The following is a 57,359-nucleotide window of genomic DNA, read 5'->3' as shown; positions in this document are numbered from 1 at the left end:
CGATCACCTGCGACGGCGCGATGCCGATGAACAAGGGCGCCAAGTACAGCAAGTCTTCGGGCGATGAAGCTGGCAGCAGCGGCGGCGTCGCAAGCGGGACCAGCCGTGACGCCGCGGAGTTCATGCTCTACTCCTTCGATGTTAAATTCGAGGGTAAGGGGGCGTGTCGGCTGGGGGATCCGTTGTTTCACAACAACAAGAACACGCTTGGTTGAGCGCGCCCGTTCGCTTGGCTCATCTGTAGTCACTGTTCGCGCGCAGGCCCGTACGTGCTCGCCAAGCTCTGGATCCGCGCCTCGAGTTCGGCGGTCTCGACCTCGCGCTGGCGCATCTGCTGAAACTTCGCCGCGAAGCTGGTCGGGTTCCCGTAGCGGGGCGTTGTGTAGTTGTCCCCCGCGCCAGGATCTTCACGCATGTCGGCGAACCAACTCTCGAGCTGCAGCTTCACGGCCCCGGGATCCGCGACGATGCTGGTGTGCACGTGCGCGGCCGGCAGCCGCAGGTAGTCGCCGATCGATCCAAACGCGAGGCTGTCGCGACCGAGCCGCAGCGCGTTGACGTGGCACTCGATCGCCACCGACCCAGGCTCGAGCCCGGCGATGCCTAGCCGCGAGCCCAGCAGCACGGCCCCCTGCGCGCGGCCGCGCCCGATCACCGAGTCGATCACCACGCACCCGCGCACGCTGCCGTCGTCCGGCACCCGCGAGTCACCCACGAGGTAGTTGCCGTGCCGATCCGGGACGACCCCAACAAAGCCGGCGAGCTCGCGGGCGAACTCGCCTTGCTCGCCGTCGACCGCGAGCGCAGACCAGACGTCGCGGGCCCGGCTGAGCTGGCCAATGTCGCCCCAGTAGGACTCCGCGCCAATGTCGACCACGACGATCCGCAAGGGGTGACCGCGCTCGGCCTGGATCCCCCGGCGCAGCTCGGCCACGCGCGCGTAAAAATCGGGACAGCGCTCGATCAGGGCCCGCAGCTGCGGGTCACGCTCGAGCTCGGCCGCCCACGCGGCCTCGTCGTGGGTCAGCGCCTCGAACAGATAGCCGTCGACATCCAACCACCCTTCGAGGTCACCAAACACCCGCTCGGCGTGCTGCAGGAACAGGTGCGAGAACGCGGGGCTGCCCACGTGCACGAAGCTGTTGACCCGCCGCTCACCCTGATGCTTGGCGAGCTGGTCACGCAGCTGGGCGAGCGGACGCCGACGCAGCTGGACGATCAGATCGCGCGAGCCAGCGTCGGCGAGCAACCACTCCTTCGAGCTTGCGAGCGCCTCTTGTCGCGCGTTGGCGACCAGACCATCCACACCGCCATCGAGCTGAATCGCCGCGCCAAACCGCACAGCGTCGACGTCCGCGAGATCATAGTCGAAGGCCGCAGCCAAGCGCGCGGCGACCTGCGGCTCGTCCCCCCACTTCCACGCGACCCCGCGAAAGCCGTGGTGCTCGAGCGCCCACGCCACGAGCGTCCACGTCCACACCGACGCGGTCCCCCCGTCGAGCCACACCGGACCGAGCGGCCCATTCACCCGGACCGGGACCGGAAACAGCGGCTTGATGCCGTGCAGCCGCTGCGTCAGCGGGCTCAGCCGCGTGCCCTTGCCCGGCAGCATCACCCCAAGCGTGACGCGATCGGGATCGAGGCCGCCATCTCGCTCACGCTGGCTGCGCAGCGCGTCGAGCAAGCCCAGCAGCTGTCCGCGTCGGGTCGCCTCTTCGTGCACGTAGATCTTCGTGGCCCCGTCGGCCCGGAAGATCGCGGGCGTCAGCGCCCGCAGCCGGGCCCGCAGCTCGCTGCTGTCACCCGCGTTGACGATCGCCATGACCTGCGACGGGCCAGCGGACTCGGCGACGAGCTGGCGGGTCTGCGCCAGGTTGTCGAGCTTGGCCTCGTCCACACTGAACGTCCGCAGCTCGCGGGTTGGCTGATCCTCGATCGGCATCGGGTAGTAGGCTGGCGGCAACGGGATCGTGACCTGCACGACCTCGCTGTCGGACGTCTGCGCGTCGAGTCGCAGACGCTGGATCCCAGCGGGCAACAACATCGACTCCCCCGCTCGCAGCACGCCCCAGTTCACGTCGTCGGGGCCCTGCAAGCGAACGGATCCACGGATCCCATGCAGCGTGCTGGGCATGCCGTCGGTCAGCGCGTCGACCGACAAGCCGGGGCGCGGGCACAGGTGATCGATCACGAACGCGCCACAGCTGACCGTTCGAAACACCCCCGGCCGCCCCACGACCGGCGTCCGCTCGCACACGAATTGCTCCGCCCGCGTGGCCTGGCTGGTCATCGTTGCGAACGCCTCGTCGATCGCCAGCTCCCGAGCCGGGAAGCGCACGTGATCCCACGCGCGATGGGTCGTGCCCGGCCGCCGGACCTCGAGCATGAGCACGGCCCGCCCCTCTGGATTGCCCAGGCAGTGAACCTGCGCCGAAGGTGTGACCTCTGTGCTCGCCCCCGGCGGATCGGCGTTGAAGATGACCATGCCGGGAGCCAGCTCGATGACGTTGAGCGAGTCGAGCATCGCGCGGTAGCAGCTGTCGAGCACCTCGAGCGACTCGAGCAGCCGCGGACGATCGCCCGGCTTGTGCAACAGCGGGGTCAAGCGCTCGCCCAGCCGCGCGACCGCGTTCGGCTTGCCAAGCAGCTCGGCCAGGATCGGGGCGTAGCGATCCTCGGACACCCAAAACAGCGCGCCCAGCTGCTCTTGCGTCGCCCGGGCAGCTCGCAGCATCTGCCGCATTTGCTCACTGTTCACGTTGTGGTTGAAGCCGACCCGCAGCGTCGCCCCGGGATCGCAGTTGATCACCACATACGCCTCGGGGTTGCCGGGCGGGTGACTCTGGACCGAGAGCAGGCCCTCGACGTCGAGCAGCTTGGGCAGCAGCGGAATGTTGGGCCCATACGCGGCGAAGAAGCTGCGCCCGAGCACGGTCTCGCCCGCGCGCCCAAGCAGCTCGCCCAGACCCATCGACGATCCATCGGCGAACTCGACGATGCTGGGATAGCGCGCGGCCTCGGGGTCGTCGGGGTAGGCCGAGACCTCGAACGACTCGCCGTAGCGACCGGGCCGCGTCGCGCCTTCGAGGCCCTTGAAGGTCAGCAAGCTGCGACCGCCCCACGGGCGCGGCACCAGGTTGTCACGCCGCAGCCGCAGCGGCTCACCCGCGAGGCGCTCGAGCACTTGCTTGACCTCGCCGCGGGCGAGCCTGCGCAGCTCCCCCGTGTCGTAGGGCACCGTCATGTCCTCGTTGATCGGCGCGGTCGACTCGTCGGACTCGAGCTCATCGATCCTGTCCTTCGGCATCCCGCCAAGATTACTCTACCTCGGCCTCGAGACGTCACCCTCGCCACGCCGGCCTTGGAGTTCACGCGGCCGCTTGCGAGCGCCAGCTTTCCTGCGTCACGGCGCGGACAGGCCCGCGCGACGCCGTTCCACCACGATGCGCTCCCGTAGCCCTCGGGCCGGCTCCGTGAGCTGCTCGACGGGCGCAGCGAACAAACGCTCGAGCGCATCGGCGAGCAGCGGGTCAAACCGCCGGACCGTACGGATCTGGAACTCACCGTTTCGATAGCACCCAAGCCACGTTTCCCGGAGGCGCACAATCTTCGGGTGCTTCTCCAAGTTGAGCCGGTCCAGGGTCTTGATCGCTCGCTCACGCTCGAGGTCTGGGATGACGTCGGTCAACTCCACCCGCAGGCTTGGCAACACCAAGCGAAACCACCCCGCCTGCACATCATAGGGATCGAGCATCCCATCCACCGCCTGCTTGGAGCTGTTGAGCTCCGGCATCACGTAGCGATAATTTTCCCAATCATAGATCAGCGCCAGATCGCCGCCCGCAGCGAGGCACCGCCGCGCGCTGACGAAATGCTCGACCTGGCCACTCGTGATGAACACGCCAGCCCACCCACAGCGCTCGAGGAAGGTCCTGCGCAGGTGCGGCTCGCACCACCGCCAGTAGGGTGGCGGCGTCCGATGATAGGTCCGCGCCGTAGTCTTTTCGATCCAGGCCATGCCGACCTGACGAACGTGCTCATTGAAGCCATCTGGCTCTCGCTCTGGTCGTCTGACCGGAATCACGAAGCCACGTCCTCGCTGCTCACGAACCACCGCGCCCAAAACGTGTCGCTGGCCGCGAGCACACGCCGGAGCTCTTCATCGAGCGTGCGCTTGTCCCGAAAGCGCTCTGGGATCTCGTCAACCCGACCTTCCATGAACGCATCCGCCCAACGGATCGCCTGTTCGCTCTCTAGCGATCCGCCGCGATCAAACCCGAACAGCTCGGAGGTCAGCCAGCCAACGGCATCGCCCTGCTTTACCCACGCGTGCTCGTCAACGACCACATCGCCACCGCGCGCGTCAAAATGAAACAGCCGATCGCGCTGCGGATCGACCAAGAGCTCCCCCGAAGCCAAGACCAACGGCGAGTGTGTGGTCACGAACAGCTGAACCCGCAAGCTGGGATCGAGCTCGTTGGCGACCGCCACGATCGCGGGGAGCACCGTCCGCTGCCACCGTGGGTGAAGGTGCAGCTCGGGCTCGTCCACGAGAATGAACAGCTCCTGTTGAGGGACCAAGCGCTTGAGCTGCGAGACCTGCAGATGCTCGTGCCAGGTCCACACGAGCAAGTACGCGAGCTCGAGCACCCGCCGCATGCCCGCGGCCGCCAAGGTCACCGGAACCGGCTCGCGCTCCCAGGGCGTGTGCAGCGTGGGGATCTCGCGCGAGTCCCCAACGAACACCCGACGCGGTGCAGCCATCGTCAGCGGTTTCCCGCCCGGCGGCGACAACACCTCGAGCACGCGCTCGAACGCCGCGAAGGGATCGGGAGCCGGCGGGGCGGATGGCGACCCAAAGCCGGCGACCGGACGGCTTCGCATCCAGTTGACGACATCGCGGATCAGCCCGTTGCACACGGGTCGCCCCGAGCCATCCACCTTGCCCTCCCACAGCTCCGAACCCTGAAACCGAAACGCGTCGGGCTCTGTCGCTCGATGCTCTACATCTGGAAATGACGGGGGAAACACGCTGCGCCCATGGACGAAGCTCGCCTGCCGCTGCGCCCCAACGTAGATCACCGAGCCTCGTGGCGCGCGCTTGTGGACCCCGTCCCACCGCCAGGCTTGATCCGCGAACTCGAAGTGTGCCCTCCCACGCTCGTCCGCCGGATCGCCCGCCTGGTACCAAACCTTCGGTGCCTGCCCGCTCGGCACCGCGAGCGGCCCCGCCCAACTCCCCGTGAGCAGCCACCACACGAGCTCGAGCACGAAGCTCTTGCCCAGCCCATTGTCCCCCGTCAGCACGTTCAGCCGCTCGCCAAACTCGAGCGTCATGTCCTTCGCCGGGCCGACGTCGTGGGTTTGCAGGCGCCGCAGCATGGTCCGCCATTGTATCGGCAGACCACGCCAAGGTCGAACGCGGCCAGCGTCCACGCCGCTCGAGCTGCGGACGCCTGCTCGGCCGGTGTTTGCCGTCAGTTCACCCGGGTCACGTCGAGCGCGAGCCGGTTCGCGCTGGGCTTGGCCGCGACGTCGATCCGATACACCCGTCCCACGTCGTCTTCGACGAACAGCACGTCCCCCGCCGCGATCCGAACCTTCTCGTGGGTGTCGTCGCCGTCGACGTTGGCCGTGCTCGACAGCTTGTTGGTCAGGGCCGCGTCCGCGAAGAAACCCGGGTTTGCGTACGCATAGGGCCGCGCAGGACCGCTGTCGTCAACGGGGATGTCGTCGGCCGTCACGAAGAACAACCAATCGCCCTCCCACTGCGCTGAGCCGCCCGGCTTGGGCTTCCAGTAGTAAAAATCGGCGAACCCAAACGTGTTGGCGGTCAGGTTCTCCGCGAGGTCCTGCAGCGCGACCGGATCCGCGGCCATGTTGGTGCGGATCTCCTCGACGATGTCCGCGGCCGCGACCCCAAGCGGGACGTCGGACAGGGTGAACGCAATGTCTGCGTCCCCTTCTTGCAAGCCGCCGTCGTGCAGGCGCACCTGCGCGAGCTCGAGCACGACATCCCACGCGTAGCTTGGCGGCGGCGGGTTGCCGACGTTGTTGAAGGTCTCGAACTCGACCCAATGGTTGTCGTCGATGCAGGCCGAGAACGCCTGCACGCCGGTGCCAAGCTCGTAGTTGGTGCAGTGGTTCGAGATGTCCGCTGCCGAGAGCATGGTCATCTCTGCGACGACCCGCTCGAACTCCCACGGCGGCAGGCTCCACGCCGGTGAGTTGCCAGTTGGCAGCGGATCTTGGCTGGTGCCGCTGGCGATGAACTGATCATTCTCGACCATCACCACCGTCATCGACGAGATCGACGGACTCGCGACCAAGCCCTCGACCTGCATCCAATCGGGGTCGTCAACCGGGAACACCGACTCGATCTGGCTGGCGATGCTGTTGACGCTGGCCCCGCTGACGTCGGTTAGATCCGCGCCTTTGTAGGGCAGCGGGTTGAGGTTGACCTTCACGGTCATCGCAAATTCTTCTTCGATCACCGACAACCCGGTCGCCTGCTCGATGAACCCGGGGTGCTCGCCGAACTCGGTCATGGTTGGGCCAAAGCGCATGGCCAGATCATCGAAGTTGCTGACCACGTCGCCCAAAGTGATCGGCAGCGAGTTGGGCGCGACCGCCCACAGCCCGTCGGGGTGCGCGGCGTCGACCGGCCCATCGCGCAGCTGCGTGGCCGGGTGGCTGGCGATCAGCCCCTGCACCACCGCCTGGGTGTTGGCCTCGATCGAGATGAAATTCTCCGTCACGCCGATCTCGAAGATGTCGCTCAAGGCCTTGGCTGGCGGCAGCCCAACCGACGACGACAGGCCGATCAGCTCTTCGAGCGAGGTGCCCGACAAGTCCACGTTGTCAGGTGTGATGTTGAGCAGCGTCCGCATGTTCTGCGCCGCCTGGGGCAGCTGCGAGACCTGATCCGGCGGCAGCTGCTTGAGCTGCGTGAGCGCGTTTTGGACCAGCGGGGTCAACTCGAGATCGAGCAGCCAGACCCCGTCCAGGGTCGCCTGCGGCATCGCGCGTAGATCGTCGAGGGTCAGCACCTGCTCGAAGCCCTCGACGTCGAAGCGCAAGTAGCGAAGCTCGATCCGCCGGGTCTCGGACACGGCGATCTCGGCTTGCGGTGGGTCGTCCTCGATCGTCAGCGGCTCGATGCAGCCGCCAAGCAGCAGCATGGAACCAACGACGATGGCGCTGAGCGTGTTCGTGATCTGCAACATCCCCACTTGCTCCCGACCTGCTCTAGTTGTCCCGCTTGGAGACGTAGGCGGTGACCTCGGTGAGGTCGCCAGCGGGGGCGACCACGCGGATCTTGTAGCTGCCGCCCTCGTCGTCGGCCGCGTACACGACGGTCTCGCCCGGATCGATGCGCAGCTTCTCGTGCATCGTGTCGCCGACCCCGTCGATCGTCGTGGACGACAGCTTCTTGGTCAGGCCCGCGTCCGCGTAGAAGCCCGGCGTGGCCCAGTTGTAGGGCAGGCCATCGAGCAGGTCCGGGGGCGCGACCCAAAACAGATAGGGCACGCCATCGTCGGCGCGGCGATAGTAGAAATCGACGGGCCCGCTGTTTTCTTTGTAGTTGCCCAGCAAGTAGCCCGCGATGTCCGACGCCTGGGCCTGCAAGAACGGCCGCACGGCGGCCTCGGCCTCGGCGCCCGTGATGCCGCACGGGATGTCTTCGAGGGTGAATTCCACGTTGGCCGCGCCCTCGGCGAAGCTGGCCGGGCCCTTGGGATCGAGGTGGTGCAGGTTGTGCTGCGCGACCTCGTTGATCAGCTCCCACACGTACTGGGCCGGCGGCTCGTCGAACAGAAAGCCCAACGGCACATTGAACACCGCCCAGCCCCCCGGGTTGCCGTCTTGGCCGACCTCGACCAGATCGACGAACAACTTGGTGACCACGGTCTCGAGCGAGGCGTAGCGCAGCAGACCTGCGTACGCGACCATGTACTCGAGATCCCACTTGTCCAAGGTCCAGACCAGTCCGTTGCCAACGGGCACGTCCGGCGCGTTGTTGATGCACGCCGGGCTGACCTCTTCGGTGCACGACTCGATGAAGCCGTTGTGCTCGAAGATCGCAAACCGCAGATCCAGGCTCGGGCTTGGGTTGAGCCCGGTCATCGAGAATTTTGCGGGATCGGTGAAGTCGAACTCTGCCTCGTCATCGAAGCTGGGCCCGGTCACGTCAACGACCACCGAGATGAAGTCCTTGCCGCCCGACAGATCCACGCCGTCGAGCACCCGCAGGTTCGACTCGGCGATGACCTTCATCTCGAAGTCGGGCCCAAACACCTCGCCGTGGGTGGGGTAGTCCGCGACCAGCACGCCCGGGTGATCGCCGACGGGCCCGAGCCGGGTCGACATCGTTGCCATGTCCGTGAGCGCGTCGGCGAGGGTCACGACCATCTTGCCGTCCGCCGACACCTCGGGGTGGGTCGCCAGCAGGTTGGTCTTCATTGACGCGACGACCGACTGGGTGTCCAGGAACTCGCCAGTCTTCGGGATCCCCAGGCTCTCCGCGAGCATGCCCGGAAACCCACCGGTGAACAGCGACAGGAAATTCGTCACCCCCTCCACGCCCGCGAGGCTGGTTCCGTTGACCACCGAGTTGGCCGGCGTCATCGTCAGGATCCGCACCATCGAGAACTCCGCGGAGCTCTGCCAGTTGCCGCCGCCAAACGACTGGCCCAGCGTCGTCTGCGAGCAGTCGTGGTTGGGGTCTTCGCTGTCGAGCTGCCAGTCGTCACCGCACGCGAATTTGATCGCGTTGAGCGTGTTGGTGAGCAGCGGTGTCGAGTCGAGCTCGAGCAGCTCGATGTCTTCGGCGACGTCACCGAACAGCTCGCTGACCTCATCGCGGCCCATCTGCAGGCTCAACGGCGGCGGCGCGTCGTCGTTGAGGCGCAAGGTGATCTCGGCCTCGGCGCCAAACTGCGCGTCGCCGTCCGAGTCGCCCGACTCGTCTTCGGCGGTGTCACCCGTGTCCCCGATCGTCCCCGCCTCGCCGCTGCCGCCGATGTCGTCGCCGCCGCACGCGGGCGCGAGCAGGCACAGCAACAACATGGGGGAACCAAATAAAAACGAGCTAGGGGCGTGCGACATACAACTCCTCGACCCAGGCAATCTACCATCCTCGCGGTCGGGTCGGGGGGCCTGCCGAACGACGTGCTTGCAGCTTGCGCTATGGGCGCCACGCAGTTCTGACGCCCTGACAGCCCAAGGAGCAAACCAATCTCGGGCGACGGTGGCCCGCGAACGTCAGCCCTTCCCCTTCAGCACCTTCCCACCATTTCCAAACTTCACGATCAGGTGCAAGTGCCCGCCACCAAGCACCAAGTCATAGGTTCCATTGCCAAGATCGAAGTCCGAGGTCGTCACCGTCCGCGGCAAGATCCCCTGCACCTCGCCATCGGCCATCAACCCGATCCGCTCGTTGATCGCAACCGCGACCCCCAGCGCCCCGATCAACCGATGCCCATCCGGCGAGGCCACGTCAATCGTCGCGTCGGGGCTGGCCGGCGAGTGATAGCCCAAGGTGCCGGACACCCGCACGCGCTCGCGCTTGTCAACGGTCGCGCGCACGCTCAGCTCGGCGTGGACGGTGCCCTTCCAATCGCGGCGCAGGGCCACCTCGGTTCGGCGGGGCAGGCCGATCTCGGGCTGGGCCAGATCCGGCGAGTCCAGGGTGATCACGAACGCGTCTAGATCCGACCAGAACACATACGCAAAATTGCCGTCGACGCGCAGCCGCTTCGAGATGTCGTACGCGATCCCAAGCATGATCCGCTTGGGCAGGCGAAAGCTCAGCTTGGCGTCACCGGCGACCAGCGGCGGGAACGCCAAGCCCTGCCCGGCGAGATCTTGCGTGAAGAACTCGTCGTTCATGTCGAGCTGAAATTGCCCGTTGACGTTGAGCCGCGAGCCGTGATCGTAGGTCAGCCCCAGCCACAGCGGATCGATCGGGTTGGCCGCGAGCGCCACGTTGAAGGTGGCGTTGTGCGAGTAGCCGTCGGTGAGCGCGAACGGCCGGGCGAGCACCGACAGCTCGCGCACGGTCGAGGGCGCGGTCTCGCCAAAGTCGTTGGGTTGGTTGATCGGCGGGTTGGCGAGCGCTTCAGAGAAGATCTCGACCGCCGCGAAGTCCTGGACCCGGGTCAGCGACACGATCCCCAGCACGTAGGTTGCGCTCGCGCCAAGCGACACCCGCTCGTGCAGCTTGACCCCGAGCCCAGCCGAGATCCGCGCGACGGCGATGAACGCGTCTTGCAGGGCGAAGCGCTGGTCGCCATCCGCCGGGAAGCTCAGCGGCGCGGCGTAGGGCACGTAGGCGCCAAACCCCAGCGTCAGCCGATCTTTGATGACCGGCGCCGACACGAACAGGCCCGCGTTGGGCGAGAAAATTGGCGAGGTCACCCGCGGGTAGGCGCCCGGCTTGTTGGGGTCGATCGCGGCCGGGTCGATCGGCTCGGCGAATTCGAGCGAGTCTTCGAACTGATAGGCCCCGAGCCGATCGCGCTGGTAGCCCACGTGGCCGCCCACGACCCCGAGCGTGATCATGACTTCGCCCTTGTTGGCGAAGCCCAGCATCGCCGGGTTCCAGTACAGCGCGGCCGCGTCGTTGGTCGTGGGGCTCGAGAAGGTCGTCCCGATCTGCGGCACATCCAACCCCGAAGCCCAGGCCGACCCAGGGGCCGCCAGCAACAGGGCTCCGCTCACGGCCCCCGCGACAGCCAGTCCGAGCCCCCGACCGAGCCCCCGCCCGAACCCCAGTCCGAGCCCCCGACCCAGGCCCAGTCCGAGACCCAGTGCGAGCGGGCCGGCGCGAAATCGCATGGTGGGGATGCTCGCACGAGTGGGCGCGTGCACGCCAGCAGGTCCACACTCTGCTTCATGGATCTGGCGTGATCGACTAAATTGCTGGGGATGGACGAGGACGATCGGATCAAAGCGCCAGAGCTTCAGGGTCGGGCGGCGGTGGTGGCGATCTCGCTGGTGATCCTCGCGCTCGCCAGCGGCAGCGCGTGGGGCTGGTACTACGCGGGTCCGCTCGGCGGCCTGCTTGGCGTCCTGCTTGGCACCGCGGTCGGTGCCCTGTTGTTCACGATCGTGCGTGCCATGGCCTCGGGACAGCAGTTCGAAGAGCCGCCCGCGCCCGACGTCCGTGAACTTCCGCCTGATCAAGCCATGCAAGTGTTGACGGCGCTGATGGCCGCCAGCGCCAGCGGCTCGTACGCGCGACTCGAGCTCGAGGGCGGCCTGCTCGCCGAGATCGCCAAGGCACGCACACGCGCCAAGGGTGGCGACCTCGAGGGGGCGATGGCCCAGCTGCGGGCGCTGCAAGAAGAGCACCCGCGATCGCCCGCGGTCCCGCTCGAGATCACCCGGGTCCTCGCAGATCACGAGGCCCATGACGAAGAGCGCCAGCGGGCCGTCGTCACCACGATCAGCTTGGCGATTCGTGGCGGCATGAACCGACTGGCCGCCGAGCTCTACGAGAAGCTCGACCAGGACAAGCGCGACAAGCTCGAGCTCGACGACGCGGTCTGGGAGCGACTGGCCAAGGTGTTCGCGGCCCGCGACGACAGCGAGAAGGCGGCCGAGTGTCGGGCCCGGGTGCAGTCGCCAAGCCACCTCGTGGATCACCTCGCAGAAGACTCGATGGTCGGGGAGATTTAGTCATGACCCCCACAGCCGGTTTCGCACTTCGCAGGTCACTCGCTTCGCTCGCTCCCGACGGGTAGGCTGTTCGCGGGGGCATGTGTGGCCCCCTCGAAGGGGGCTCTCGCCTGGGCACCAACGGCGGGGCGGGTGCCTCGCCATCTACGTGTCGGGCTTCTCATGACCCCCTCGCTCCCAACGGGTTGTTTGTTCGCAGGGGTATGATTGGCCCCCTCGAAGGGGGCTCTTGTCTGGGCACCGATGGCGGGTGCCTCGCCATCTACGTGTCGGGCATCTCATGACCGCCTCGCTCCCAACGGATCGTTTGTTGGCAGGGGGCTCTCGTCTGGGCACCAACGGCGGGGCGGGTGCCTCGCCATCTACGTGTCGGGCATCTCATGACCCCTCGCTCCCAACGGGTTGTTTGTTCGCAGGGGTTTGATTGGCCCCCTCGAAGAGGGCTCCTGCGCACGGTTGGGCCTGGGGTACTTGCTGACCAACAGGGACACCGCGGCTTCGCCCAGATGCGGCCATCGGGATTGCGTGCACAGAGCAACAGCCCGGCGTGCTCGAGTTGCGCGACGGTGACGGGATCGACCAACGAGTCCATCGCGCCCACGAGAACGTAGGGGACCGTCTCATCGGCGAGTAGCTCTCGCGCGGAGCCGAGCGCGTGCATGACTCCGGCCCGACCCGCGACGATCCCCCCGCGCTCAATCACATCCAGCCGGGCCCGACCGACCTCCGCGCTCAACCGAGACAGCCGCTCCCCAACCTGTGCCTGGATGTGCCTGCCATGTTCGTCCGGGCTCGGCAACGCCAACACCAATGGGATCGACGACACGCCCAACTCGAGCAGCGTCGGCAGCACCTCGACGAAGGCCGCCTCCGTGAGCGCCAAGGTCCGCTCGGTTCGACCCGCCCCGGGCTCGAGGTGGGAGCTCTTGCTGACGCTGAAGTCGGTCTCGTCGTCGAGCTCGAACTCGTTCAGCCCCGCGCGCATGGCCGCCAGCGCGGCGGCTGAGTAAAGCCCCACCGGGCACGCCATGCCGACGGCGGTGATCGTCGGAGGGATCCTGGATCAGCTGCTGCGGCTCCTCGATGTTTGGCAGGGCCTGATCGACAGCCGAGCTGAAGCTGGGCACGAGGCCCAGGCCGACCGGGTTGCGCTCCGAGGCCTCGCGGATGGCTCCGCGCGCGCCTTCTACAAAGCCGCCGAAGCTGCGCTCGTAGACCAATGGCATGCGCTGGAAAGGCACGGGCGAACTCGGGCGCAGGCCGGTGATCGTGCGGTGCCATTGCCGATCACCGAAGGCCACAGCCGTGCGTCGGCAAGCGCCAACGCGGACCTCGACCACGGCCTGCGTCGCTGGCCTACCGCCAGGCGTCCAGGCTTCACCGCCGACATGGATGTCCGTACCAGCACGCGGGCTCGAGGCCAGTCCCTCCCACTTTAGACTCGAGCTGCTGGCCACCCCATGATATTCGTCCTCGAGCGGCGGGAGGGCTTGTCGTTCACTGATAGATACCTCCGCGTGTGCGCCCGGAGAGGGCAGGTCAAAGCGCCCCGCCACGATGACCAGCACGGATTCGAGGTTCTTCGACGTCATGAATGGCATGCGCGCCGCCGCGAAGGGGGTCAGGTTGTTCAGCAAGAGGCTCCGTCGACAAACCAGCTTCCGCGGCTTGTTTGCGTGGGGAACTCATCTTTGATCTCTTCGACGAGGTGCGGGGTCTTCACACTTTGTCCCCGCCGATGAACCACTTGCCGCCGTTGTTCTGTGTGGGGAACTCATCCTTGATTTCCTCGATCAATGCCAAGACACGCCTGCGGTCGTTGGATCCCGCGAGAATGCACACACACGTATCGTTGTAGATTTCGGCTTCGAGCGAGACAGGATCTGTGTGTTGCCCAAACCACGTCCCCTCGCTACCCGGCAAGCACGCCTGCCACCCCATCCAGCGGAACAGACGAAGAAGCTGCTGCCACCCAGCGGCGATCTTAGGGGTGGAAAAGTGCAGGTTGAGGGCGTACTGGTGCGCGTTATTTAGTTGCTCGTAGTCTGCGTAAGCACGCAACTGAACGCGGTCCGTAAACCGCTCGACCACGACGCTGCCGACCTCAGGCGCGTCCACGTAGGGGTCGAAGAACTCATGGTCGATCATCACCGGGTCGTCTCGCTCTCCTCGCTGTAGATCGAGATAGTAGTCCCCCCAGCCGCTCGCGTCGTCTTCATGTTCCTCTTTCAGTCCTGCGATCCGTATAAAGCGTGATTGGGGATACGATGTCGGGCCGCCCGGAGGCATCACTTTGTGGAGCAGCAGCTCCTGTACGGTCGAGTAGTGCGCCCAGCTGAGTTCGAAGCCTCCGTGGTCCTCCCCCATCAACTCGAGAAAATCGACGTACGCACGTGGCAGCTTGGCTGCGTGTATGGCCTGGAGCTCCTGGATTCGCTCGGGCGTCGCGCCGCGGATCCGCCCGCGAAAACCCGGATCGCGCTCGTCGATGAACGCGATGATCTGCTGCCAGTCGTTGGCGCTCAGCATTTCCAGTCTCCAAGATCACAGAGCAGGGCTGGAAGAATGAGTTGGCGTTGCGCTGGCGAATCCGACATCAAGGACTGGGAATCACGCGGGAGGGTTCATCGGGAGCCAAGTCCCCCACTGCCGCACTCTTCGAGGTAGCGCTCCAATGCGCCATCATCGCCGCGGCTCAGTCGTTGGAGTCGCTCGCAGTGGCTTTCTTCGACACCGACTCCGTTAGCACTACTCATGAGCTCAGAGATATCCACCTCGTCGCGTACCGGCATCGGAACGGGTGTCGTTGTGATGGTTCCCCCACCCATCATTCGCTCGCCGAGTAAGGCGCGTTGGATAGCTTGGGCACCGTCGTCTTCGTGAGCCTCTTCGACCTGGTCGACCTCGTTGACCTCGGGAACTCCAGTACCTCCCGACGGACTGTTGGGAAGCTCGGCGGTTGGCTCGAGTGAGGGAGGACCTTCTTCACGCCCGCTTTCATTTTCTGGAAGCTCGTCCGGCGTGGGGAAGTCCTCGTCGGTCGCTGTCTCCCGAGGCGCTTCCGCCACCGACGGCTCAGCGACCGAAGGCGGTTGCTCTGCGACGCTCTCGGATTCCGTCGAGTCACAAGCGACGACAAACATGAAGCACACAAGAGGGCTCACCCAACGAAGTCTCATGTGGGAATGATACGTCAGCATGGCCCAGAGTTTCCTCCACCTTCAGTCATTTTCCGTGAGCCTGCGGCGCCGGCGCCGTCGAGTTGCCCGCTCGAATGGAACATCACCGCATCGGTGCTTGCGCCGACGGAGAGCGCGACAAGCGCGACTGCGAACATGAGCGACACGCCCATGTTTGTTGATGGTCGCCAGAGAACGCGGAATTCCGAGCAACAACCCGAAGACCTATCCATCTGCGCACCCACCGCAAAACGCCAGAAGTTCGCGCTCCGACCCCGAACCAAAAAAGAATGGGTCTGGGCCGAAGCAGAAAGAAGACCGGCACAAACCCAAACCTCGTGGCTGAGGTGACCTGGGTATCTCTGCTTCGGTCCGACCTGTCCAGTTTTTGGCGCTGGCGGGTGGCACCGAGGGATGGACGGCGTCGAGATCTCGATCCGCCACAATCTAGCGATCTTCCGGGCGATCCACTGGGGCGCCCGTCAGGTCTCGGCGTCGACCGTCGAGTTCGACCCGCGCGCCGATTGGTGGCGTCGGCCGAGGACGCACCGCTCGGTGTGTGGCCGCGGCGTTGCGTGGAGGTAGTCCAGATCTCGGCCAGCTTGCTGAGGGGAAAGCTCGGGGGCAATCTCGATCTTACGGTCGCTATCTGCAACCGGGAGAGTGACAATCCGATCGGGATCAGGGCCGATTGGCGGGGGAGCGAGGATACTCTACAGGAAGCCGGCGACAACCCGCGCGCGAACGATCCCGAACTCCGGCGCGCGGACATCGACCTCGAGTTCATCGATACGGTCATCAGCCACTCGGGGACGTCTGAGGCGGGGGACTCCTGGGAGGCGCCGTCCGAGTGCGACCTGTGGGGGAATCGAGACTGGTCAATCAACTACGTGGGTGCTGCCGGAGGTAGCGAGGGCGGCGCGATCCAGGGAATGACGGGTGCTCTGGAAAATCGCAACACCGGAGCCCGCAGGACCTGGATGCTAGGAGCAGTCGGTGCCTCCGTGGGGGCGCCCGTCAACTTGACGGCGAGTTTTCCGGGGTGGACCGATTTCGAGACACACGAACCCATGACGTTTCATGATTTTGATGGCGTGGGAGCCAAGGTGATTACCGACGCGCTCAGTATCGTATTCGGCCGTGGGTGGGTCCGCCTCTCCTACGATGACATCTTCACCAGGCCGGACCCAATCGAATCGGAGGGTTGGCTGTTCGGTCTCGACGTTGGGATTACCGCGCTGCAAGGCTATTTCTCGATCCAGGGTCCAACACGGCCGTGTGATGACACCCACGAGACCGAGGTGAGTGGGATGACGACCCCCGTGACTTCGGGGAACGTGGAAGGCTCCTCGTTCTTCCATCGCGCGCTGTTCGAGACCGGTCACGCAAAGTTGACCAAAAATGAAGACCTCCGTCTGAACGCGGCGTTGTCCGCGATGGTCCAAGAACACCAGTTGCTCGCCGAACACGACGACCTCTAATCGCCCGTGACGCCGAGTCGATCAGGCTGCGTGTCGAGTTCGAGGATCTGGTACATACCCACCGTTCGGTCGCCGGCCTTGCCGAAGTGCTGAAGTTCGAGCTCGAACTCGAGCCTGCCGCGCGTCGGTAGCGGGTCCGAGAGCAGAAGCTTCGGCGGCTCCGTGGAAGCCATCGATCGCAGCTCGAAGCGACCCCGGATGTTCGGCGGGCGCAAGCTCGAGTCCTCGGGCGAGGTTCGCTCGAAGACGATCGTCACGCTCGTCTCGTCTAGCTTGGTGAGCACGTATTCGCGTCGCTCTTTGGTCTTTGAATCGGTCGTGACCCAACGAGCACCGACGCCAACCGGGAGCCCCGGCAGCGGCAGCAAGAACACGTCGAGGACGGCTGGGATGTCCGGCGTCAGGCGCACGCCGTCGCGGTTGGCGAGGATCTGCAGCGGATGACCATCCTCGACGCGTACGCTCCCTCGGACGCGCAAGAACGCGGCGTCGCGTGCCTCGAACACTTCCTTCATCTGTGGGGGGCTCGGCTTCTTCGGGCCATTGCCTTCGCCGGTCCCTTGCACCGACTTGACCGCAAATTCATGGATCGCCGGACCTTCAGCGGGTGCCTCCCCCCGCCAGTCCAACTCCACGACAAAGTACGTAGGCAGGACCTTCCCTCCCTCCGCAGTGGGCTCGCGCTGCGAAACGCTGATCCGCACGCGTCGCTCGTGGGTGCCAGCGTAGCTCAGTTGTCGGCGCGGAGTCTGCCCCGGATCTTCGACCACGAGTTGTCGGCCGCCGAACTCGAGCACCCGCTGCGTATCTTTCGGTGCATGATCCGCGGGAGCGGGGCTCGGGCTACCGCAGGCGATCGCCCAACTCGCGGTCAGGATGCAGGCGAGGCTCGTGATACGAGGGGGCGACACACCGCAAATCCTAGCAGCTCCTCATCCAGTCCATTACCCTGAGCCAAAGCGGAGCCGTGTCTCGCGCCGTCTAGACTATTTGTCCTGGCCCTGCGAGTCCCCGTCTTCACCCGCTCTACCGGGTCACGTAGATGGCGAGCAGAGCAGCTGGTCGTCGTCCTCGGCCAACGGGCCGACGCGCTCGCAGGCTGTCACGAGGCTCGGCCTCGACGCCACGCGCCGAGAGGTGCTCGAGGAAGATCCGCGCTTGGCCACGGGGCTCGCAGCTGCAGGGTCTCGCCTCGGGAGCCGCGCAGACTGACCTCTAGCGTTTTGCCGGCGGCTTCGAGTAGCTGGCCGTCCTCGCGCTCTTTGCGAACCCAGTTGGGCCAGCCCTCGGGGCGGCGCGTCGAGTCGAAGGTCGTGCCCGCGACCGGGCGCGCGCCGATCAGCACTCGCGCCGGAGGCTTGGTCGCTTTGGTCTGCGCCGAGGCTTTGGCTGATACGTCACCATCACCCGCAGCCGGGGCGGGCTTCGCCCTCGCTATCTCCGCCGCTTCGCTCGCTGTTCCTTGGCTTCGCTCCTCGGGGATGTTTGTCCGCGGGCGCATGTGTGGCCCCCTGGGAGGGGGCTCGGGGTCGTTTTGACCCCCCACAGAGACGTTGGCCCTTCGCCGACCGCGGCCGCTGGGAGCGGTCGCACGACATACGGATAATCAGCTGGCGACCCGAGGGATCACGGCTCGCGCTTTTTCGCCAGCGCGGGTCCGGAGTCCGAAACGGCCACGCCACGCCACGAGCCCGAATCAGGTCGCTCTCGGGGGCATGCGTGGGATCACCGGCGCCCGCCCAAACCCAAGCCCGAACCCGAGGTCACCGGCGCACTATCGAATGAGGATGTCCGTGAGGCCCTGCGGCGACACGTCGGCAAGATACGGGAGTGTCGTGATAGTGAAGGTCGGTATCCGCGGGTGATGCCTCACCACCGGATGGCTGTCCGGATCTTGATAGGGTCAGACGGTCGAGTCACCGAGTCGCAAGTCGTCGACATCACGGTGAAAGACGAATGGGTGCGAGATTGTGTGCTCTCGGTCGTCGAGGAAATCGAGTTTTCGAGCCCGAAGGACGGCCAACCCGCCACAGTTGTCTGGAACGTCCCATTCTATTGATAAAGGCCGAAGCCTTCGCCCAAGCTACTCGCCCCAGTAGTAGCCCCACCACAGCCCGAGCAAGATCGTGTTGCTCATCGGCCGGTCGGCGGTCGCGGGCGACTCGCTCATCCCGTCAGAGATTGCCGATCTCCGCCTGGCTTTTGGGACGCGGCCAGCCAAGAACGTTGTTGTAGTCATGTTGGATCTTCATAACCTTCGCCTGTCCCCAGTTCTGATCGAGGCTATCGAAGGATTTCGCGTCGCCCGAGAGAAAAACAGCGATATGGCCAAGGCCGTTCGCCACGGTGCTCCAAATCACTACGTCACCATATTGAGGTACTCCAAGTGGGGTGTTGGCGATCTGGTTGAAACTGCCATTCAGACTCGGATCGGTCTCGTAATTGTGCCAGAATTGGACTGCGCCCCCGGCCCCGAGCGGCCCCGGTTGCGGAGTTTTCAATACATCGTGACAATAGAACCTGAAAGATCGGCCGACGACGTGCTGTCGTCGAGATCGACGAGCCGCGGCACGCAATGATGAAGTCGACCTTGCGACTGGTGTGCTTGGCTCACGCGCTGGTGCAGACGCCAACCTGCTCATAGCCAAGCGGCGCCATGCCCTGCTCCCAAAACTCCATGCACGCAGTCCCCGGCTGCGCGTCGCACTGCCCGGGGCCGAACTCGAGGTTGCAGAAGCTCGTGCAACAAGCCGTGCCCATGCAGTCCGGCAGCACCGTGGCGTCGACACACAAGTTGCCCGGCACACAATCGTTGATGAACCCGCACGGCGCCCCCGTTGGCAGGTTCCCAGTGGGCGCGCACATGAACGCGTAGCCGGCCCAATAGCAGCCGGACGGCGCAGCGCAGTCTTGCGAGAGCGGGTTGCAGGTCGGGATGCACAGCGCGATTGGGCCGTCGCTCGAAATTTGACATAAGGATTTGTCCGGGCAGATCGGGTCGTCCGGCCAGCCCATGCAGAACGCATGACAAACACCAACCTTCTCGCCGTCGACGTCCATCAAATTCCAGCACATGCCGGTCGCGTCGCAGTCGTCGGTGGCCTCGACGTAGCCATCTGACCGACACGGCTCACCGGTCGCCTGCGCGCCCATGACCGGCACGCACTTGCTCGCGTCCCAGGTGTCACCACTCACGTAGGGCACGCACTTCTCGCCTTCGGGGCAGTTCGGCGCGAAGGGGCCGCAGTCGTCCGGGACGAACTGGTCGAGCATGGGCACGAACCCGGGGTCCGTTTCGTCACTCGTCGACGAGCTATCGTCGCTCGTCGACCCATCGATCGTGCTCGATGCGTCGCCGGTGGTCTCGGCCGACAACGTGCTGCCGTCGTCATCATCATCATCGGTAACGCCCACGAGCCCCGGCCCACAGGCCGCGAGCAGCATCGCGGGAGCCACGAGCACGTTTCGCCACAACGACATCCGCGACAGCTCCTGCTTCATGATAGCGGGCATACACCACTATCTGGGCATCACAAACTGAAAGTTTATGGAAGTTGGTGCTGCTCTGTGCTCCGACGTCCGGCGTAGAGGATATCCAAACGGTGGTCGGGCGACGAGAAGCGGTGTCGGGGCAACGCGAAACACACATCTGTGCCGGGCGGGCCAAGCGTCGGTCTCCGGGCCCGGACGAGCGACCCGCGAGAGCGATGGCCATGAGCAACTTCGCGCCTCACCTGGTCGAGCTCACGGTTCGAGACACGGCCAAGCCAACGCAACCTGTTGGCATCGCGGCGCTCAGGCTGCGAACTTCAGCTCGAGCTGGCCAGGGAGCGGCGGCCTCGGCCGTGGTGGTGGCCTCGGCCCGAGCCCAACGGTGGCGAGGACTCGGGCAATCGCGTCTCGCTCGTTGGCGATCTCGACCAGCCTCATCGAGCCGCGACAACGCGAGCAGACCATGATGTCGACCGCGAACACTCGCTGCAGCAGCCAGTTCAGCCCGGGCGACGTGCCCGACGAGGTGTGCGAGCGGTGGTCGCTGGACTTCGTGACCAACCTCGACAGCCTCGCCGTCGCCGAGTTCTCGGAGCTGCGTGACACGCGGGGTTCGGGCTCAGCGTGAATGATTGAGGTTGCGACGGATTGTCGAGAATGCGGCGCACGGCAGGTCACGTCCTTGCTGACGACCAGCGAGGTGCGACTCGCCGGCATCCGCCGGCTCGAGGCATGGCGACGCCCATCGCAACCATTGTCGGACGCGACGATCAGGGTTCAAGCAGCGAACTTCAGCTCGAGCTGGCCAGGCAAGGGCGGCCTCGGCCGCGGCGGTGGCCTCGGCCCGAGCCCAACCGTGGCGAGCGCTCGAGCGATAGCCTCGCGCTCGTTGGCGAGCTCGACGAGCTTCATCGCGCCTCGGCACCGCGGGCACCTCATCACGTCGACCGCGAACACCCGCTGTAACAACCATGCCCAAGGATGCCGGTTCGAGGGCTTCGTGCTGCCGGGCTTCGCACCGAGCTCGAGCTCGGTCGCCTCGCCGGCGAACAACCTCAGCTGTGTCGGTGCGACAGGCTCGAGCACGCGGCCCGGCACAACTTCGCTGCGCGCATTGGCGTGGCCGCGAGCACGCCGTGGTACCTCAACATGTGAAAGCGCGGCGGCGGGATCAGTGCGACGAGTCGCGCAATGAGATCGAGGGGATCCAGCACGACCGCATTGATGTGGTGCTTCGATCGAGAGCCCGGCTTCGCCATGGCCACGCCCACCTTCAACGAGCCAGTCATGCGGGTGCTGGCGTCGCTCGGCCAGCCACCGCCTAGCTCGTTGATGCGGCTGGTCTCGGAGCCGCTGTATCGCAAGCTGCCGCAGCTGCTGCCGTGGGCCCTGAAGAAGGGGTTGCTCACCAAGCCGCTGGCGTGGGCCGGCAAGGGCGCGGGGCCGGCCTCGCGGTTCACGACGGTGTTCGCTATTGGCCAGGACAACGCTGGCGGTCGCGTAATTCTACGCCGCGGCAAGCTCGACGTGGTGTGGGCGTATGAGCAAGAGAACCGCGCGCTGTTGGCCGCACAGCAGCGCGAGATGAAGCGGCTGGCCAAGCACTACGGGGGGACCTACAGGAACTTGGCGACCTGGGATCTGTTTGGGCGGATCTTCACGGTCCATAACCTTGGCGGGTGCGCGCTCTCCAAGTCGGCCGATGCCGGCGTGGTGGGGGTCGACGGCCAGGTGCACGGCCACGCCGGGCTGTACGTCGCGGATGGCTCGGTGATCCCAACGGTGATCGGGAGCCACCCGGTCATGACAATCTGCGCGGTGGCGGAGTGGATCGCGGAGCGAGTCGTGGGTAGCTTCAGGTAGCCATGCCACCCGTCGAGGCCCTCGAAGATCAGCGCGCGGCCATCACCGGCCACTGCTACCGCATGCTCGGATCGGCCATGGACGCCGAGGACGCCGTGCAAGAGACCATGCTCCGAGCCTGGCGCAGCCTCGACCGGTTCGAGGAGCGCGCCTCGGTCCGCACGTGGCTGCACCGGATCGCCACCAACGTCTGCTTGGACATGCTCGCGCGACAGTCACGGACGCGGCGGATCATGGATGGCCCGGTCGGCACCGTCGACGATCCCCTCGAGGCGCGCGACCGGAGCCACTGGATTGAGCCGATCCCCGATGCCTGGGTGCTCGGGGGCGCGCCCGACCCCGCCGAGCGCATGAGCTCGCGCGAGAGCATCCGGCTCGCGTTCGTGACGACCCTGCAACAGCTGCCCCCCAAGCAGCGCGCCGCCCTGCTGCTCACCGAGGTGGTCGGGCTGTCTGCGGCGGAGACCGCCGCCACGCTCGAGAGCTCGCTCGCCTCGGTCAACAGCGCGGTCCAGCGGGCGCGCGCCAAGCTCAGCCACAATGCCCCGGAGTCGCAAGCGGCGACCGGTCCGCTGTCTGCGACCCAGGCCCAGCTCGTGGAGCGGTTCGTGATGGCGTTCGAGCGCTACGACGTCGACGCCTTGACCGCGCTCATGCATGAAGACGCCACGCTCTGCATGCCGCCCTACACGCTGTGGCTGCGCGGTCAGGACAGCATCGGCAGCTGGCTTCGCGGCCACGGGATTGGCTGCCGCGGCTCGCGCTTGATCCCAACGGCAGCCTGTGGCGCGCCCGCGTTTGGGCAGTACCGACCCGATCCAGCTGGCGGTCACCGGCCCTGGGCGCTCGTCGTGCTCGAGCTCCGCGGCGGCGCGATCGACGGGATGATCTCGTTCCTCGACACCGAGGCGCTGTTCCCGAAGTTCGGTCTCCCGGACGCGCTCCCGCCCACTGATTGAGCTGCGATTTTTTTGGGGAGACCGATGAATTCCCCGAGCCCGTCGAGTCCAACTGACAAACGCGGCCGAGCACCGGCCGCGAGCAACCACAGGATCTCCCATGACTCGCAAACTGTTCGTCAACCTCGCCGTCTCCGACCTGAGCCGGTCCATGTCCTTCTTCCGCAAGCTCGGCTTCGAGTTCGAGCCTCGCTTCACCGACGAGAACGCCGCGTGCATGATCGTCAGCGAGGAGGCGTTCGTGATGCTCCTCGTGCGCAAGTACTTCCAGACCTTCACCAAGAAGGAGCTCTGCGACACCAGCCGTCAGACCGAGGCCCTCCTGGCGCTCTCCTGCGAGAGCCGCGAGGAGGTCGATGCGCTGGTCGCAACCGCCGTCGCGGCTGGTGGTGCCCACGCCATGGACCCGCAGGACCTTGGGTTCATGTATGGCTGGAGCTTCTACGACCCCGACGGCCACCACTGGGAGGTGATGTGGATGGATCCGGCGGCCCTGCAGCCGCATTAAATTCGGGCGATCATACAATCGCCAAAGTCATGTTGCAGGACCTGTCTCCAATGCGCCGGACACTGCAACTACCCCAGGCGCGCCGTTCAACAACCTCAGCTAACAAGTCAGCAAACAAAGGACACACCAATGAGCTACGTCGACGGATTACTCGCAGCGGTACCAACCGCCAACAAAGCCCAATACATCGAACACGCCATCAAGGCAGCCCCCGTGTTCCGCAAGCATGGGGCCACCCGCATCGTCGAGTGCTGGGGCAGCGACGTGCCCAAGGGCAAGGTCACGGACTTCTATCGCGCGGTCAAGGCCACGGATGACGAAGTGGTCGTCTGGTCATGGATCGAGTGGCCTGACAAGGCCACTCGGGACGCGGGAATGCCGAAGGTCATGGCAGAGATGGAGCAGGTGATGGGCGACAGCCCCATGCCCTTCGACGGCATGCGGATGATCTTCGGCGGCTTCGACGTGGTCATGGACACCAACGAGTCCTGACAAAACACCCGTCCGCGGGGCGGGCCTGCACGCTTGCCGCGCGTTCGGATGGCGGTGGTCGTGCTGATTGGGGCTTCGCTTGCCGGTTATCATGCCGGCATGCGACGCCTCAATTTGCCTTTGTTCGGAGTGGTCTGCGTAGAGGACTTCCGAATGGGGTCCGAGTCTGCGCGACACGTGGGTTCACGTGCGTGACACGCGGGGTTCGGGCTCAGCGTGAAGGATTGAGGTTGCGACGGATTGTCGAGAAGGGCGGCCTCGGCCGCGGCGGTGGCCTGGGCCCGAGCCCAACCGTCGAACACGCCCGCGTTGAGCCACTTTCCGAGCAGGCGCAGCAGCACCCCGTCTCGCACTCGTTGGCGAAGGATCCCTCGCAGGTGTCCATGATCGATCTCGTCGAAGAAGCTCGCTATGTCCACCTCGAGCACCCACCCGCCACGCATCTCCATCAAGGACCTCCACGTGGCCTCCAGCGCTTGATGCTGGGTGGCGGAGCTGCTACGACCGCTGTGGCTCGAGGCGAGCGATCAGGTCCTCGCCGCGAAGGTGATGCACCTCGACGGCAGCGGCCTCGACGTGCTGGATCGTGCCCACCCGAACGGCAAGCGCCGCGGCACGCTGTGGGGCACGGCGGGCGCGAGCGCGACGAAGCCCGAGGTCGCGGCATTCTTTTACGCGTCGACCAAAAAGGCGCGTGGGCAGCACCCAGACGAGCGTGGCCCGAGCGACATCCTGGCGTTGCGCACGGGTATCATCGTGATCGACATGGACATGCTCTTTGTCGAGCAGTGCAAACGCGAGAATCTGATCGACTGCGCGTGCAACATGCACGCGCGGCGCTACTTCGCGAAGGCGCTCGATAGTGGCGACACGCGAGCTGCCCTCGTGATAGGAGCCTTCAAGGCGCTGCGCTGAGGAAACAATGCTAGATCCGTCGGAACTAGTCTACTGCGAGGATGCGCACATCACCGTTCATGCCTCAGCGCCTGTCTACGGCGTAGATAATATCAGTTCGGGCGTTCTCGCCGATCTACTTGGATTGCAGGACGGTGACAGGTTCGTCAGTATAAATGGCGTCGATCTCGACAGCAAAGATGACCTCATCACCGCAGCAGTAGCGTTGTGGATCGCGGGCGAAACAGACTATGATTTGGTCACAAGTCGTTCCAGGACATCACCCTTTACACTCTACTACGAACTGATTCCATGACGACCCATTCTGGAAACCACAAAGGCAACGCGCGTTTACTGATGATCGGCGCGTTGCAGTTCCTCTTCGGCTGTTCGTGCAACGGTTGCAGCGATCGGGTCCTCCCCGCACCCCTTCCAGCCGACGCCGCCGAACGCTACGCTGACCAGCTGTGCGAAGCTGAGGCTGCCTGCGGGTGTGAGCACTACGCCTCGCAGGAAGAATGTAGGTCAGACGTAATTGCCGCCTTCGAAGCTGCGACCGCCGAAATCTCCGGCTTCGACGAAGATTGCTTCGATGGCGTGCTGGCCAAGTTAAAGACTCTGGGGTGCTCAGATGCAGCGGAGATCGCGTTCGACTGTACAGCGATTACGGGTGCGGTCCCGCTTGGCGCAGCTTGTGAGCGAGACCCTCGCATGCGAGCTGCGATGCCAGGTGGTTCTTGCGAGGCGGGAGCAACCTGTAATCTGTCTACTGGACTATGTGCGCTGGACGACTCGGTGATCGTCTCCAAGCAGGTCGGCGACAGCTGCATACCTCATCATGTTCAGTCCTGTGGAGTCGACTTGCGCTGTGCCCCTGACGCCACATGCCAGTCCCGGACAGCAGACGGTGAGGCGTGCGAGTCGCCTTATGAATGTGGCATCGCATCATTTTGCGAGACACAAAGTGGGTCATGTGTTCCGCAACTCGAGACTGGCGACGCCTGTGATCCGGAGGACTGGTCGAATTGCGCCATCGTTTGGACATCGATGACGACGCTGGAGAGCAGTTGGTGTCGGCCTGAGACCTCCCAATGCGAGGTCGGTGAGAACTACGTGTGCTGGATGCTCGATTTTCCGGTGCCACCGGCGTGAATTGGCGGGTCTTCGGCAACGAACTCGACACCGACGCCTGCATCCGAGTCACCTGCGTCGAAGCGTTCTGCGGTGACGGTCACATCCAAGACAGCACCGAGATCACGTCGATCACCTGCACGCCCTGACGCCCCTCAGGCGGACAAGACATCCAATGCGGGGTCGCAGGATGCGTGAACATTGCGCCACCCCACGCTTGGCGTGCTCGTCGGCCGGCGAGGCGCATCGCGGACGGATCAGCTGCCGGGCAGGACCCGTTCGCCGCGATGTCGCCGCCGAACGAAGCCGGCCCCGTGCACCCGAGGCACGGCTCGACGATCACAACTCGAGCAGAGTCGGGTCGCTCACGCCGCGAAGTCGAGCTCGAGCTGGCCAGCTAGGGCTGGCCTTGGCCGTGGAGGCGGACGGGCACCGAGGCCCAGATCGGCGAGCGCCCATGCGATGTCGTCGGGCTTGTTGGCGATCTTCATCAAGCGCATCGCACCCACGGCGCGGAGTAGCGGGCACCGTCGACGAGCGCGTGGCAGTCACGCTGGAGCATCGGCTGACGCCACGAGATCGGCTCCCAGCGGAGCGTTGGCAGCGGGAGCATCTTGGCCCTCTCGATCGCTTCGAAGACCTTGAGCGGCCGCTTGTGCGTGGTCCCGTGCTTGCGCTGACCGGCGACCTCGAGCACCCAGTTTGTCAGGCGAGGATTGCTGCTGCTGTGCCGGTGGCTTGGCGGGCCTGGTGACCTCGATCGCGGCGCGGAGGATCACGAGCTCGGGTAGGTCGTCTAAGTTGCCCTCGAGCAGGCCGGCCTCGCTGAGCGCGAGTCGGTAGTCACGCTCGGTGTTGGGGCTCATCCCGAGCAGCCGAGCGACCTCGCGGGCGCCGGTACCGAGGCGGTGGCCAACGACATCGCCGTCGTCGCGGCCGACGACGACGACGTCCGGGTGCTCACCAACGACGGCAGCGGGCAGTTCTTTGGGGGCGACGCCAACTACGATGTATCGAAGTCGCCCGTCGACTTGATCACCGTCGACATGGATGGTGACGGGCGCCTCGATATCGTGGTGGTGTGCGCCGGCGCGGATGAGATCGGAGTTTTGTCAGCAAACGGCCAAGGTGGGTTCGACTCGATGGTTGCATACCCGACCGGTGACGGGGCGCCCGAGGGCCTCGACACCGCCGATTTCGACGGCGACGGCTGGGCCGACATCGTCGTCGTCAGCCGGGCTGAAGCGCATGTGTCGGTGCTGCTCAACGACGGCGCGGGCGGGCTCGAGAGCCCGACGAACTTCGCGGTGGGCATCAAACCACGAGGCGTGGCCGCGGCCGACTTTGACGCAGACGGGAACCCCGACGTCATCTCGGCCGACCATGACGGCGGGACCGTGACCTTGCTGCTTGGTGGTGGCAGCGGCGGGCTCGAGTTCGCCCAGACCTTCGCTGTCGGTCTGAATCCTCGCCACGTGATCGCAGCGGATCTCGACGGCGATCTCGCCATGGATTTTGCTTGTGCGCTCCACCTCGAACAGGCGATCGGGATCGTATTGTCCAATCCCTGAGTGGGCGCTCGCCTGGCGTTGCCAGGCGAGCGCCCATCCAAACCACTCCCTGTCGCGCTAACGCTCGACCAGGACCTCGTAGGTGGTCTCTTTGAGCTCCTTGCCACCGTAGGGGATGTTGGCCGCGCCGAACGCCAGGCGCACCTTGCCCGGGTGCAGCCCGTTTGCGTGTTTGGCCCGGGCGGCGAACAGCGGCTCCCCGTTGGCCTCTTGGCCGTACTTGATGGCGTCGTCGGGGATTTGCCCTTGGGTGGCAGTCATCCAGCGCGCTCGACCACAGAACACCTCGTACTTCGTGACTTTGACCTCTTTGCCACCATAGGGAATATTGGCTCCGCCGAACGCCAGGCGCACCTTACCAATGTGGACACCTCCGTCGTACTCCGCGCGCGCGAGGTACAGCGGTTCTCCGTTGGACTCGTATCCAACCTTTGTCGCGCCATCGGGAATTCGTCCATCGTTTGCGTTTTTCCAGCTCATTTATGGTTCTCCTCGTTGATTCTCGTTGTCACAATCCAACAGCGTCCATGAACGAGGGGGACGTGCACCGCACCCGCTGTCCATATTGCGAAGCTCGCGTTTACCGTTGGACGTCTGGGGAATGTGCCTATCTAAGTACTAAAATTCAAACGCAACGCGTGCGCCCATGCACTTCGCGAAGTGCACACTTTGGCACGCGACCGGCACGAAGGTCTGCCTGGTGATGAGGACAGCGATTCGGGGGATCGTGAGCCCGCCGGTTCCGGGACGCGCTCATCACCGGGCACGACCAAACTCGCCTGAGCGGCGCGTTCGCCGCAGCCTCCGTCCATGCGCAGATTGTCGACCTGTTCGCGCCCTGAGTCCGCTGAGACTCGGTGATCACTCGAGCGGACGAACGACCAGCCGGTCTACCAGGTCCAAGCTCAGCTCTCGCCGATCTCCGTTGTTCGACGACGTGATCGCCGGCATCGTGGCGGACGTGCCCGATGCCTGGCTGCAGGGGCCGGACGCGTTCGGGGATCCGGCGAACCAGGGCGCGGCTTATGTGGCCCATCTGACGCGGCGCGTGACGGAGCGCGGAGCGTTCGTGCAGGAGGCGGTCCGTGCACGGGGATGACACCTACGACTACGCGGTGATCCGCGTGGTGCCGCGCGTGGAGCGGGAGGAATTCGTCAACGTCGGCATCATCGTGTCGTGCGAGCGCGCCGGCTTCCTGGAGGCGCGCATCGAACTCGACGAGACGCGCCTGCGCGCGCTCGACCCCACGCTGGACATCGAGTCGCTGAGTCGCCACCTGGAGATGATCCCGGCGATCTGCCGCGGTGGCGAATCCGCCGCGCCGATCGGACTGCTGCAGCCCCGTGCGCGCTTCCACTGGCTGACGGCCAAGCGTAGCTCGATCATCCAGACCTCAGCCGTGCACATGGGTCGCTGCAACGACCTGCCCGCTACGCTAGAGCACCTGATGGACCGCATGGTGCGGCCACCAAAGGCCACCGCACCGCGATGAGCGTGTACGTCGATGACGCGGTGACAATGTGGCGCGGTCGTCGTTGGGCGCACCAAGGGCCAAGCGAGGTGGCGTGCACTGGACTTCATCAAGTGCCCGCCCGCGCCTCGGGGGAGCTGGCCTGCACCTCCCGCACGACCTGGGTCGGCGTCGCGCCGAACAGGCGCTTGAACTCTCGACCGAATTGCGACTGGCTCTGATAGCCGACACGGAAGGCGGCCTCACTAGCGCCGAGTCCAGCGCTCAGCATCAGCACGCGGGCCCGGTGCAGGCGAATCGTCTTGAGGTATTGGATCGGCGTCAGGGCGGTCACGTCCTTGAAGTTGCGATGGAGGGTCGAGGCGCTCATGCCCACCATGCGGGCGAGGCTGTCCACATCGGTCGGCTGGTCGAAGTGATCTTGTAGGTGGCGCACCGCTCGAGCGATGCCACGACCGGCGCCAGCTTTCAGGGCGAGCTGGCGCAGTTGCTCGCCCTGGTCCCCCCGCAGCATGTGGAACAGAACCTCGCGCATCGCCCCGGGACCGAGGACACGCGCACGTGCCCGGTCGATCGACGCCTTGGTCAGGCGGGTGATCGCGTCCGCCAGCTCCGGGTGGATCGGCGAGACGTAGATGCCCGGCTGCGCGTGGCGTCCGATCTGGGCGTCGGCCTCCTCCATCTCGAGCAGCAGCTGCCCGACCTCCGCCACGTCGACCTGAAGCACGAGCCCCAAAAGTGGCTTCTCGGGCGTGGCCTCGGGAATCTCCACTTCTACGGGGAGTGGCAGCGAGACCACCAGGTAGTTCATCGGGTCGTAGCGGTAGGTCACGCCGCCCACGTGGGCCCACTTGGCACCCTGGGCGACGAAGCAGATGCTGGAGCTGTAGAGCATCGAGGTTCGCGCTGTCGGCTCGCTCCTGCGGAACAGGGTCAAGCCGGGCCAGTGCGTCTCGGTTGTTCCCTCGGCCGGGGTGTGGGCGTTCAGAAACTCGACGAAGTCCGTCGCCATTGCCAGAATCTGACCAGGTTCCGACCAAAAAAGCCACCGTGCCCGTGCCCGCTGACAGGATTAGGCAAACCCTCGCCAGGATCTTCGGTGGCAGTCGCGCGGGCTGCGACCTAGGGTTCGAGCAGCCGCTATCACAAACAGGAGGACGGCATGAAGTATCGATTCTTGGGTAACACCGGTCTACGCGTCTCCGAGCTCTGCCTCGGGTGCATGACCTTTGGTCAGGGTTTCTACGGCATCGGCCAGGTCGAGCAGGACGGGGCCACCGCGCTGGTGAAGCGCGCCCTCGATGGGGGCATCAACTTCTTCGACACCGCCGACATCTACAGTCGTGGGCAGTCGGAGACGCTGCTCGGCGGGGCCCTGAAGGAACTCGGCGTGAGCCGTGACGCCGTGGTGATCGCCACCAAGGTCCGCGGGGCCATGAGCGACGACGCGGACAACGGCACCGGCGACATGAACAACGTCGGCCTGTCCCGCAAGCACATCATCGCCGGCTGTGAGGCGAGCCTGCGACGTCTCGGCACCGACCACATCGACCTCTACCAGATCCACGGTCCCGACGACTTCACCCCGCTCGAGGAGACCATGCACGCCCTCGAGGATCTCGTGCAGCAGGGCAAGGTTCGCTACGTCGGCTGCTCCAACCTCACGGCGTGGCAGGTGGTCAAGGCCAACGACCTCGCACGATCGAGCGCCCGCTTCGTCTCGCTGCAGGCCTACTACTCGCTCCTCGGTCGCGAGCTCGAGCTCGACCTCGTGCCAATGTGCGAGGACCAGGGCCTCGGCATCATGGTCTGGTCGCCGCTGGCCGGTGGCTTCATCACGGGCAAGTACCGCCGCGACCACGCGAGCCCCGAGGGCTCCCGCCGCACGACCTTCGACTTCCCGCCCATCGACAAGGAGAAGGGCTACGATCTCGTCGAGAAGCTCGACGCGCTGGCGAAAGCGAAGGACACGACGATTCCACGGCTGGCGCTCTCGTGGGTGCTGCGGCAGCGCGGGATCTCCACGGTGATCGTGGGGGCGAAGCGGGTCGATCAGCTCGAGGACAACCTCGGTGCGATCGACATCGAGTGGACGGCAGAGGAACTCGCGGGCCTCGCCGAGCTCACGGCGCCGCCGAGTCTGTATCCGCATTGGATGCAGACGCGTCTCGCTCGGAGGTGATGCAGCTCGGGTGAGCAACATTGCGCTCGCCGAGGGCAGCTATCCCTCGGCGAGCTAGATTTTTCCGCGCGCTGCCCATCCCAGGGATACAGGATCGGTCGTCTCGCCAGGGCCACACGCTCATTGTCACCCGCGCTCACATCGCTACACCGGCCGAAATCCAGCATGCCGGGCAATCCACGACCTGGGCGGCGGCGCGGCTTTGGGGGCGGCGCTCGACCCTCGAGCCGCTCGCGGCGGCGGGTCTCACATCCGGGGGCGTGATGGTATACATGCTGTGGGATTGGGTAAGCGACACGGACAGCGAAGAAGACAAATGAGGTGCAAGAAGTGTCATCGTAAGATCCGCCCCCGTGCTGATCCGCCTGGATACTTCTCGGTGCTCACGCTGCTACTGCTGGGCGTCGCGGTCACCCTGTTCGTGCTCTTGTCCCCGGTGTGGGCGCTGTTTCCGTTGGCGGGCGCCCTGATCACCGGCGTCGGCGTCGTCAACAGCATCATCGATGGGAGCAACGTCGAAGCCCGCAACAACGCTCGCGGTGTTCAGTGTCGGCAGTGCGGACACCTCAACAAGCTTCGCCCCTGGACCTTCTGAGCATCTGCGGGCGGTGTTGCAGGTTGGCGTGGGCGACATTGCCGAGCGCGTCGGTGTGACGCTGCTCAAGCTTGGGTTCGCTGGCATTCCAACGGTGCCGATCGCCGATGGATGGCCGCAGAACTGGTCGCCGACGATCTTCGTGGTCCTTCGCTTTGCAGACGCATCCCTTCAGGGCCGGCGAAAGGCTGTCCTGCTCCAGTTGAAATCGGACTTCACCGCCCGCAAGATCAGGAGTCCCCATGTCCCGCAGACCACGAAGAATCGCCGTCGCTTCACCCCCGAGCAGAAGGCCGAGATCGTCCGCCGTCACATGGTCGACAAGGTCCCCGTCTCGGACCTGTGTGACGAGTACGGTCTCCAGCCCAGCGTCTTCCACAGCGTAGAGGACATCCAAACGGTGGTCTGGCGGCTGGCAGATCTTGACGGCCTCGGCCTTCTGTTGCGGTGTAAATGTCCTGCGTTTCTTGCGTGGCACGGTGCTTGTCCTCCAGTTTCCTTTTTCCGGAGGTGTCCATCAAACTGGGGCAGATCTAATCGCTCAGTCGTTCAACATCAGCCTGAACGCCGTGTCCAAACACCTCAAAGTGTTGGAGCGGGCGGGTGTCGTCGAGCGGCGCAGAGAGGGCACCACCCACTTCATCTCGATGCGGTGGGAAGGGCTGGCGCCGATCGTTGGGTGGCTGCACGGAGGTTCACCCACCGAGCGAGGAAGACGAGACGGTCCGGATCTATGCCGCGCACGACAGCAGGCGAAGGAGAGTGAGACGGCCGCCAAGCACCGCCTCAACAAGTTCCTCCTTCGTCGCGACAAACACGACTCCGGCAAGAGCCGCTGGACTGTCGCGTTTTGGAAGTGCCCTGCCCTGCCCTGCCCTGCGTAGACGTCGTCGAGCCCGCTGTGCTGCCCAAGGTCAACTCAAAGTGGCTGTGCTCGGTCTCGGCCGACATCGCGCAAGATCACGACTTGCCCGTCGGCGATCAGGTCCGTGTTCGCAATACGGCCACCGGCCAGATCGCGCTCTACACGATCGGAGCGATTGACGAGCTCGACGGCGACGGAACCATTCGCATGACCTCCAGCGGGCGCAAGCGACTGGGCAGCACGGCGTCGTTTTGTGGCGAGTTCGTCGAGGAGCTGATTCATGCGTCGGACTCGAATACGCTGATCCTCGCGCCGCACGGGGGCCGGATCGAGCGCGGCTCGGACACCCTCGCCGAGAACATTCGTGCCGCCTGGCCCGGCCAGACCCCACCAAGCTCGTGGATCTGTCGTGGGTGGGCCAACTCCAGCTTCAGCGCGGGCGCCTACGACCCCTGGCATGTGTCGAGCACAGACATCAATCGCAGGAGCTTTCCGGGGCTCGACGCGATCAGCGACCTCGAGTTCGAGCGGGTCGTCTCGGTCCACGGGCACGGTGGGCCGGGGGGGGCCTGCGGATTTTCGCGCAAGCTGAACCGTAAATGCAATTTCATTGCATTTACGGTTCGATCGGTGTAAGGTCCGCGCATGACTCAGGCGCATCCTGACTCGCGGCTGCCCGTCACGGTCTTGTCCGGGTTCCTCGGCGCGGGCAAGACAACCTTGCTCAACCATGTCCTCAACAACCGCGGCGGCCGGAAGGTCGCGGTCATCGTCAACGACATGAGCGAGATCAACATCGACGTCGAGCTGGTCGAGCGCGGTGGTGCCGAGCTCTCGCGCACTCAGGAGCGCTTGGTCGAGCTGTCGAACGGCTGCATCTGCTGCACGCTGCGCGACGATCTACTGGCCGAGGTCGCACGCCTCGCCGAGGAGCGGCGCTTCGACTACTTGCTCATCGAGAGCACTGGGATCTCCGAGCCGGTCCCCGTCGCACAGACCTTCACCTTCGTCGATGAGCAAGGCAAGAGCCTCGCCGAGGTCGCGCGACTCGACACGATGGTGACGGTCGTCGACGCGTCGAGTTTCCTGCGTGAGTACGCCGAGGCGGCCTCGCTGGCCGAGCGGGACGCCGCGCTCAACGACGACGACCAGCGCACCGTCGCCGATCTGCTCGTCGACCAGGTCGAATTCGCCGACGTGATCCTCGTCAACAAGCTCGACCTCATCAGCCCGACCGAGCGGGACCGAGTCGAGGCCGCCCTGCGGGCGCTCAACCCCGGTGCGCGGCTGATCCCAACGATCAAGGGCGCAGCACCGCTCGACGCGATCCTCGACACTGGGTCGTTCGACTATGAGCGCGCGGCGAGCTCGGCCGCGTGGTTCCGCGAGCTCGAGGGCACGCACACGCCCGAGACCGAAGCCTACGGGATCTCCAGCTTCTGCTACCGCGAGGTCCGTCCCTTCGATGCGCAGCGGCTGTGGGCGTTGTTTCACGATAGCGAGCTGTGGCCCGAGCTGCGCCCGGGTGAGCCTGGGCTCGCTCGCGGGCAAGCGATCCTCCGCTCGAAGGGCCTGCTGTGGGTCGCCGAAGCGCCGCACCGTGTGTATCAGTGGTCGCAAGCTGGTGGCATCAGCAACATCGAGGTGGCCGGGAACTGGTGGGCCGCGGCTCCGCGCGAGCGCTGGCCGGAAGGCGCGGACTTCGATCGCCGACCTGACTGGCACCCACGGTTTGGTGATCGCTGCCAGCAGCTCGTGTTCATCGGCCTCGAGCTCGACGAGACGTTGATCCGATCGCGGCTCGACGCCTGCTTGCTCGACGAGGAGTTGCTCGCCGGACCGAGCAGCGCGTGGACGAGCCGACCCAACCCGCTGCCTCAGCCCGAACCGGCGGAGCCGTCGAAGCGCCAGTGAAGATGCTCGATTGGTTGATCATCGGGGCGGGTGTCCATGGTCTGCACGTGGCCGCGAGGCTGCGTCGACGCGGCTTTGCGCTGCGCCTGCTCGACCCACACCCGCGACCGCTCGCCGAGTGGGACCGTCGGGCCGAGGCGCTCGCGATGACCCATCTGCGATCGCCACTCGACCAGGATCTCGACGTCGGGGAGCTCTCGCTGCATCACTTCTCCCACGCGCAGCCGCGTCTCGAGCCAGGCGTGTTCGCCGGCCCCTGTCGCGCACCGTCACTCGATCTCTTTCGCCGCCACGTCGAGTGGATTCGCGCGCGGCTGGGACTCGACGCGTTGCTCGAGCGCGGCACGGCAACGGGGCTCGAGCTGGTCGATCGCGGCGTTCGGGTCGATAGCGATCGCGGCAGCCTCGTCGCGCGTCGGGTGATCCTGGCGGTTGGACCCCCGCAGACCTGCGTGCCCGCGTGGGCCGTGCCGATCGGCGGGGCGGCCTTGCACGTATTCGATCCCGAGTTCGATCGCAGCCTGCCGACCAGCTCGGCCGTGGTGGTTGGGGGCGGGCTCTCGGCGGTGCAGCTCGCCCTGCACTGGGCTCGCGCGCGGCCTGGAGCGACCACGCTGATCTGCCGACGACCCCCGCCGATCGCCGAGCTCGACGCGGCGTCTCGCTGGGCGCGACCGCGCTGTCCCTGGCGTTTCGCCAGCATTCCCCTCGCCGGACGCTTGGCCATGCTCGATGCCGAGACACGCCGCGGCAGTGTCCCACCCCGAGTCGCCGCGCGGCTGACTCGAGCGCAGCGACGCGGAAGCTTGCGGATCGTGATCGGCGAGATCGCCGACGGGCGGCGAGATGCAGCCGAGCTGCTCGTCACGCTCGGCGATCACAGCACGCTGCGCTGTCGCAGGCTCGCGCTGGCGACCGGGTTCGCGCCCAACTTCGAGCGCGTGCCGCTGCTCGACACAGTCACCGAAGAGCTTGGGCTCGAGCGCGGCCCGCTGGCGTTACCAGTGCTCGACGAGAGGCTGCGCTGGCACCCACGGATTCACGTGGTTGGATCTGCGGCGCGCCTGAGCCTCGGACCGCTGGCGGCCAACATTGCGGGTGCTCGACTCGCGGCGCTGCGGCTCGACGGTCTGGCTGCGCCGTGACCTGCGAGCCAAGCTCCTGGTATCGTGCGCACCCGATGCCCCGCCGTCCCCGCCAGTCACGCCGAGCCGAGCGAGAGCAACGCATCCGCGAGCAGCTCCGCGCGGCCAGTCTGCGCGTCACCGCTGCTCGGATCGCCGTGATGGAAGCGCTACAGAACGCATCGGGGCCGATGTCGCACAGCGAGATCGTCGAGCTGCTCGACGGCTCCGCCGGCGATCCGGCTACGGTGTTTCGCAACCTCACAGCGCTGACCGAGGCCGCTCTCGCGGTCCGCTCGGACCTCGGCGACCGCGTCTGGCGTTTCGCGGCCAAGGGCTCGAGCGCGAGCGCGGGCCACGAGCATCCGCACTTTTTGTGCAGCGAGTGCGGGACCGTCGAATGCATGCCGTCCCTCGAGCTGCGGACCCGGTCGGGTCAGCGGGTCCCTCGCTCGGTCCGCAACCTCGACGCCGAGGTCCAGATCAAGGGCCTGTGTGACGATTGCGCCGACACGGCCGATGTTTCTCGCAACTGACTCACATCAGCTTCTTGCAAATTGATTGCAAGAAGCGCTAAGCCGGGCGCGATGCTCGACTGGTTGATCATTGGCGCCGGAGTTCACGGTGTTCACCTCGCGCTCGCGCTGCTCGGCGGTGCCGGGGTCGAGCGCGAGCATCTGCGGCTGCTCGACCCCCATCCAAGCCCGCTCGGGCGCTGGCGGCAGTGCTCGGCGACGGTCGGCATGCGGTTCATGCGGTCGCCTTCGGTCCATCACCTCGACGGGCCGCCGTTCTCCCTCAGCAGCTTCGCGCACGAGCGCGGCTACCAAAAGCGCGAGTTTCGGGCGCCCTACAATCGACCGTCGACGCGACTGTTCGACGAGCACTGCGATGCGCTGCTCACCAGCCAGCGGATCGCCGAGCTGTGCGTTCGCGGGCGCGCGATCGATCTCGTCGAGGTCGGCGATCGGCTCGAGGTCGTGACCGAGACCGAGCGTATCGCCGCGGATCGTGTCGTGCTCGCGCTCGGCTCCGATCGGCTCGCACGGCCAGCTTGGGTCGACGCGCTCGACCGTGAGGGGCTCCGCCTGATGCATGTGTTCGATGACGACTTCGACGAGTCGGTGCTCGCGGACGCAGAGCGGCTCGTGGTCGTCGGTGGCGGAATCTCGTCGGTCCAGTTTGCGCTCGCACAGAGCCGCACGCGCAGCGCCCCAGTCACGCTGCTGATTCGCACGCCCTTGCGCGAGGCCCAGTTCGACAGCGATCCCGGCTGGCTCGGGCCGCTGCACCTCGACAAATTTCGGCGCGAGCGCGACATGAGCCAGCGCCGGGCGATGATCGACGCGGCCCGCAATCGCGGGACCTCCTCGCCCGACGTTCTACGCGAGCTCCGACGCGCCGAGCGTCGCGGCCGGATCGTAATCCGCGAGGCCAAGATCATCGACGCCCGCGTCGTGCGACAGGGCGGCGTCGAGCTGTGGCCGCAAGCCGGGCCGATCCTCCGGGCCGATCGAGTGGTGCTCGCCACCGGCTTCGCGCGCGCCCGGCCCGGCATCTGGCTCGACCAAGTCATCGCGCGGCTTGGACTACCGTGCGCCGCGTGTGGCTATCCGATCGTCGATCGAGCGCTGCGCTGGCACACCCAGATCCATGTCAGCGGAGCCCTCGCCGAGCTCGAGCTCGGGCCCGCAGCGCGCAACATCTCGGGGGCACGGATGGCCAGCGAACGTCTGCTCGAGCACCTGTGCGGGCCCCGGCCGATCCCGCAGGCGCAGGTGGTCCGGCTGGGGACCGTTTGAGTGCCCGCTCGCCGATTCCGCCGACCTGCCCGCGCTGCCGCGGTGCGATGCGCTTGGTGAAGATCAACGCCAGGGGTTGGGCGCGCTCGTGAGCTCGAAGTCCGCGCTGCTGTCGTCCGTACCGATCGAGCCGCGAGGGGCTCGACCCGCGCGAGCTCAGGCTACGCTACGAGGCCCGCGATCCGCAGACCGAGGGGTCGTTGAGCTTCGTGACCGAGGCGCTGCTCGACGAGAGCAACGTGCTGGCGACTGACGAGGGCTGGATGCGGCTCGGCGATCGGGTGGTCTTCGACATCGCCGGGCCCGAGGTCGTGGTCGGCTCCGAGGTCTGCTTGGTCGTCGCCGCGAGCAGTCCGAGCTGGACCGACGAGGACCGGCGCTGCGTCACGATCGTCGATGAGCTGCCGTGAGAAGCCCGAAGCGCAGCTGGGCTCAGCCGAGACGGCCGAGGCCTAGCCACGCGGGCATCGCGACGGACTGCGGGCCGCTCCCGAGGTCCTGCTCGAGCCGAGCACGGATGCGCGCGAGCAGGTCGGCGTAGCGAGCCGACCCGAGCTGCTCGCGGGCGATCTCGAGAGCGACGTGGGAGCGGGTCAGGCCGTCCCAGAGCGCGTCGAACGAGGGGCTCTCGAGCACGTGGACGATCGGGTGGATCTCGACGTCGAAGCCGGCGGCCTCCATCTCGGCCTTGAACACGACCGGGTCGCCGAGCGGCGGCCCGCTGCTTGGGCGGCTCACGGACGACTCCGCGGCCAGCTCGGTGTTGATCACCATGAAAGCGTGAATCGCGTCCTGCGGCTGCCAGCTCGCGACGACCGCACGCCCTCCCGGGCGCAGGACCCGAGCGAGCTCGGCGAAGCCCTTGGCGCGATCGGGGAACATGAACAGCCCGAACATCGAGAAGGCTGCGTCGAAGCTGTCGTTGGCGTAGGGCAGGGCCTGACCGTCGCCTTGCCGCAAGCTGAGCCGAGCCCGCTGGTGCTCGTCGGTGCGCTTGTACAGGGCCTCGAGCATGCCAGCTGAGAAGTCGAGGGCGTTGACCTTTTGGGCGACGCGGGCGGCCTCGAGGGCGAGGGTTCCCGGGCCGGTGGCGACGTCGAGGACCTCGTCATGCTCGCTGATCCCGGCCAGCTGCAGCGCATCGATGGCGTAGCGGCGCAGGTGCGCGGCGATATAGCTCGAGTAGCCGACGGAGACGCGATCCCAGGCCGCGGGGTCCTGGATGCCGACGAGATCGAGGCCGGTGGGTTCGGTGAGTGCGCTGGGGCTGGCCATGCTCGGAGCAGTGTAGGGCGCCGACTTTGCACATGCAATCGAATTGCACCTACGGATCGTCGAGCGGGGCCACCTCGCCCCCCCTGGATCGGCAGGTGCGGCTCAGCCACACGCGGTGTCGGCCGCGTCGGCGCAGTCGTCACACAGGCCCTCGATCTGAACTTCGCTGTCGAAGTTGCGGATCGCGCGAGGGACTCGCTGGCCCGGGGCCGCGCGTAGCTCGAGGGTCGGCATGCACTCGACCGTCCCGCACTCGCTATACAAAAAGTGCGGGTGCTCGTGACCTTCGCTAGTGCTCGAGCGCTTGACCACGAACCGCCAGACGTCACCTTCCGACTGGCTGACGAGCCTGCCATCGATGACCTTCAGCAGCCCCGGCGCGACACCCCAGAAGTCCTCGACGTGTTCGAAGCTACACCGCCGCTTCGCCCTCGCGCTAGCGCATTTGGGCCGTGGCTTGGTCGCGCATCTTCTGCAGATCCTCGCAGGTCTGCGGATCCACGCTGCACCCAGCCAACGCGGCCTCGAACACCGCCGCCGCGCGGGCGTGATCACCCGGCCCTCCGCGCATGAGCAGCACGTCGCCGAGGTAGCCCCGGTTGGCCCGCAGCAGCTCGGGGTCGACCGCTTCACCAGCCTCGAGCAGCTCGACGGCCTGGCCGAGCTCGACGATCGCCTGGTCGAGGTCCCCGAGGTTCAGGTACACGAGCCCGAGGTTGGTCACCGTTGGCGTGAGGCCGATGTGCCCCGGCGGCAGGGCGCGACGCTTGATCGCCAGCGACGCGCGGTAGTGGAGGATCGCTTGGTCGAGCTCGTCGGCCATGAACGCGACGTTGCCCAGCATCTCATGCGGCTCGGCGCGGTCGGGGTTCGAGGGCCCAAGCTCGCGCTCGTAGATCACCTTGGCCTTGCTCGCGTGAGCGCGGGCCCGCTCGACCTCGCCAGCGGCGAGCTCGAGCCCGGCGCGCAGCAGCTCGATCGCGCCGACGTCCCGATGCTCGGCTCCGCGGGCGGCCGCATAGATCACGTACGCAAGATCGGCTTGCGCGCGGGCCCGCTCGTGCTCGCCCTGTTCATAGGCCAGCCGCGCGAGGTTGTAGTGGGCGTTGGCGACTCGCGGGTGCCCTTCGCCAAACGACTGCACGCTCGCGGCCAGGGCCTGCTCGTAGATCACGCGGGCCGCCGCGCGGTCACCTCGGGCGACCAACACGTTGCCGAGGTCGTTGAGCATCACGCCGCGATCGGGATGACCCGGAGCGTGCGTGTCCAACAGCTCGAGGGCCGCGCGTAGGTGCTGCTCGGCGTGCTCGTTGGCGCCGTCGAGTCGCTCGAGGTTGCCGAGCGCCCAGATCCCGCGGGCGCGCGCGTGGCCGAGCTTCCCGCGGGCGCGCGCGTGGCCGAGCTGCCCGCGGGCGCGCGCGTGGCCGAGCTGCCCGGTCCGCAATGCCCGACCACCCCCGTTGGGCGCACGCTCGGTCGAGCCGACGCGGGCCTCGAGCCGGTCGAGTCCAGCCAGCGCACGCCGAGCCCACAGCCGGCCACGCACGGGATCGGGCTTGGTGTAGATCGACAGCGACACCAGCTCCGTGGCCGCGATCGGGACCAGCTCGTGGTGACCGCTGCGATCGGCCTCGTCGAGCGCCTCTTGCAGCTGCTCGAGCGCTGCGTCGGCGCTCGAGCTCACGCCCGAGTGCGCGAGCAAGCGCCCATAGGTGACATGCGCCTCGGCGATCAGCGGCGCGTAGCGGGTCCCCTTGGCCTGCTCGACCGCAGCCTGTGCGAGCACCAGACCTGACTCCCAGCGGCCCGTGCTGCCGCGGGTGTCGAGCTCCGCGAGGTGGCTGCGCAGCTCGGCGACCTCGACCGCGACCGCGGCCGGCGGCGGCGGCAGCTCGACGTCGAGCAGGTCCGCGTCACCGCAGCGGGCCGGATCGGGCAGCGCCGCGGCGGCTTCGACAGCATGCTCGATGACGGTGGGATCGGCCTCGCGCAGCTGACCGAGCAACGCCGCGAACGCCCGGCGATCTCGATCGAGACACGCGCGACGATGATCCAAGCTGGACCGCTGGCTCGACGACGCGTCTGGTTGCTCGCTCGCGGTCGCCCCTCGGTGCAGCTGCGCGGCCTCGCAGGCGGCCACGCGCTGGCCAGCCCAGCTCTGGGCCCACGTCGAGAGCCTCGCCTCGGCGATCGACCAGGCCGCGTCGGCGTAGGCCAGCTCCGAGCGCGTGAACGCGTTGGCGAGCTCGCGCGCGCGCTCGGGTGTCCACAGCTCGGCCGTCGCGGCCTCGAGGGTTGGACACGCGGGCGCGCGCGCGGGCGCCAAGATCCCGGCCACGAGCGCCACCGCAACGACCGCGGCCAGGCCGAGCCCAAGCGCCCACACCCGGCGCGAGCGGACCGGCGCCGGGGGCTCGAGCGCCTCGATCAGGGCGTCCATCGACGCAAAGCGATCCGCCGGGTTGGGGCTGAGTCCGCGCAAGATCACCGCGCGCAACCATGCTGGGACCACGGGCGCCGCCGGCTCGGCGTGGGACGAGTCGGGGCTCGCGGGCGTCACGGCGGCGGGCGCCTCGATCACCGCCCCCGCGTGAACTTGGACGATCAGCTCCTCGAGCTTCTTGGCCGCGTAGGGCCGCCGACCATACAGCGCCTCGTGCAGCGCCACGCAGAAGCTGAACTGGTCCGAGCTTGGCCCGACTGGCTTGGCCATGAGCTGCTCGGGCGACATGTACGCTGGCGTGCCCATCCGCGCACCCGTCCGCGTCAACACGTCGAGCTGGCCCTCGCGGTGGTTGGGGTCGGTGCGCAGCGTGACACCGAACTCTTCCTCTGGATCGCTATCGAGGGTGTCGGGCGTCCCGTCGTCGATGTTCGTCTCAACTGCCGGCTCGCTCGGCTCGCTCGGCTCGGGCTTGACCGGGCTCGACCCCGCGGCACGTGACGCGCTGGCTGGGAGTGGATCGCGGTCAGCCTCGTCGATGCCGCCAAGTCCACGCTCGAGCGGCCGCGCGAGCCCAAAGTCCAGCACCCGCGGTCGCCCATCGACCCCAACGATCACGTTGTCGGGCTTGAAGTCACGATGCACGACCCCGGCGGCGTGGGCCGCCGCGAGCCCGCGCCCCGCGTCGCTGAACATCGCGAGGATCTCTTCGAGCGAGTGGGGCTCACGCATCCACTCGCCGAGCGTGCGGCCCTCGACGAATTCCATGACCACGAACACCCGCCCGTCGAGGTCGCCGACGTCGTAGACCTGGACCACGTTTGGGTGCGAGAGCTTGGCCAACGCCCGCGCCTCGCGACGCAGCCTGGCCTCGAGGTCGGCCCGGCCCGCGCGGGCCCGGTTGAGCACCTTGATCGCCAGCTTGCGATCCAGGCCCTCGTGATAGGCCGCGTACACGACCCCGATCGCGCCGCGTCCAAGCTCGCGCAGCAGCACGTAGCGCCCGAGCTCGGGGGGCTGCGTGCCAAGCCCGGCCGCCGTGAATCGCGGCGACGCGTCCGGCGGGTTCACGCGCGGCGCGATGTCTGGGCTCATGGCCATGCTCGAGGTGGGGCGGCCACAATAGCGCACCCCCACTCCGGGTCCGCGCGAGCCAAGAGCGCTGCCCTCAGCGGCCTGGATCGAAGCGCTCGACCGACTCGCCAAACCGACGGGTCTCGACCGTCGCGGTCTCGCCGTGCAGCGTGACGACCCACATGTCGCCGTACTGGGCCTCGTCGATCTCCACCGCCTCTGGCACCCCGAGCCCCTTCAGCAGCAACGGGATCGTGTTCGAGTGCCCGACCACCAGCACCTGCTGCCCGTGGCGCCTGCGCAGCCGCTCGACCAACCCGTCCGTGTCCTGCGGCGGGTAGGTGATCAGCTCGACGCTGTTGAGCGCGACCACGGCCGAGGCGGTGTCCTTGCTGCGCTTGGTCTTGGTCACGTAGACCGCGTCGATGTCACGGACCGGCACGTCTTCGGTCAGGCCCATGGCCCGCAGCTGCCCCTCGCGCGAGAGCGGCGGATCCTTGCGCGCGGCCTCGGGCGCGTCTTCGGGCAGCTGCTGCTTCTCGGCGTGACGCACGACGTAGATCGTCACGTCAGCCGGCTCGGGCCGCGGACCCTCGCAGCTGCACGACTCACCACAGCCGATCGCGCTGACCCCCGCCAGCGCAAACGCAGCCACGAACAGGCGCCGACGCGAATACTCGCTCATTTGATCCTCAGCTGTGTGAGCCCGAGGCTCGGGTGGGGAGGAGCCTGCTCGCCTTCGTCTTCGTCTTCGGCTTCGGCTTCGTGACCCAGGTCTGGATCCCACAAGTGCGAGGGTTTGACGTTGCCGACCGCCGCGAGCAGGTTCTTGCGCAGCAGCGGGTTGTCCTGCTCGAGCGTTGCGAGCAGCCCCTTGATCTGCTGCCGCTTGAGGTTGGGCTGCGACCCGCACAGATCACACGGCACGATCGGGAACCCGCGCAGCTGGGCCCAGGCGGCGATCTCTGCCTCGCCGCAGCTGGCCAGCGGCCGGATCACCACATTGCGCCCGTCGTCCGAGTACAGCTTGGCCGGCATCGCCTTGAGCTGCCCCGCATAAAATGCGTTGAGCAGCAGGGTCTCGATCACGTCGTCGCGGTGATGGCCCAGGGCGATCTTGGTCGCGCCGAGCTCGACGGCGACGTCGTACAAGATCCCCCGCCGCAGCCGCGAGCACAGCGAACAAAACGCCTTGCCAGCCTTGGTGTTGGCCTTGACCACGGTGTGGGTGTCACGGGCGACCAAGCGGTGCGCGAACCCGTGCGCTTCGAGGTGCTCGCGCAAGACCGAGACCGGGAACCCGGGGTGGCCCTGATCGAGGTTGACCGCGACCAGCTCGAACGAGAACGGCAGCATCCGCTCGTACGCGCGCAGCAGGTGCAGTAGCGCCCACGAGTCTTTTCCGCCCGAGATCGCGACCATGATCTTGTCGTCGGGCTCGATCAGGTTGAAGCGCCGGTTGAGCGTCGACATGTGCCGCAGCAGGCGACGCTCGAGCTTGGCGGCCCGGTCGTCCTCGGCGGTGGTGACCGCGATGCTCATAGCGCTCCTTGGGCCAAGCCGACCAGGCGTGGTGCTTCGGCGACCATCTTGTCGATGTGGATGCGCTGGCGCGAGCGATACACCAGCCCGATCAGGTGCGTGTTGGCCCGCCACAAGATCAAGTACGCAGACTCGCTCTCGCGCCCGCCGCTGTCCCACGCGCTGACGTCCCTGAACCCAACGTCGACGCCATTGATCGTCTCGACCCGCGGCATGTCACCGATCCGCTGATCGAGCTGCCGCTGCGCGTCCTCATCGTCGAGCTTTTGGATGATCGGCTCGATGTCGACGTCCGAGTCGACCGACGCGTGCAGCGTCTTGGCCACGTCCATGGCGACCGGGGCGAGCTGCTGGCCCTTCTGCAGCAGCGCCTCGACCCCGTCGCCCTTCACCTGCGCGCCCTTGGCCAAGATCCCCGTGGCCGCGTCGCTGAGCTGGCCGTTGCGCTCGGTCCACATCTGCTTGCCCTTGTCGAGCGCGTCGTCAGCGAGCTCGCCGGCCTTGTCCTTGGCTTGCACCCCGACCTCATGGGCCTTGTCCAACGCCTGCTCGCCCACCTCCCGGGCCTTGTCTTTGGCCTGGTCCTGGGCCTGGTCCTTGTCGCACGCAGACAAACACAGCAGGTTCAGCGCCAAGATCGGCGCCAGGGTTGACGAAGCTCGAGCGGTCACGCGCTCGACCGTAGGCAAATCCCGGGTCCAAGGCGACCAAAGAGACACGAAACGCCACGTGATCCCCATCAAGTCATGACCCCGGTAGGTCATGGACCCCGGTAAGTCATGACCCCGGTAGGTCATGACCCCGGTAAGTCATGACCCCCACAGAGACCTTAGCCCTCGCCGACTGCAGCCGCTAACGCGTCTGGTCGCTTCGCTCCTCGGGGCCGTTTGTTCACATCCGCATGTGTGGCCCCCTAGAAGGGGGCTCTGGCTCGTACTCGCAGGGGCTCTGGCTCCGTACTCGCAGGGGCTCTGGCTCCGTACTCGCAGGGGCTCTGGCTCGTACTCGCAGGGGCTCTCGCTCCTACTCGCAGGGGCTCTCGCTCCTACTCGCAGGGGCTCTCGCTCGTACTCGCAGGGGCTCTCGCTCGTGCTAGAAGGGGGCTCTGGCTCGTACTCGCAGGGCTCTGGCGATTTCGCGCGGGTCATGACTTGCCCACCCCGGCGCTCGTTCCGGTTGAAGCGACCTGCGCCTGGCATGTAACGTCATGGCTTGCGTGAGGCATCCGGTGAAGCGACGCGGGTCGAGCTCCTGCGCGAGATCGCCACGCTCCGGGAAGAGCTTCGCGCCTTTCGCGAGGCGCGGCTGGGCTCGTTGCGCGGGGTCAACGAGCACTTCTTCGACGTCGACCTGACCGCCGATCACATCAAGTTCATGCTCGATTCGAGCCCCGTCGGCGTCGGGATCTCGCGCATCTCCGACTCGCTCGTAGTCTATCAGAACGAGCGCTGCGCACAGATCTTCGGGGTCGAGATCGACGAGGTCCGCTATGCCAACGACTCGTGGGTCGACCCCGCCGAGCGCGCGGAGTTCGTGGGCGCGTACACGCGCGGGGAGCCGCTGCCCGATCGCCCCGCTCGGATGCGGCGCAAGGACAACGCCTTCATTTGGGCGCTGCTGACCTTCGAGCCGCTTCGCCTGGCCGGCGTCGACTGCGTCCTGTTTTGGATCTACGACGTCACGCAGCTCCGGGCCGCGCACCTCGAGCTCGAGCGCACCCGCGACGAGCTCGAGCTCAGGGTCGAGGCGCGCACGACCGAACTCGCCCGCAGCGAGGGCCAGCTGCGCACGATCCTCGACTCGCTCGCCGACGCTGTGCTCGTGTGTGACGCCGCGGGCGGGGTCATCCACTGGAACGCCGCGGCCGCGTCGTTGTGCGCGACGGCACCAAGGCTCGGCGCGCCGCTCGCTGCGTTGATGGGCCCGGTGCTCGGGGAGCGGCTCTGCGACGCTGCACACAACGCGATCCTCCAGGGTCGCTCGTCGCGGCTCGGCGACGCCGAGACCGCCGACGCGCAAGGGCTCACCCACCTGCTCGACATCGTCGTGTCTCCTACCCGCGACGAGAACACCGAGCCACTGGCTGTGTTCGTGCTGCGCGACGTCACCGAGCAACGTCGGCTCGAGATGCAGGTCCAGCACGCCGCGCGCATGGACTCCCTCGGTCAGCTCAGCGGCGGCATCGCCCACGACTTCAACAACATGCTCAACGGGATCATGGGCGCCGCCGAGCTGCTCGGCCTCGAGTCCTCGTTCCCACCCAACAGCCCGCCCGCGACCAACCTCAAGCTGATCCTGGACACCGCGGGCCAAGCCGCGGAGCTCACCCGCAAGCTGCTGGCCTTCTCCCGCACCGACGCACCGATGACCGCGGTCATCGACATTCACGAGCCGATCCGCGACGCGGTCGCGATCTTGCACCACAGCGTCGACAAGCGGGTCGAGATCTCGGTCTGCCTCGACGCCGAGCAAGCGACGATTCGCGGCGACAAGGTCCAGATCCAAAACGCGCTCCTGAACCTGGGGATCAACGCCAACCAAGCCATGTCGAGAGGGGGGGTGCTCGAGATCGTCACCAAGTCCATCACCCTCGACGCCGCCGCCTGTGCGGCCGAGCCGTTCGCCCTCGAGCCTGGGCCCTACGTCGAGATCCTGGTCCGTGACACGGGCATTGGCATGGACGAGACGCTGCAGGCCAAGATCTTCGAGCCCTTCTTCACCACCAAGGAATTCGGCCGCGGCACCGGCCTGGGTCTGTCGATGGTCTACGGCACCGTGGAGTCGCACGGCGGCGCGATCTCGGTCACGAGTGAGCTCGGGGCCCACACCACGTTTCGACTGCTGTTCCCGTTTCACCAGGCCGAACCGCTGCGACAGGCCTCCCAACCGATCGCGACGCTGACCCAGGCCCTGCGGGTGTTGATCGTCGACGACGAACGCAGCGTTCGCCGCACGCTCGCTGCGTTCTTCTCGCTCAAGGGCGGCACGGTGCTCGAGGCCAGCGATGGCCACGCCGGCCTCGAGCTGATCGAGCGCCACGTCGGCGAGCTGGACCTGGTGATCCTCGACACGGTCATGCCAAGGATCAGCGGCGCCGACTGCCTGCGCAGGCTTCGAGAGCTCGCGCCAAACCTCCCCGTCGTCATGATCTCGGGCCACCTGCGCAACGTGGCGCTGCGCGACCTCGAGGATCTGGGGATCGGCGCGTTTCTGGGCAAGCCGTTTCGGTTCGCGCAGCTTGGCCAGGCGGTGCAGCAGGCAATGTCCGGTGCGCGGGTGAGCAAGTGACCCTCACATACGCATTGGACCACCCCCGTTGACCCAAGACCTCGAATACATCGATGCCGCAATAGAGCGCCCAGCCACCATCGGCCATGGGCCATGGGCCCATTCGCAAGAACTACCGACATTGGGGACATCGAGCACCCAAGCCCAAAAACCACCAATCCGTGCGGAAAACGCAGCATTCTACGCGCGGAATCGCCTAATTGGAGGGTGAGCTTCGAGGGTCTCTCCACGATGAATGGCGCAGCATTGGACCGCGGCCCTAGCGTGTTCTGCGCCAGTTTTTAGGGTCGTTCACGGCGCATCAATTCTCGGTGCTCGCGCCCGGGAGTGGCTGAGACGTCACCACCTGGTGCGCCGCAGGCAACCCAAACAACGTGAATTGCGCTGCTGTCATGTTCCGGGCAGCCCCACGGCGTTCGGGTACCATGTGCCACAGCGCACCGTGCCACACCACACCGCGCCGGCTACGCCGCACCGCGCACACACATGGGCTTCCCGCTAGCAGAGTACCAGGCGATCCGACCGCTACGTGAGTCCGCGCGCTCTCGCGTCTACGAGGCGGTGTCCGAGCGGGATTCACGAGCGGTGATCGCCAAGGTCTTCGACATCGAGGACGAAGCCGACGAGGACCGCGTTCAGCACGAGTTCGACCTGGTCCAGAGCCTCGACATCGACGGCATCGTCAAGGCTCGAGAGCTGCGGCGCGTCGGCGACCAACTGGTCTTGATCCTCGAGCGGATTCCGGGGGTCAACCTGTCGGAGTACGCCGACGGCAAGCCGCTGCCAATCGCCAAGTTCTGGCCGATCGCCACCCGGATCGCCGAGATCCTGGCCCAGACCCACGCGGCCCGGGTGGTCCATCGCGACATCAAGCCAAGCAATATCTTGGTCGACCCCCAGACAGGGCGGGTGCACCTCGCCGACTTCGGGATCTCCGTGCTGCTCGAGAACGAGCGTCGGCATATCTACGATGGCGACGTGCTGGCCGGCACGTTGCCATACATCTCGCCGGAGCAGACCGGCCGGACCAGCCGCGCGGTCGATCGACGCAGCGATCTCTACTCGCTTGGCGTCACTTTCTATGAGTTGCTGACGGGGCACCGCCCGTTCGAGGGGCTGCTCCCGCTCGAGTTGATCCACGCCCACCTCGCCCGCGAGCCCGAGCCCCCAACCAGCCTGCGCCCCGAGCTGTCCGCGGGTCTGTGCGGCCTGGTCCTCAAGCTGCTCGCCAAGGCCCCCGAGCACCGCTACCAGACCGCAGACGGCCTCGCGGCGGATCTGCGCCGCTTGCAGGCCCAGCACGAGGCCGGGCTCGACGACTCGCACGTCGAGTTGGGCGCCGAGGACTTCACCACCGACCTGCTGCTGCCCCAGCGCCTCTACGGTCGCGAGCGCGAGCAGGCCGAGCTGTCCGTGGCGTTCGCGGGCGTGGCCAAGTCGGGAGGTCGTCAGACGATCGCGCTGACGGGTCCGCTCGGCGCGGGCAAGTCGTTGCTGATCCGCGAGCTCGAGACAACGGTCATGGGCCACGGCGGCCACATGCTCGGCGGCAAGTTCGATGCGTTTCGGGACCTGCCCTATGCCGGCTTCGAGCAGGCGTTGACCGTCCTGTTCGAGCAGATGCTGACCGAGAGCGACACCCGGCTCGAGCGCTGGCGTCGACAGCTCGGCGCGGCGCTCGGCAGCCTCGCTGGGGTGCTCGCAGAGCTGTGTCCAACGGTCGAGCTCATCCTCGGGCCGCAGGCCAAGCCCGCGCGGGTCGACGCGGCCGAGGCTCGCAACCGACTGCTGGTCACGATCGAGCGGCTCCTCTCGGTCGTGTGTGTCGACCAGCGACCGATCGCGCTGGTCCTCGAAGACCTGCACTGGGCCGACCAGGGCAGCCTCAGGCTGGTCGAGGCGCTGGTCCATGGCCACGGCGGGCCGTTGTTGTTGGTGTTCTCTCTGCGTCGCGACGACCTGCCCGCGACCCACCCCCTGCGTGAGCTGCTGGCCGAACTCGCGGGCCACCCTCGCGGCCGCGAGCTCGAGCTCGGCGGGCTCTCGACCCCCGCGATCGAGGCGCTGCTCACCGACGCGCTCCCGGGCGCCCGCGAGCTCGGCAAGCTCGCCCACGCGATCGCCCGCAAGACCAACGGCATGCCGCTGTTCGTCGGTCAGTTCCTCTCACAGCTGGCTCGGCGGGACCTGCTGCGACCGGGCAAGCAGGGCTGGGTCTGGGACCACGACCGCGTCGAGGCCGAGCCGATCCCCGATGACGCGGTTGCGATGATGGGCACCAAGCTCGACTCGCTCAGCGCCAGCGCGCGCGACGTGATCCGCCGGGCGGCCTGCATTGGCTCGCGCTTCGAGCTGCCGCGGCTCGCGTTGGTGTGTCGTCACGAGCGTGTCCAGCTGACGGCCTGCTTGTTCGAGCTCGAGGCCGCCGGGCTGCTCGCCCACGTCGCGGGCGAGTATCGCTTCGTTCACGACAGCATTCAGGACGCCGCGCGACAGGGCCTGGCCGACGACGTCCGCCGCGAGCTGCACTGGACGATCGGCCGTGAGCTGCTCGCCGGCCTCGCGCGGTCCGACGAGCGCCTGTTCGAGGTCGTCGATCACCTCGCCGCCGGGGCCCCCGCAAACCCCGACGACAACACCCGCCTCGAGCTCGCCACGCTCGACCTGCGCGCCGGCACGCGCGGGCTGGACACCGGCGCCTACGACCTCGCCCAGAGCTACCTCGCCCGGGGCATTCAGCTCACGCTCGCCAACCGCGACGACGTCATCGCGCGCGGCCCAGCCGCCCCCGACTACGAGCTGGCGTTTCGTCTGCACTTCAACTTGGCCTACTCGTTCGCGCTCAACGGGCTGCGCAAGCAAGCCGACGCGGCGTTCTCCAAGCTGCTCGACTGGCAGCTCGAGGATCACCACTACGGCGAGGTCGTCGCTCGACGCGTGCGCATCTTGTGGGTCGAGACGCGGCACCACGAGGCCGTCGCGCTCGGGCTGGCCGCGCTCGCGCGCTTGGGTTCACCGATCCCGCGCGCGCCCGGCCGGATCCGCGCGATGGCGGCGGTGTATCGCGCATGGAAAATGGTTCGGTCGCTCGACGGCGCCGCCATCGCGGCGATGCCCCGCTGCGAAGACCCGCGCGACGCGGCCGTGCTCGATCTGCTCAACCAGGTCAAGTACGCCGCGTTCATCGTCGACAACCACTTGTACTTGTATCTGGTCGGCATTCACCCCTTGTTGATCCGCACCCTCGGCGTCCACTCGACGATCATCGAGGCGATCGGCAACTTGGCGATCGGCGTTGGCGGCGGGCTGGGCAAGAGCGCGGACGCGGTTCGCATGCAGGATCTCGCGCGCGAGCTGGCCCGCGGCGAGCCCACCGCGAAGACCGAGTCGCGCGTGCTTGCGATCGGCGGCTCGCTCTCGCTCCACCGCGGGCGCTGCTTCGCAGACATCGTCACCCTGTTCGACGCCAGCTACCAAGCCGCGCTCGAGGCCGGCGAGTTCGACTCGGCGAGCTTCATCGGGGGCTTCGGCGGCGACATGCAGCTCGAGGTTGGGATCCACCTGCGCGTGCTCGATCGCCACTGCCGTCGGGTCGCCCGCGATGTCGGGCGCTGGTGCCCCAATCAAATGAAGGTCGCGGTCTGGATGCTGCGCGGGCTGAGCCTCTCGCTGCGAGGGGCCGACGAAGAGTCCGCGGAGCCAGCCCAGACCGACCAGGCCGACCAGGTCTGGGATCTCGATCCCGAGCAGATCCTGGCGCACAACGGCGCCCCAACCAATTACTATGTTGGGTTCATCACCAAGGCCCTGCGCGAGCTGGTGTTTGCTGACCACGCCGCGGCGCTCGACAGCTGCCTGCGCTGCATCCATGACGTCGAGAAGGTGGTGTTCAACACCTGGTTCATCGCCCGGGCGTATGTGCTGACCTGCGCGGCCTACTCGATCCACCTGCTCGCTGGCGGCGCCCCTTCGTCGCTCGCCAAGGCCGGCACCCGCAAGGGCCTGCGAACGCTGCGACGCTGGGCCAAGCACAACCCCGCCAACTACGGCCATTATTTGGATCTGGCCCGTGGCCTCCGCCATGCCGTGCGCGGCCAGCCGGCGCCCGCGGCCGTGCTGCTCGATCGTGCCTGGTCGGGCGCTCGCAAGCGTGGCTGTCGCTGGATCGAGGGTATCGCGGCCGAGCAGCTCGCCGCGCTGCTCGAGCGCCAAGGCATGACCGCGCTGGTCGACGGCGCCAAGCAGCGTGCGTGGGCGGCCTACGCAGCCTGGGGAGCGGACGCCAAGCTCGAGCAGCTGCTTCGTGCCCACCCAGACTCGTTCGCGGAATTTCGCGGCCGGTCGGACGTGCAACGCGCCACCAGCCCGCGCGGGCTCGACGGCCGCCTGCTCGTCCATGACAAGCGCGCGTCGTCGGGGAGCAGCAGCACGCCGCAGCTCGACCTCGCCGCCGTGCTGCGCACGGTCGGGGCGATCAGCGAAGACCTGCGGCTCGACGAGGTCATCCGGCGGGTGCTCGACGCCGCGCTGACCAGCGTCGGAGCCGACCGCGGGCTGTTGGTCCTCGAGCAAGGCCGGGAGCTCACCCTCGTCGCCGAGGCCACCGACGTCGGCGCCTCGACGATCTTCGCTGATCCCCCGCTGCTGCGAGACGTCGGCGCCCGCGTGCCAAGCTCGCTCGTCCACTTCGTCGTGCGCAGCGGGCAGTCGGTGGTGCTCGACGACGCCCGCATGGATCAGCGCTTCGCCGGCGACCCCTACCTCGAGCAAGCCGAGGTCCGCTCGGTCCTGGCCTTGCCGCTGATCAAGGGCGAGCGTCGGCTCGGCGCGCTGGTGGTCGAGAACCGGCTCACAACCCACGGGTTCAGCCCGACCAGCATCAAGGCCCTGAAGCTGATCACCAACCAGGCCGCCAGCACACTCGAGAACGCGCTGCTGTACAGCGCGCTGCACAGCAGCGAGGCTCGCTGGCGCTCGCTCGTTGACGGCGCCCCCGATCTGATCGCGCTGCTCGACGAGCGCGGACGGATCGTGTTTCGCAACCACAGCGGAGCGCTGACGGGGCTCGACGAGGGTGACGACGAGCGAGACACCGAAGGTTCACTGCGGCCCGACTCGGCCGCGACCTGGCGCGAAGCCGTCACGGCCGTGCTCGCCGACGGGCAGCGCCGCGAGTTCGAGCTCGAGTTCATCCCCGTCGCCGAGCCAAGCCGCTGGTACGCCGTGCGCGTCGCTCCGATCGAAGTGCGTCGGACCCTGCTGAGCGAGACCGAGCCCGAGGCCGTGCACCGCAACGCCGTCGTCGTTGCCACCGACATCTCGGCGCGCAAGCAAGCCGAGGCCGAGCGCCAGGCGTTTGATGCCCAGGTTCGCGAACATCAGCGGCTCGAGTCGGTGGGCACGCTCGCCAGCGGGGTCGCCCACGAGATCAACAACCCGATCCAGGGCATCATGAACTACGCGGATCTGATCCAGGCGAGCGCCACGGACAGCTCGCTGATCGAATTCGCGACCGAGATCATCTATGAGTCCAACCGCGTCGCCAGCATCATTCGCAACCTGCTGGCGTTCTCGCGCCAGCACGCCGACGACGCCGTCGACTCGGTCGCGCTCGGCGAGGTGATCGACGCCACGCTCTCACTGGTCCGCTCACTCCTTCGCGGCGACTACATCACGGTCGAGGTCGAGATCACCCCCGGGCTCCCCTTGGTCCGCTGCCGCGCGCAGCACATTCAGCAAGTCGTGATGAACTTGATCACCAACGCCCGCGACGCGCTCAACGAGCGCTACGGCGCCTACGATGTTCGCAAGCGCATCGACATCTGCGTGAAGCGTGCGGCCCGGCCGGGGTGGATCCGTGTCTCGATTTGCGACACGGCAGACGGGATCCCCGACGACGTCCTTCCGCGGATCTTCGATCCCTTCTTCACCACCAAAGATCGGTCCGAGGGCACCGGCCTGGGGCTCGCGGTGTCCCACGGCATCATCAAGGACCACGGCGGCGAGCTGTTGGTCGAGACCAAGGTCGGCGAGGGCACCTGCGTCTCGCTCGAGCTCCCCGCCATCGCGGAGCTGCTGTAGATGGCTTGGCGTCGCTACGAGCGCAGCTGCGCGGCCGTCTCTGCCCAGCGATAGGGCGCCACGTCAACGGGTGGATGCAGCTCCCCGCAGCGTTGGCAGCTTCGCCGCGCGTCGTCACCGTTGAACGACTCACACCCAGCGAGGTACCCCTCTTGCGGGTACGTCTGGGCGGTGTCGAACACGTGCCGGTACAGCTCGTCGCCGCACGACTCGCAGTACCAGGCGACGCCCTCGAGCCCCGCCTCGCGCGCCTTGTAGCGCATGATCACGGACTCGGTCAGCGCGGTCAGCCGGGTCGGCGCGCCCGCCGGTACGTAGACGTGATCACCCGGCTCGAGCGAGAAGTAGTTGACCCCCGTGTCCTTGAACTCGACCTTGCTGGTGCCCGAGAACACCGCGAGCAGCGTGTCCTTCTCACACACCAAGAAGAACGGCTGCTGGCCGTCGTTGCGGCTGAGGCAGACCTGGGTCTGGACGGCGTCCGGGAGCATCGGCCGCTCGTCGTAGGGCCCGAGCTTGGGCGCCTCTTTGAACACGACGAAGGTCTTCTTGCGCGGCAGCGTCATGGCTCAGCTCGGCTTGGTGGCGAGAACAATGGTGACCCCGCCCGCGCAACTGTGGCGATTCACGACAGACGCCCCATGTGGGTGAGCATCTGGACCATCTCTGGCCAGGACTGGCTGAACTGGATCTCGTGGATCTCGTCGTAGGGCAGGCCAAGCTCCTCAAACTGCTCAATCAGCTTGGCTTCGGTGTCGGCCTCGTAGATGGTGAAGATGAAGCCCGCCGCGAGGTTGACGTGGGCTTGCACGAAACGAGCGTGCGTGGCAGCGTGGATACTGACCGCGTTCTCCGCCCATTGCTCTTTGAGGAGACCAGGCGCGCGATGAATTGTCATGTACTGGGGCATTCTCGAGTCCTCGATGAGCTTCGCTAGTGCGTAGTATCGATGGTTTTGGCCGAGGGCGTCAACGAACCATTCACTGCGTGAACAGTGTAGCTGGGGCGCTATCGCCCGTTGCCCCCGAATGCCCCGGATGCCCCCGGATGACTAATCGAACTCGACCGCGCCGCTGTAGGTGCCGCCTACCCCGGTGACGCCGTCGAGGCTGATGGTCCCGTCTAGACCCTCGAGCTCGCCAGTGCACGACCCGCCGTCGATCACGAGATCGCCAAGCGCGTTCCCCTGCGCGTCGATCTCGCCCTCGAAGCTGAAGTCGAAGCTGCCCTCGCCACCGAGCACCGCCCCGCTCCAACTGCCAGCGCTCGAGAAGGACTCGGGGGCCGGCTGATCGCAAGGCCCGTAGTGCTCGATATAAAACTCGCAGTCGGTGAAGCTGCCGTCGAAGTCCCCGGTGAAGCTGAAGGTCGCCGGGAGCAAGAGCACACACAGGTCGGGGGTCTCTTGGCTGGCCCAGGTCGGCGGGCCCATGCTAACGACGCCGAACGACCCATCGACCGCGAGCGGGTGGTTGTGGTGGCCGTGACCCTTGCCGTGCCCCTTGCCCTTACCGTGACCCTTGCCCTTGCCGTGACCCTTGCCCTTGCCGTGACCCTTGGCCTGGGCATCGGGGGTCGTGGTGACCAGGCCCACGAAGCCGACCAAGGTCAGCCCAGAGAAAATGATCGCGACTTTGGACGAGAGAGATCGAAGGTTCACGAACGGAAAGCTAACACCCAACATCGATTCGGCACACTGAGTTTTTGCCAGCACTCGCCGAATGCGCTCATTTTGTCGGACATGTCGGCAGATGCCAGCATGGGCGCAATCGAGGTACCCGCATTACTGCGCGCAGCGCTTGATTCGAGACTAGACGGACCTATAGTCATTCCTCAGCGAGCACCGGGTGCCTCGTGCTGGGCCTGCGCGACGTACTCGACGTATCCACCGCCGTAGCTGCGCGGCCCCTCCGGGGTCAGCTCGAGCACGCGATTGGACAGCTTCGCCAAGAAGGTTCGATCGTGCGAGACAAACACCATCGTGCCCTCGAAGTCAGCGAGCGCCCGAACCAACATCTGCTTGGTGTCCAGATCCAGGTGGTTGGTGGGCTCATCGAGAACCAAGAAATTTGGCGGCACGTAGAGCATCTTGGCCAGCACGACCCGCGCCTTCTCCCCACCCGAGAGCACCCGGCACGGCTTCTCTACGTCGTCACCCGAGAACCCAAACGCCCCCAACAAGGTGCGCAGCGACCCCTGCGAGGCTTGGGGGTGCTCGGCTTGCAGGGCCTCGAGCACGGTCTGGGTGGGATCGAGCAGCTCCATCGCGTGCTGTGCGTAGTAGCCAAGCTTGACGCTGGCGCCGATCGTCACGGTCCCCGCATCTGGCTCGGTCCGTCCGGTGATCAGCTTGAGCAGCGTCGACTTGCCCGCGCCGTTGATGCCCATGATCGCCCAGCGCTCGAGCCGGCGGACCGCGAACGTGAACCCCGCGTAGATCGGCGCGGCGCTGCCGTAGCGCTTGTCGACGTCCGCGAAGGTGACCACGTCGTTGCCCGAGCGGGGCGGCTTTGAGAACTCGAAGTCGACGATCTTGCGCGAGCGCGGCGGATCCAATTTTTCGATCTTGTCGAGCTTTTTGACCCGCGACTGGACCTGCGCAGCGTGGCTGGCCCGCGCCGCGAACCGTGCGATGAACGCCCGCTCCTTGGCCAGCGCGGCCTGCTGTCGGGCATATTGGGCCTCGTGTTGGGCGGCCGCGAGATCCCGCTGTTGCTCGTAGAAGTCGTAGCTGCCGGTGTAGGTCGTGAGCTCGCCGCCGTCGATCTCGACGATCTTGGTGACCAAGCGATTGAGCAGCTCGCGGTCGTGCGAAGTCATGACCAGGGCCCCAGCGAAGCCGCGCAAGAACCCCTCCAGCCACAGGATGGACTCGATGTCGAGGTGGTTGGTGGGCTCGTCGAGCAACAAGATGTCGGGTCGCATCAACAGGATCCGCGCCAGCGCCACCCGCATCTTCCAGCCACCCGAGAGCTTGGCCACGTCATCCGCGATCCGGTCCGGCGTGAACCCAAGCCCGGCCAGGATCTCATGCGCGCGCGGCTCGAGCTCATAGCCACCGAGCGCGTCATAACGGGGCTGGACCTCGCCGTAGCGAGTGACCAGGCCGTCGAGCTCGGCTTGTCGGTCCGGGTCGGCCATCGCCTGCTCGAGCTCGCGCAGCTCCGCGGCGAGGACCGAGACCTCACCCGCGCCAGCCATGGTCTCGGCCAGCACCGACCGTCCGCCCATCTCCGCGACGTCCTGATCGAAATAGCCGATCGTCAGGTTCTTCTCGACCGAGACGACGCCATCGTCAGGCTGGTCCTCGCCCACGATCAGCCGAAAGATCGTGGACTTGCCCGCCCCGTTCGGTCCGACCAGGCCGACCTTCTCACCGCGAAACACGCTCATCGACGCGTCGACGTAGAGGAGCTGCGAGCCGTAGCGCTTGGAGATGTTGTCGAGGCTGATCACGCGGGCGGACCCTAACCGAAGCGACGCGCTGACCAAATATGGACGGTGATCGCGTGGAGCAGTACGCGCAGCGCCCAGCCCCTCGGTCCGCGGTCGCCTTGCGAAGCTCGAGCCCCGCCGAGGTCGTCATCGATCGCGTCGCCGTTGTCAGTGGCCGCCACGCGCTCGCGCTGAACCGGTTCAGAAACCATCTACTGCAAAGTTTTCGCGGGAGTGCTGGCTTTCGTTACCTAAGCTGAGCACATGCGAGCCCTTCAAATCCCCAAGGTCTCCGAGGTGATGACCCAAAAGGTGTTTGCGGTCGGGCCGGACACCAGCCTCGAGACAGCGGCCCGGTTGTTCGCCCAAAAGCACGTCAGCGGGGCGCCAGTCGTCAATGCCGCTGGTGAGGTCGTGGGGGTAGTGAGCGCGTCCGACCTCATCGACCCCGATCGCGATCGCGGCGCGGTGATCGGCAATGCCCACTACTACTCGCTCGAGAACGGGCACGCCCTCGAGTTTGGGGATCCAACGGTCGGCCGCGACGGCACCGTGCGCGAGGTCATGACACCCAACGTACTGAGGATCGGGCCCGAGCAGAGCATCGTCGAGGCCGGTCGCATGATGGTGTCGCAGGCCGTGCACCGGTTGCTCGTGACCGATGACAAGCACGTGCTCGTGGGCATCGTGTCCGTCATGGACTTGGTCCGGGGCTTCGTCCAGACCGACGCTGGCTGAGCGCTCAGCTTGGTCGCAGCAAAGCGGCGTTGCGGCGCACCACCTGCCCGTCCAGCACCGGGATCCCGTGTGCCACCCCCGGCAGCACCTCGAGCCGCGCGCGACGAATCTTGGCCGCCAGGATCTCGCTGTTGCGGGCCGGCACCAGCCGATCTTCGTCGCCCGTCACGATCTGCGCAGGCACGCTGATCCGGCCAAGCCGCCCGCCCGTCGAGTGCGTGCCGATCGCTCCAAACTGGCCAAGAAAGGTCCGCCGCGTCGGCGGCTGTTCGCGCAT

The 57,359-nt window shown here is 66.6% G+C and carries 53 protein-coding genes and 3 pseudogenes (2 of these 56 running past the window's edge); 29 read left to right on the top strand and 27 right to left on the bottom strand.

Annotated features, from left to right (window positions below; genetic code table 11):
* Positions 1–215, top strand: partial view of a DUF4150 domain-containing protein gene (locus DB30_RS10900; RefSeq protein ID WP_052548331.1) — the 3' portion only. Its footprint begins 166 nt before the window's first position; 215 of the gene's 381 nt are visible here — the last part of the coding sequence; the start codon falls outside the window, past its left edge; its stop codon occupies positions 213–215.
* A 29-nt stretch (positions 216–244) separates the two neighbouring features.
* Here DB30_RS10900 and DB30_RS10895 read toward each other — a convergent pair whose 3' ends face one another.
* The 6 genes from DB30_RS10895 to DB30_RS10870 all read right to left on the bottom strand — a co-directional run bounded on the left by DB30_RS10895 (position 245) and on the right by DB30_RS10870 (position 10,839).
* Positions 245–3,307, bottom strand: a complete 3,063-nt coding sequence (locus DB30_RS10895; protein WP_052548330.1) for a hypothetical protein — start codon at positions 3,305–3,307, stop codon at positions 245–247.
* A gap of 96 nt (positions 3,308–3,403) precedes the next feature.
* Entirely contained in the window at positions 3,404–4,018 is a 615-nt protein-coding gene (locus DB30_RS10890; RefSeq protein WP_146658486.1) for a hypothetical protein, read from the bottom strand.
* 62 nt (positions 4,019–4,080) lie between these two features.
* Positions 4,081–5,382: an AAA family ATPase gene (locus tag DB30_RS10885; protein ID WP_052548328.1), complete on the bottom strand. Its 1,302-nt coding sequence runs from the start codon at positions 5,380–5,382 to the stop codon at positions 4,081–4,083.
* A gap of 95 nt (positions 5,383–5,477) precedes the next feature.
* The gene (locus DB30_RS10880) at positions 5,478–7,226 is read right to left on the bottom strand and encodes a hypothetical protein (RefSeq protein ID WP_052548327.1); all 1,749 of its coding nucleotides are present in this window, start codon (positions 7,224–7,226) and stop codon (positions 5,478–5,480) included.
* 22 nt (positions 7,227–7,248) lie between these two features.
* Positions 7,249–9,069 (bottom strand): hypothetical protein, encoded by a 1,821-nt coding sequence (locus DB30_RS10875; protein WP_052548326.1) that lies wholly within the window; start codon positions 9,067–9,069, stop codon positions 7,249–7,251.
* 195 nt (positions 9,070–9,264) lie between these two features.
* Positions 9,265–10,839: an OmpP1/FadL family transporter gene (locus DB30_RS10870; protein ID WP_146658485.1), complete on the bottom strand. Its 1,575-nt coding sequence runs from the start codon at positions 10,837–10,839 to the stop codon at positions 9,265–9,267.
* Positions 10,840–10,929: 90 nt separating this feature from the next.
* On the opposite strand from DB30_RS10870, the gene DB30_RS10865 reads away from it, so the two are divergent.
* Entirely contained in the window at positions 10,930–11,682 is a 753-nt protein-coding gene (locus tag DB30_RS10865; RefSeq protein WP_052548324.1) for a hypothetical protein, read from the top strand.
* Between the two features lie 767 nt (positions 11,683–12,449).
* Positions 12,450–12,692, top strand: coding sequence for a hypothetical protein (locus DB30_RS42220; protein ID WP_240480204.1), 243 nt, complete (start codon positions 12,450–12,452; stop codon positions 12,690–12,692).
* Between the two features lie 90 nt (positions 12,693–12,782).
* Here DB30_RS42220 and DB30_RS43075 read toward each other — a convergent pair.
* Together DB30_RS43075 and DB30_RS10855 are read right to left on the bottom strand one after the other, a co-directional pair.
* A pseudogene (locus DB30_RS43075) lies at positions 12,783–13,274 on the bottom strand (DUF2169 domain-containing protein); the annotation flags it as partial.
* Between the two features lie 127 nt (positions 13,275–13,401).
* Positions 13,402–14,211, bottom strand: a complete 810-nt coding sequence (locus tag DB30_RS10855; RefSeq protein WP_052548321.1) for a hypothetical protein — start codon at positions 14,209–14,211, stop codon at positions 13,402–13,404.
* Between the two features lie 1,252 nt (positions 14,212–15,463).
* On the opposite strand from DB30_RS10855, the gene DB30_RS10850 reads away from it, so the two are divergent.
* The gene (locus DB30_RS10850; protein ID WP_146658483.1) at positions 15,464–16,342 is read left to right on the top strand and encodes a hypothetical protein; all 879 of its coding nucleotides are present in this window, start codon (positions 15,464–15,466) and stop codon (positions 16,340–16,342) included.
* Here the strand turns inward: DB30_RS10850 and DB30_RS10845 are convergent.
* A complete protein-coding gene (locus tag DB30_RS10845; protein ID WP_146658482.1) occupies positions 16,339–17,253 on the bottom strand; it encodes a hypothetical protein in 915 nt (304 codons plus the stop codon). The genes DB30_RS10850 and DB30_RS10845 overlap by 4 nt on opposite strands.
* Positions 17,254–18,128: 875 nt before the next feature.
* Between DB30_RS10845 and DB30_RS43070 the strand changes: the two are divergent.
* Positions 18,129–18,401, top strand: a pseudogene (locus tag DB30_RS43070) (AgmX/PglI C-terminal domain-containing protein); the annotation flags it as partial.
* A 115-nt stretch (positions 18,402–18,516) separates the two neighbouring features.
* Here the strand turns inward: DB30_RS43070 and DB30_RS10835 are convergent.
* The gene (locus DB30_RS10835) at positions 18,517–18,843 is read right to left on the bottom strand and encodes a hypothetical protein (RefSeq protein ID WP_146658481.1); all 327 of its coding nucleotides are present in this window, start codon (positions 18,841–18,843) and stop codon (positions 18,517–18,519) included.
* A 109-nt stretch (positions 18,844–18,952) separates the two neighbouring features.
* On the bottom strand, positions 18,953–19,843 hold the full coding sequence (locus DB30_RS10830; RefSeq protein ID WP_052548315.1) for a hypothetical protein: 891 nt from the start codon (positions 19,841–19,843) through the stop codon (positions 18,953–18,955).
* Positions 19,844–20,249: 406 nt separating this feature from the next.
* On the opposite strand from DB30_RS10830, the gene DB30_RS10825 reads away from it, so the two are divergent.
* Both DB30_RS10825 and DB30_RS42210 read left to right on the top strand, forming a co-directional pair.
* Positions 20,250–20,462 carry a hypothetical protein gene (locus tag DB30_RS10825; protein WP_052548314.1) on the top strand — a complete coding sequence of 71 codons (213 nt, stop codon included), beginning with the start codon at positions 20,250–20,252 and terminating at the stop codon, positions 20,460–20,462.
* A gap of 353 nt (positions 20,463–20,815) precedes the next feature.
* On the top strand, positions 20,816–20,989 hold the full coding sequence (locus DB30_RS42210) for a hypothetical protein (RefSeq protein ID WP_240480207.1): 174 nt from the start codon (positions 20,816–20,818) through the stop codon (positions 20,987–20,989).
* Positions 20,990–21,006: 17 nt separating this feature from the next.
* On the opposite strand, the pseudogene DB30_RS43065 reads toward DB30_RS42210, so the two are convergent.
* Positions 21,007–21,093, bottom strand: a pseudogene (locus DB30_RS43065) (hypothetical protein); the annotation flags it as partial.
* On the opposite strand from DB30_RS43065, the gene DB30_RS10815 reads away from it, so the two are divergent.
* From DB30_RS10815 to DB30_RS42750, 7 genes are all read left to right on the top strand, one after another.
* On the top strand, positions 21,092–21,697 hold the full coding sequence (locus DB30_RS10815) for a GMC family oxidoreductase (RefSeq protein ID WP_165703698.1): 606 nt from the start codon (positions 21,092–21,094) through the stop codon (positions 21,695–21,697). The pseudogene DB30_RS43065 and the gene DB30_RS10815 overlap by 2 nt on opposite strands.
* Before the next feature lie 2 nt (positions 21,698–21,699).
* Positions 21,700–22,656: a sigma-70 family RNA polymerase sigma factor gene (locus DB30_RS10810; protein ID WP_052548311.1), complete on the top strand. Its 957-nt coding sequence runs from the start codon at positions 21,700–21,702 to the stop codon at positions 22,654–22,656.
* Positions 22,657–22,756: 100 nt separating this feature from the next.
* Positions 22,757–23,164 (top strand): VOC family protein, encoded by a 408-nt coding sequence (locus DB30_RS10805; RefSeq protein WP_052548310.1) that lies wholly within the window; start codon positions 22,757–22,759, stop codon positions 23,162–23,164.
* 129 nt (positions 23,165–23,293) lie between these two features.
* Entirely contained in the window at positions 23,294–23,656 is a 363-nt protein-coding gene (locus DB30_RS10800) for a DUF1428 domain-containing protein (protein WP_052548309.1), read from the top strand.
* 486 nt (positions 23,657–24,142) lie between these two features.
* Positions 24,143–24,571, top strand: a complete 429-nt coding sequence (locus tag DB30_RS10795; RefSeq protein ID WP_052548307.1) for an IS66 family transposase — start codon at positions 24,143–24,145, stop codon at positions 24,569–24,571.
* Positions 24,572–24,578: 7 nt separating this feature from the next.
* Entirely contained in the window at positions 24,579–24,866 is a 288-nt protein-coding gene (locus DB30_RS10790) for a PDZ domain-containing protein (protein WP_146658478.1), read from the top strand.
* Between the two features lie 832 nt (positions 24,867–25,698).
* The gene (locus DB30_RS42750; protein WP_276204350.1) at positions 25,699–25,830 is read left to right on the top strand and encodes a hypothetical protein; all 132 of its coding nucleotides are present in this window, start codon (positions 25,699–25,701) and stop codon (positions 25,828–25,830) included.
* A gap of 216 nt (positions 25,831–26,046) precedes the next feature.
* Here DB30_RS42750 and DB30_RS42745 read toward each other — a convergent pair whose 3' ends face one another.
* Entirely contained in the window at positions 26,047–26,172 is a 126-nt protein-coding gene (locus DB30_RS42745; protein ID WP_276204349.1) for a hypothetical protein, read from the bottom strand.
* Positions 26,172–26,378 carry a hypothetical protein gene (locus DB30_RS10785; RefSeq protein WP_052548306.1) on the bottom strand — a complete coding sequence of 69 codons (207 nt, stop codon included), beginning with the start codon at positions 26,376–26,378 and terminating at the stop codon, positions 26,172–26,174. The genes DB30_RS42745 and DB30_RS10785 overlap by 1 nt, the downstream gene beginning before the upstream one ends.
* Before the next feature lie 211 nt (positions 26,379–26,589).
* On the opposite strand from DB30_RS10785, the gene DB30_RS10780 reads away from it, so the two are divergent.
* Positions 26,590–27,252 (top strand): FG-GAP repeat domain-containing protein, encoded by a 663-nt coding sequence (locus DB30_RS10780; RefSeq protein WP_052548305.1) that lies wholly within the window; start codon positions 26,590–26,592, stop codon positions 27,250–27,252.
* 57 nt (positions 27,253–27,309) lie between these two features.
* On the opposite strand, the gene DB30_RS10775 is transcribed toward DB30_RS10780, so the two are convergent.
* Positions 27,310–27,732 carry a DUF3421 domain-containing protein gene (locus DB30_RS10775; RefSeq protein WP_052548304.1) on the bottom strand — a complete coding sequence of 141 codons (423 nt, stop codon included), beginning with the start codon at positions 27,730–27,732 and terminating at the stop codon, positions 27,310–27,312.
* A gap of 445 nt (positions 27,733–28,177) precedes the next feature.
* On the opposite strand from DB30_RS10775, the gene DB30_RS10770 reads away from it, so the two are divergent.
* A complete protein-coding gene (locus DB30_RS10770) occupies positions 28,178–28,351 on the top strand; it encodes a hypothetical protein (protein ID WP_153258283.1) in 174 nt (57 codons plus the stop codon).
* Positions 28,338–28,745, top strand: a complete 408-nt coding sequence (locus DB30_RS10765) for a DUF3037 domain-containing protein (protein ID WP_052548303.1) — start codon at positions 28,338–28,340, stop codon at positions 28,743–28,745. Before DB30_RS10770 ends, DB30_RS10765 begins: the two co-directional genes overlap by 14 nt.
* Positions 28,746–28,833: 88 nt before the next feature.
* Here the strand turns inward: DB30_RS10765 and DB30_RS10760 are convergent, their stop codons facing one another.
* Positions 28,834–29,736, bottom strand: coding sequence for an AraC family transcriptional regulator (locus DB30_RS10760; RefSeq protein WP_146658477.1), 903 nt, complete (start codon positions 29,734–29,736; stop codon positions 28,834–28,836).
* A 150-nt stretch (positions 29,737–29,886) separates the two neighbouring features.
* On the opposite strand from DB30_RS10760, the gene DB30_RS10755 reads away from it, so the two are divergent.
* The 9 genes from DB30_RS10755 (at position 29,887) to DB30_RS10710 (ending at position 37,616) form a co-directional block, all read left to right on the top strand.
* Complete coding sequence (locus DB30_RS10755; protein ID WP_052548302.1) at positions 29,887–30,906, top strand: aldo/keto reductase; 1,020 nt, start codon at positions 29,887–29,889, stop codon at positions 30,904–30,906.
* Between the two features lie 379 nt (positions 30,907–31,285).
* Positions 31,286–31,501: a hypothetical protein gene (locus tag DB30_RS10750; protein ID WP_052548301.1), complete on the top strand. Its 216-nt coding sequence runs from the start codon at positions 31,286–31,288 to the stop codon at positions 31,499–31,501.
* Entirely contained in the window at positions 31,410–32,267 is an 858-nt protein-coding gene (locus DB30_RS43060) for a transposase (RefSeq protein WP_146658476.1), read from the top strand. The genes DB30_RS10750 and DB30_RS43060 overlap by 92 nt, the downstream gene beginning before the upstream one ends.
* 90 nt (positions 32,268–32,357) lie before the next feature.
* Entirely contained in the window at positions 32,358–33,002 is a 645-nt protein-coding gene (locus DB30_RS10735; protein WP_146658474.1) for a poly-gamma-glutamate hydrolase family protein, read from the top strand.
* Positions 33,003–33,011: 9 nt separating this feature from the next.
* A complete protein-coding gene (locus DB30_RS10730) occupies positions 33,012–34,280 on the top strand; it encodes a GTP-binding protein (protein WP_052548299.1) in 1,269 nt (422 codons plus the stop codon).
* Positions 34,281–34,282: 2 nt separating this feature from the next.
* The gene (locus DB30_RS10725) at positions 34,283–35,425 is read left to right on the top strand and encodes an FAD-dependent oxidoreductase (protein ID WP_240480205.1); all 1,143 of its coding nucleotides are present in this window, start codon (positions 34,283–34,285) and stop codon (positions 35,423–35,425) included.
* 35 nt (positions 35,426–35,460) lie between these two features.
* Positions 35,461–35,940, top strand: a complete 480-nt coding sequence (locus tag DB30_RS10720; RefSeq protein ID WP_052548342.1) for a Fur family transcriptional regulator — start codon at positions 35,461–35,463, stop codon at positions 35,938–35,940.
* Positions 35,941–35,991: 51 nt separating this feature from the next.
* On the top strand, positions 35,992–37,206 hold the full coding sequence (locus tag DB30_RS10715) for an FAD/NAD(P)-binding protein (RefSeq protein ID WP_052548297.1): 1,215 nt from the start codon (positions 35,992–35,994) through the stop codon (positions 37,204–37,206).
* A gap of 200 nt (positions 37,207–37,406) precedes the next feature.
* Entirely contained in the window at positions 37,407–37,616 is a 210-nt protein-coding gene (locus DB30_RS10710; protein ID WP_052548296.1) for a hypothetical protein, read from the top strand.
* A gap of 22 nt (positions 37,617–37,638) precedes the next feature.
* Here DB30_RS10710 and DB30_RS10705 read toward each other — a convergent pair whose 3' ends face one another.
* The 6 genes from DB30_RS10705 to DB30_RS10685 all read right to left on the bottom strand — a co-directional run bounded on the left by DB30_RS10705 (position 37,639) and on the right by DB30_RS10685 (position 44,211).
* A complete protein-coding gene (locus DB30_RS10705; RefSeq protein ID WP_052548295.1) occupies positions 37,639–38,481 on the bottom strand; it encodes a class I SAM-dependent methyltransferase in 843 nt (280 codons plus the stop codon).
* Between the two features lie 102 nt (positions 38,482–38,583).
* Complete coding sequence (locus DB30_RS42735) at positions 38,584–38,715, bottom strand: hypothetical protein (protein WP_276204347.1); 132 nt, start codon at positions 38,713–38,715, stop codon at positions 38,584–38,586.
* Positions 38,716–38,917: 202 nt separating this feature from the next.
* On the bottom strand, positions 38,918–42,019 hold the full coding sequence (locus DB30_RS10700; RefSeq protein WP_052548294.1) for a serine/threonine-protein kinase: 3,102 nt from the start codon (positions 42,017–42,019) through the stop codon (positions 38,918–38,920).
* Positions 42,020–42,092: 73 nt separating this feature from the next.
* On the bottom strand, positions 42,093–42,683 hold the full coding sequence (locus DB30_RS10695) for a phosphoglycerate mutase family protein (RefSeq protein ID WP_052548293.1): 591 nt from the start codon (positions 42,681–42,683) through the stop codon (positions 42,093–42,095).
* Positions 42,680–43,540, bottom strand: a complete 861-nt coding sequence (gene ttcA / locus DB30_RS10690) for a tRNA 2-thiocytidine(32) synthetase TtcA (protein ID WP_146658472.1) — start codon at positions 43,538–43,540, stop codon at positions 42,680–42,682. The genes DB30_RS10695 and ttcA overlap by 4 nt, the downstream gene beginning before the upstream one ends.
* The gene (locus DB30_RS10685; RefSeq protein ID WP_052548292.1) at positions 43,537–44,211 is read right to left on the bottom strand and encodes a hypothetical protein; all 675 of its coding nucleotides are present in this window, start codon (positions 44,209–44,211) and stop codon (positions 43,537–43,539) included. The genes ttcA and DB30_RS10685 overlap by 4 nt, the downstream gene beginning before the upstream one ends.
* Positions 44,212–44,752: 541 nt before the next feature.
* Here DB30_RS10685 and DB30_RS10680 point away from each other — a divergent pair.
* Together DB30_RS10680 and DB30_RS10675 are read left to right on the top strand one after the other, a co-directional pair.
* Positions 44,753–46,828: a PAS domain-containing hybrid sensor histidine kinase/response regulator gene (locus DB30_RS10680; protein ID WP_052548291.1), complete on the top strand. Its 2,076-nt coding sequence runs from the start codon at positions 44,753–44,755 to the stop codon at positions 46,826–46,828.
* Between the two features lie 486 nt (positions 46,829–47,314).
* Positions 47,315–52,909, top strand: a complete 5,595-nt coding sequence (locus DB30_RS10675; RefSeq protein ID WP_146658471.1) for a protein kinase domain-containing protein — start codon at positions 47,315–47,317, stop codon at positions 52,907–52,909.
* 14 nt (positions 52,910–52,923) lie between these two features.
* Here the strand turns inward: DB30_RS10675 and DB30_RS10670 are convergent, their stop codons facing one another.
* From DB30_RS10670 to DB30_RS10655, 4 genes are all read right to left on the bottom strand, one after another.
* Positions 52,924–53,475, bottom strand: coding sequence for a cupin domain-containing protein (locus DB30_RS10670; RefSeq protein ID WP_052548289.1), 552 nt, complete (start codon positions 53,473–53,475; stop codon positions 52,924–52,926).
* Positions 53,476–53,534: 59 nt separating this feature from the next.
* Positions 53,535–53,807, bottom strand: a complete 273-nt coding sequence (locus DB30_RS10665) for a nickel-binding protein (protein WP_052548288.1) — start codon at positions 53,805–53,807, stop codon at positions 53,535–53,537.
* A gap of 153 nt (positions 53,808–53,960) precedes the next feature.
* Positions 53,961–54,569, bottom strand: coding sequence for a DUF3224 domain-containing protein (locus DB30_RS10660; RefSeq protein WP_052548287.1), 609 nt, complete (start codon positions 54,567–54,569; stop codon positions 53,961–53,963).
* 173 nt (positions 54,570–54,742) lie between these two features.
* Complete coding sequence (locus DB30_RS10655) at positions 54,743–56,365, bottom strand: ABC-F family ATP-binding cassette domain-containing protein (protein ID WP_052548286.1); 1,623 nt, start codon at positions 56,363–56,365, stop codon at positions 54,743–54,745.
* Between the two features lie 243 nt (positions 56,366–56,608).
* On the opposite strand from DB30_RS10655, the gene DB30_RS10650 reads away from it, so the two are divergent.
* On the top strand, positions 56,609–57,082 hold the full coding sequence (locus DB30_RS10650) for a CBS domain-containing protein (RefSeq protein WP_052548285.1): 474 nt from the start codon (positions 56,609–56,611) through the stop codon (positions 57,080–57,082).
* Between the two features lie 4 nt (positions 57,083–57,086).
* Here DB30_RS10650 and DB30_RS10645 read toward each other — a convergent pair whose 3' ends face one another.
* On the bottom strand, positions 57,087–57,359 hold the end of the coding sequence (locus DB30_RS10645; RefSeq protein WP_146658469.1) for an alpha/beta fold hydrolase. The gene runs 540 nt beyond the window's last position; the window shows 273 of its 813 coding nt (coding positions 541–813); its start codon lies off the right edge, out of view — the gene reads right to left on this strand; its stop codon occupies positions 57,087–57,089.

It is taken from the genome of Enhygromyxa salina (assembly GCF_000737335.2).
GTDB classification, from domain to species: Bacteria; Myxococcota_A; Polyangia; order Nannocystales; family Nannocystaceae; genus Plesiocystis; species Plesiocystis salina_C.
Note: the sequence above shows the minus strand (reverse complement) of the source record. Positions and strands in the feature narration are given on the sequence as shown.

Coding starts and splice junctions, on each gene's coding strand:
- DB30_RS10895 (WP_052548330.1), bottom strand. CDS start 3,307: ATGCCGAAGGACAGGATCGATGAGCTCGAGTCCGACGAGTCGACCGCG.
- DB30_RS10890 (WP_146658486.1), bottom strand. CDS start 4,018: ATGGCCTGGATCGAAAAGACTACGGCGCGGACCTATCATCGGACGCCG.
- DB30_RS10885 (WP_052548328.1), bottom strand. CDS start 5,382: ATGCTGCGGCGCCTGCAAACCCACGACGTCGGCCCGGCGAAGGACATG.
- DB30_RS10880 (WP_052548327.1), bottom strand. CDS start 7,226: ATGTTGCAGATCACGAACACGCTCAGCGCCATCGTCGTTGGTTCCATG.
- DB30_RS10875 (WP_052548326.1), bottom strand. CDS start 9,069: ATGTTGTTGCTGTGCCTGCTCGCGCCCGCGTGCGGCGGCGACGACATC.
- DB30_RS10870 (WP_146658485.1), bottom strand. CDS start 10,839: ATGCGATTTCGCGCCGGCCCGCTCGCACTGGGTCTCGGACTGGGCCTG.
- DB30_RS10865 (WP_052548324.1), top strand. CDS start 10,930: ATGGACGAGGACGATCGGATCAAAGCGCCAGAGCTTCAGGGTCGGGCG.
- DB30_RS42220 (WP_240480204.1), top strand. CDS start 12,450: ATGTGCCTGCCATGTTCGTCCGGGCTCGGCAACGCCAACACCAATGGG.
- DB30_RS10855 (WP_052548321.1), bottom strand. CDS start 14,211: ATGCTGAGCGCCAACGACTGGCAGCAGATCATCGCGTTCATCGACGAG.
- DB30_RS10830 (WP_052548315.1), bottom strand. CDS start 19,843: ATGAAGCAGGAGCTGTCGCGGATGTCGTTGTGGCGAAACGTGCTCGTG.
- DB30_RS42210 (WP_240480207.1), top strand. CDS start 20,816: ATGCCGGTTCGAGGGCTTCGTGCTGCCGGGCTTCGCACCGAGCTCGAG.
- DB30_RS10815 (WP_165703698.1), top strand. CDS start 21,092: ATGGCCACGCCCACCTTCAACGAGCCAGTCATGCGGGTGCTGGCGTCG.
- DB30_RS10810 (WP_052548311.1), top strand. CDS start 21,700: ATGCCACCCGTCGAGGCCCTCGAAGATCAGCGCGCGGCCATCACCGGC.
- DB30_RS10805 (WP_052548310.1), top strand. CDS start 22,757: ATGACTCGCAAACTGTTCGTCAACCTCGCCGTCTCCGACCTGAGCCGG.
- DB30_RS10800 (WP_052548309.1), top strand. CDS start 23,294: ATGAGCTACGTCGACGGATTACTCGCAGCGGTACCAACCGCCAACAAA.
- DB30_RS10790 (WP_146658478.1), top strand. CDS start 24,579: ATGCTAGATCCGTCGGAACTAGTCTACTGCGAGGATGCGCACATCACC.
- DB30_RS42745 (WP_276204349.1), bottom strand. CDS start 26,172: ATGAAGATCGCCAACAAGCCCGACGACATCGCATGGGCGCTCGCCGAT.
- DB30_RS10775 (WP_052548304.1), bottom strand. CDS start 27,732: ATGAGCTGGAAAAACGCAAACGATGGACGAATTCCCGATGGCGCGACA.
- DB30_RS10760 (WP_146658477.1), bottom strand. CDS start 29,736: ATGGCGACGGACTTCGTCGAGTTTCTGAACGCCCACACCCCGGCCGAG.
- DB30_RS10755 (WP_052548302.1), top strand. CDS start 29,887: ATGAAGTATCGATTCTTGGGTAACACCGGTCTACGCGTCTCCGAGCTC.
- DB30_RS43060 (WP_146658476.1), top strand. CDS start 31,410: ATGGGAGCAACGTCGAAGCCCGCAACAACGCTCGCGGTGTTCAGTGTC.
- DB30_RS10730 (WP_052548299.1), top strand. CDS start 33,012: ATGACTCAGGCGCATCCTGACTCGCGGCTGCCCGTCACGGTCTTGTCC.
- DB30_RS10725 (WP_240480205.1), top strand. CDS start 34,283: ATGCTCGATTGGTTGATCATCGGGGCGGGTGTCCATGGTCTGCACGTG.
- DB30_RS10720 (WP_052548342.1), top strand. CDS start 35,461: ATGCCCCGCCGTCCCCGCCAGTCACGCCGAGCCGAGCGAGAGCAACGC.
- DB30_RS10715 (WP_052548297.1), top strand. CDS start 35,992: ATGCTCGACTGGTTGATCATTGGCGCCGGAGTTCACGGTGTTCACCTC.
- DB30_RS10705 (WP_052548295.1), bottom strand. CDS start 38,481: ATGGCCAGCCCCAGCGCACTCACCGAACCCACCGGCCTCGATCTCGTC.
- DB30_RS42735 (WP_276204347.1), bottom strand. CDS start 38,715: ATGCCGACCCTCGAGCTACGCGCGGCCCCGGGCCAGCGAGTCCCTCGC.
- DB30_RS10700 (WP_052548294.1), bottom strand. CDS start 42,019: ATGAGCCCAGACATCGCGCCGCGCGTGAACCCGCCGGACGCGTCGCCG.
- DB30_RS10695 (WP_052548293.1), bottom strand. CDS start 42,683: ATGAGCGAGTATTCGCGTCGGCGCCTGTTCGTGGCTGCGTTTGCGCTG.
- ttcA (WP_146658472.1), bottom strand. CDS start 43,540: ATGAGCATCGCGGTCACCACCGCCGAGGACGACCGGGCCGCCAAGCTC.
- DB30_RS10675 (WP_146658471.1), top strand. CDS start 47,315: ATGGGCTTCCCGCTAGCAGAGTACCAGGCGATCCGACCGCTACGTGAG.
- DB30_RS10670 (WP_052548289.1), bottom strand. CDS start 53,475: ATGACGCTGCCGCGCAAGAAGACCTTCGTCGTGTTCAAAGAGGCGCCC.
- DB30_RS10665 (WP_052548288.1), bottom strand. CDS start 53,807: ATGACAATTCATCGCGCGCCTGGTCTCCTCAAAGAGCAATGGGCGGAG.
- DB30_RS10650 (WP_052548285.1), top strand. CDS start 56,609: ATGCGAGCCCTTCAAATCCCCAAGGTCTCCGAGGTGATGACCCAAAAG.